Origin of the sequence: Aeromicrobium camelliae, from assembly GCF_003850045.1 — a bacterium.
Lineage (GTDB): Bacteria > Actinomycetota > Actinomycetes > Propionibacteriales > Nocardioidaceae > Aeromicrobium > Aeromicrobium camelliae.
This window is the reverse complement of sequence record NZ_RQJX01000010.1, coordinates 1-54,746: the sequence shown is the minus strand read 5'-3', so window position 1 is coordinate 54,746 and position 54,746 is coordinate 1. Positions and strand designations below refer to the sequence as shown.

Genomic DNA, 54,746 nt, shown 5'->3' with positions numbered 1-54,746 from the left:
ACCGTGTGGGTTCCGGCGATCTCGAGGTCGGCGCGCTCACCGCGTTCCAGAATTACCTCATCCAGATCCTCATGGCGGTCATGATGGCCACGTTCATGCTCATGCTGTGGCCGCGAGCCCAGGTCTCGGCCGAGCGCATCGGCGAGGTTCTGGGGACCACCCCGGTCATCGACATGACCCCGGACGTTCCTGCGGTCCGGATCGAGGAGGGCCGCATCGACATGCAAGGCGCCTCGTTCGCCTACCCCGGCGCCGAGCACGACGTGGTCCGGGACGCCGACCTCGTCGTGCGGCCGGGGCAGACCACCGCGATCGTCGGTGGCACCGGCAGCGGCAAGTCGACGGTGCTGGGACTGATGACCCGCCTGTTCGACGTGACCGGCGGCCGGGTCCTGCTCGACGGGCACGACGTGCGCGACCTGCGGCCCGCCGACGTGTGGGCCGCGATCGGGCTGGTCCCGCAGAAGGCGGTGCTGTTCAGCGGCACCATCCGGTCGAACCTCCAGTTCGGCCGGCCCGAGGCCACCGACGATGACCTGTGGCGGGCCCTCGAGATCGCGCAGGCGCGCGACTTCGTCGAGCGCATGCCCGGCGGCCTCGACGCCCCCATCACACAGGGCGGCTCCAACGTCTCCGGCGGCCAGCGCCAGCGGCTCGCCATCGCTCGCGCCCTCGTCAAGCAGCCGCGGATCTACTTGTTCGACGACTCGTTCTCGGCCCTCGACTACGCCACCGACGCCGCGCTGCGGCGCGCTCTCGTCGACGTCACGGCCGACGCCGCCGTGGTGATCGTCGCCCAGCGCATCAGCACGATCCGCGACGCCGACCGCATCGTCGTGCTCGACCGTGGCAACGTCGTCGGCACCGGAACGCACGACGAACTGATGGCCGACAACGACGTGTACCGCGAGATCGTCCTCTCGCAGCTGAGCGAACAGGAGGCCGCGTCATGAGCTTCCAGGGTCAACCGCCGGCCAAACCGGCCGACTTCCGCGCCACCTTCGGCCGCTTGATGCGGCTGCTGCTCGCCGACCGACTCATGGTGTGGGGCCTCGTGGTCTTCGGCCTGGTCGGCACCGTCCTGGCCGTGATCGGCCCGCGCATCCTCGGCCACGCCACGGACCTGGTCTTCGACGGCTTCCTCTCGAGCCGGTTCCCGGCGGGCGCGACCAAGGAGCAGGTCGTCGAGCAGTTGCGTGCCGACGGGCAGGACCGGCTGGCCGACCTCGTCGGCTCGGTCGATCTGCGTCCGGGGGAGGGCATCGACTTCTCCGCACTGACGTGGGTGCTGCTGGGCGCCGTCGTCCTGTACCTCGTGTCCTCGCTGTTCATGTGGCTGCAGGGCGTGCTCGCCACCACCGTGGTCCAGCGGATGGTCGCCGGTCTGCGTGGCGACGTCGAGGACCAGATCCACCATCTCCCACTGGCGTACCTCGACGGTCAGGAGCGCGGCGAGATCCTCTCGCGCACCACGAACGACATCGACAACGTCGCCCAGTCGCTGCAGCAGACGCTGAGCCAGATGATCACGAGCCTGCTGATGGTGCTCGGCACGCTCGTCATGATGCTGACGATCTCGCCGTTGCTGACGCTCATCGCGGTCGTGACGATCCCGGTCGCGATCGGCATCACCGGGGTGATCATGAAGCGCTCCCAGCCGCAGTTCATCGCGCAGTGGACGCAGACGGGCCGGCTCAACGGGCACGTCGAGGAGACGTTCTCCGGTCACGAGGTGGTCAAGGTGTTCGGGCACCAGCAGCGAGCTCGCGAGCAGTTCGACGAGAGCAATGACGCGTTGTTCGGCGCGGCGTTCCGAGCGCAGTTCATCTCCGGCGTCATCCAGCCGGTCATGATGTTCGTCTCCAACCTCAACTACGTGCTGGTGGCCGTCATCGGCGGCGTGCAGGTCGCCTCGGGGCGGTTGTCGATCGGTTCGGTGCAGGCGTTCATCCAGTACTCGCGACAGTTCACCCAGCCGCTCACGCAGGTCGCGGCCATGGTCAACCTCCTGCAGTCCGGTCTCGCGTCGGCGGAGCGGGTCTTCGGCCTGCTGGACGAGCCCCGCGAACGTCCCGACACCGTCACCGCCGCTGCGGTCGAACCGGTCCGCGGACGCGTGGCGTTCGAGGATGTCTCGTTCTCCTACTCCGATGAGCCCCTCATCGAGCACCTGTCGCTCGTCGCCGAACCGGGCCAGACGGTCGCGATCGTCGGCCCGACGGGCGCCGGCAAGACCACGCTGACCAACCTGCTGTTGCGCTTCTACGAGCTCGACGGCGGGCGGGTCACGCTCGACGGCGTCGACATCGACGATCTGCGCCGTGCCGAGTTGCGTGACGACTTCGGCGTCGTCCTCCAGGACACGTGGCTGTTCTCGGGCACGATCCGCGAGAACATCGCCTACGGGGCGGAGGACGCGACACCGGAGCAGGTGGTGGCGGCGGCCAAGGCCGCGCACGCCGACCACTTCATCCGCACGCTGCCCGACGGCTATGAGACCCGCATCGACGACGAAGGCGGGGGAGTCAGTGCCGGTCAACGCCAGCTCCTCACCATCGCCCGCGCCTTCCTCGCCGACCCGGCGATCCTGGTGCTGGACGAGGCCACGAGCTCGGTCGACACCCGCACCGAGGCGCTCGTGCAGGAGGCGATGAGCCGGCTGCGGAGCGGGCGCACCAGCTTCGTCATCGCGCACCGGCTCTCCACGATCCGCGACGCCGATCTGATCGTGGTGATGGAGCACGGGCGGATCGTCGAGCAGGGGACGCACGAGGAGTTGCTCGCCGCCGGTGGTGCGTACCAACGGCTGTACGCCGCGCAGTTCGCCGCACCCGCCGGCTGAGCTCGGCGCGGCCTGTTTGGTGGGCCGTGCGGTCCTCTGGCACAATGGGTGATCGTGTCCGGTCGGCTCCCAGACCCTCTCAGCTGCGAGTCGCCGGCCCTGGATGCCGCCGGGCCCACCCCACACGTCACGGCGTCGTCACCGACAGCTCAGATCAACAAGGAGACACCACACTCGTGGCAGTCAAGATTCGCCTCAAGCGGATGGGCAAGATCCGCACGCCGTTCTACCGCATCGTCGTCGCCGACTCGCGCACCAAGCGCGATGGTCGCGTGATCGAGGAGATCGGCACCTACAACCCGAAGACCGAGCCGTCGACCATCCACGTCGACTCCGAGCGGGCGCAGTACTGGCTGGGTGTCGGCGCGCAGCCGACCGAGGCCGTCGCGGCGATCCTCAAGCTCACCGGCGACATCGAGGGCGGCAAGAACACCCTCAAGCACCCCGAGCCCAAGCGCGACAAGGCTGAGGCCTTCGACGAGGCGCTCAAGGAGCTGCACGCCGAGCCCAAGAAGTCGGCCACGACCACCAAGTCGAGCAAGCCTAAGGCTGAGGAGCCGGCTGCCGACGAGGCCAAGGCCGAAGAAGAGACCCCGGCCACCGAGGCCGAGTGACCATGGGTGCGCCCCTGCGCGAGGTCATCGAGCATCTGGTCGCCGGCATCGTCGACCATCCCGACGACGTCTCGGTCCGCACCAAGCAGACTCGCCGCGGTGAGCTGTTCGAGGTGCGGGTGAACCCGGACGATCTGGGCAAGGTGATCGGTCGCGCTGGGCGCACCGCCACGGCGATCCGCACCGTCGCCTCGGCCCTCGCGGGCCGCGGCGGCGCGCGGATCGACTTCGTGGACGTCGACCGCCAGCGCTGAGTTGGGGTCGACGATGCTGGTCGTCATCGGCCGGATCGGCCGCGCCCACGGCATCCGCGGTGAGCTCGCCGTGGAACTTCGCACCGACGAGCCCGAGCGACGTTTCGCTCCGGGCTCGTCGGTCGTGTGCAAGGGTCGCGCGCTCACCGTGAAGGCTGCCCGGCCCCATGGCGGCAAGCTGCTCGTCACGTTCGACGAAGTCCCGGATCGCACTGCCGCCGAGCAGTTGCACGGTACGGTCATCGAGGCGGAGGTCGACCCCGCCGAACTGCCTGAGGACGACGACGCGTTCTACGATCATCAGCTCATCGGGCTGCGCGTGGAGCGTCCCGACGGAGCCGCTGTCGGCGAGGTCACGGACGTCCTGCACCTGCCGGCACACGACACCCTCGCCGTGGACGTGAACGGTCGCGAGATCCTCGTGCCGTTCGTCGCGGCCCTCGTTCCCGAGGTCGACATCGACCGTGGCGTGCTCGTCGTGGCCGACGTGCCCGGACTTCTCGATCCCGACGCCGCGGAGACCGTCGCTCCGCCCGAAGGGCGCTGACGTGCGCATCGACGTCATCTCGATCTTCCCCGACTATCTCGCTCCGCTGGACCTCTCGCTGCCGGGCAGGGCGCAGCGCGCAGGCCTGCTCGAGGTCGTCGTCCACGACCTGCGCGACTGGACCCACGATCGGCACCGCACCGTCGACGACACGCCGTACGGCGGCGGCGCCGGCATGGTGATGCGACCCGAGCCCTGGGGGGAGGCGCTCGACGCGGTCTGCCGCGACGACAGCATCGTCGTCGTGCCCACCCCCTCGGGCATCCCGTTCACGCAGCGCCACGCCGAATCGCTCAGCGCGGCGTCGCACCTGGTCTACTGCTGCGGCCGCTATGAGGGCATCGATCAGCGCGTCATCGACGAGGCGAACGACCGCTGGACGGTGCGGGAGCTCTCGCTCGGCGACTTCGTGCTGAACGGGGGAGAGGTGGCCGCACTCGCGATGACCGAGGCGATCGTGCGGCTGATTCCGGGATTCATGGGCAATCCGGAGTCCCTTGCCGAGGAGTCGCACACCGCCGAAGGCCTGCTCGAGTACCCGGTGTACACCAAGCCGGCGTCGTGGCGGGGTCGAGAGGTCCCCGAGGTGCTCCTGTCGGGGCACCATGGCCAGATCGCCGCATGGCGCCGCGAGGAGGCCCTGCGCCGCACGCGCGAGCGCCGGCCCGACCTCGCGCCCTGAATGTCGCTGAATTTAACGATCGCCGCCCTCGCGTAACGGTGAGGAAACACCTGCGGTAGGGGGACGTAACGCCTCTTCGTGAGCATCGATGAAGTGCCAGTCGCGGCAGCGCCGCCGTGTCGTGGCCTCTCGTTCACCGACTCGCAAAGAGGTTGATATGGAACCCGGAACAATCTGGCTGCTGATCACCGCGGCGCTTGTTCTCTTCATGACGCCCGGCCTGGCCTTCTTCTACGGCGGCCTCGTCAAGGCCAAGAGCGTCGTGTCGATGATGATGCTGAGCTTCGGGGCGATGGGGCTCGTCTTCGTGCTCTGGATCCTCTACGGCTACAACATGGGCTCGAACGGCGACGACATCATCGGCGGTGTCCTCGCCAACCCGTTCTCGGACTTCGGGTTGAGCACGATGGCCGCGGAGAACCCGGCCGGACTCGCCAGCGTGGCGTTCGGTTCGACGTTCGCCGTCATCACGACCGCGCTGATCTCCGGCGCGGTCGCGGACCGGGCACGGTTCTTCCCCTGGATGGTCTTCGCGGGCCTGTGGGCGACGCTGGTCTACTTCCCCTCCCAGGGCTGGGTGTGGGGCCTCGACGGCGAAGGCAACCTCACGGGCTGGATCGGCACGTTCGGCTTCGGAGACACCGAGGTGCTGGACTGGGCCGGCGGCACCGTCGTCCACATCAGCGCCGGCGCCGCCGCCCTGGCCCTGGCCCTCGTGCTCGGGCAGCGCAAGGTCGGCTTCTCGAAGGAAGACTCGGCTCCGCACAATGTGCCGCTCGTCCTCATCGGCGCCGCGATCCTGTGGTTCGGCTGGTTCGGCTTCAACGCCGGGGCCGCCGGCGACGACGGCACGGGCGCCCTCATCTTCATCAACACGATCGCCGCTCCGGCCGCCGGCGTCATCGGGTTCCTGGTCGTCGAGCACGTCAAGGACGGCAAGGCGACGGCGGTGGGCGCCGCCTCGGGCGTCGTCGCCGGACTCGTCGCGATCACCCCGGCCTGCGCGAACCTCACACCGTGGTGGTCCATCGTGCTCGGCCTGGTCGCCGGCGTCGCCTGCTGCTTCGCCATCGACCTGAAGTTCAAGCTGGGCTTCGACGACTCGCTCGACGTGGTGGGTCTGCACCTGGTGGCCGGCTTCATCGGCTGCCTCTACCTGGGCTTCTTCGCGACGGACACCGGTCTGTTCACCGGCGGCGGTATCGACCAGCTGCTGACGCAGATCGTTCCGGCGCTCGCGGTCGCCGTCTACTCGTTCGCCATCGCCTATGCGCTAGGCGTCGCGATCGACAAGACGATCGGCTTCCGGGCTCGCGAGGAGGACGAGATCGCCGGGATCGATCTCGCGCTGCACGGCGAGGGGTACAAGTTCGACTGACCACTCGTCCGGCGGTTCGAAGGGGCGCCCTCGGGCGTCCCTTCGGGCGGTCGGGGCGAGGCCGGATTTCGCGGCTGCGGGGCCGTGTGGCAAAATGGTTCCTTGGTGCCGACGCCTCTGCCACAGGGGAGACCCGTCGTCTACAGCACCGCCCATCATCGTTCAGCGTCCGTTGGTGACCTGTGGCACCGGCGAGGAGTAGACATGACCAACGTCATCGATCAGATCGCCAGCAGCCAGCTGCGCGACGACGTCCCCGACTTCCGTCCCGGCGACACCCTCAAGGTGCACGTCAACATCGTCGAGGGCAACCGCTCGCGTGTCCAGATGTTCCAGGGCGTCTGCATCAAGGTGCAGGGCTCGGGCATCGGCAGGACGTTCACCGTCCGCAAGGTGAGCTTCGGCGTCGGCGTGGAGCGGACCTTCCCGGTCCACTCGCCGGTCATCGACAAGATCGAGGTCGCGACCCGCGGTGACGTGCGCCGCGCGAAGCTCTACTACCTGCGCAACCTGCGCGGCAAGGCTGCCAAGATCAAGGAGAAGCGCGAGGACTGAGTCCGGCGACCTTCTTCTTCACACACCACGGCCCCGCTTCGGCGGGGCCGTGGTGTTTCTCTCGGGGGCGCGTCTGCCCGGACCCGCGTCGGGGAGACCGGTACGCTCTTCGAGTGACCGAGAAGCGCCAGTTGCCCGTGTGGCAGGAATCCATTCTCCTGGTCGTCACCGCAGTGGTCCTGGCCGTTATCGTCAAGACGTTCTTCGTGCAGGCGTTCTACATTCCGTCCGAGTCGATGGAGCCGACGATGCAGGTCGACGACAAGCTGCTCGTGCAGAAGGTCTCCTACTGGGGCGGTTCACCCGACCGCGGCGACATCGTCGTCTTCGACGATCCGGGAGGATGGCTGGGGTCGGCCGACGCTTCGGCACCCAGCAACGTCGTCCAGAAGGCGCTGGAGGTCATCGGTCTCTACCCGTCCGGCGGTCACCTCATCAAGCGTGTGGTCGGCGTCGGGGGCGACACGGTCGAGTGCTGTGACAGCGCCGGCCGGTTGATGGTCAACGGTGAGCCCGTCGAGGAGTCATACCTGGCGGACCAGGCGGCCAACGCCGAGCCCACCTTCACAGTGGAAGTGCCGGACGGCTACCTGTGGGTCCAGGGCGACAACCGCGGCAACTCCTCCGATTCGCGGTACCACCTCGGCGATCCTGGCGGCGGCTTCATCAGCGAGGACGCCGTCGTCGGCAAGGCGTGGCTGCGGGTGTGGCCGTTCAGCCGGTTCGGATTCATCGAACACAGCGACGCGTTCGAAGGGGTGCCGTGACGACCTTGCTCTCCGGTCCCACGATCCGTCGTGACGCCGGTCTCTACGGCTACGAGCGCGCGTTGGCGCGTCGTGGCCTCGCGCCCGTCGCCGGTGTCGACGAGGCCGGACGCGGGGCGTGTGCGGGGCCCCTCGTCGCCGCGGCGGTCATCCTGGACCGCCCGATCGACGGACTGGCCGACTCCAAGCTTCTGACGCCCAAACGCCGCGAGGCGTGCTTCGAGCGCATTCACGAACGCGCACGGGCGGTGTCGGTCGTGATCGTCGAGGCTGCCGAGTGTGACGCGCTGGGGCTGCATCGCGCCAACGTCGCCGCGCTCCGACGTGCGCTGGCCCGGCTCGAGCAGCCCCCGGCCTACGTCCTGACCGACGGGTTCAGCGTCGACGGCCTGGGAGTGCCCGGGCTCGCGGTCTGGAAGGGCGATCAGGTGTCGGCGTCGATCGCGGCGGCGTCGGTGGTGGCGAAGGTGACCCGCGACCGGATCATGGAGCGGTTGCACGACGGTTACCCGCAGTATGACTTCGCCGTGCACAAGGGCTACTCGACCCTGCGGCATGAGGAGGCCCTGCGCGCGCACGGCCCGTGCCCGGAGCACCGGATGACCTACGCCAACGTCCGCGCCGTGCTGACCGCGCGGGAAGAGGAGAGCACGTCATGAGCGCTGAGGATCTGGAGCGGTACGAGACGGAGATGGAGCTCGCGCTGTACCGCGAGTACCGCGATGTCGTGCGGATCTTCAAGTACGTCGTGGAGACCGACCGTCGGTTCTACCTGTGCAACGCCGTCGACGTGAAGGTGCGTTCCGAGACCGGTGACGCCTACTTCGAGGTCACGATGGCCGATGCCTGGGTGTGGGACATCTACCGTCCCGCCCGGTTCGCCAAGAACGTCAAGGTGCTGACCTTCAAGGACGTCAACGTCGAAGAACTGCAGGACTCGGACTTCAAGCTTCCCGAGGACTGAGGCCGCCCTCCACAGGCGGAGGTCGTCCACAGTTCCGCGCCGACCGCTGGCACGCTGCGAGCTGCCACCGCGAGGCTCGGAGCATGACGTACGCACGCAACAAGGCGCTGGGCGCCTACGGCGAGCAGGTCGCTGTGGATCACCTGCGGTCGGAGGGGCTCGTCATCCTCGCCCGGAACTGGACGTGCCGTTACGGCGAGGTCGACATCGTCGCCCGCGAGGACGCCACGCTCGTCGTGTGCGAGGTCAAGACCCGCACCGGGGACCGGTACGGCTCACCGCTGGAGGCCGTGGGCCCGCAGAAGGCCGCTCGGCTGCGTCGTCTGGCCGCGCATTGGCTCGAGGTCCACGGGCTCCACCCGCCGAGCGTGCGCATCGACGTCGTGTCGGTGCTCGTGCCCACCCGTGGCGCCCCGCAGGTCGAGCGCATCACCGGAGTGGCCTGATGGCGGGCGTGACGCGCTCGGTCGCACTGGACGGGTTGCGGGGCCGGCCGATCGAGGTGGAGGTCGATGTCTCCAGCGGCATGCCCGCCACGGTCGTCGTCGGCCTCGGCGACGCCACCGTGAGCGAGGCGCGTGACCGGGTGCGGTCCGCGGTCGTCAACTCCGGCACGTCGTGGCCCGACCACCGCGTCACCATCAACCTCGCGCCCTCGTCCTTGCCGAAGAACGGCTCTCACTACGACCTGCCGATCGCCGTCGCGGTGTTCGCGGCCAAGAAGCTGGTGCCACCCGAGCGCATCGCCGACACCGTGTTCCTCGGCGAACTCGCTCTCGATGGCCGCATCCGGGCGGTGCGCGGGATTCTGCCCGCGGTCCTGGCCGCGGCCGAGGCCGGCGTCTCACGGGTCGTGGTGCCGGAGGCCAACGTCAGCGAAGCCGCCCTCGTCCCGGGCGTCACCTCGGTGGGCGTGCGCTCCTTGCGGCACACCATCGCCCTGCTCACCGGCACGGAGGTGCCGGACGATCCGCCCGTCGAACCGCTCGACGTCGCCGAGGAGTCGGGCTGGTCGAGCCATCGGGTCGACCAACTCGACCTCGCGGACGTCGCCGGGCAGGACGACGCGCGGCTGGCCGTCGTGATCGCCGCCGCCGGAGGTCACCACGTGTTCATGACCGGCCCGCCGGGGATCGGTAAGACGATGCTCGCGCGGCGGCTCCCGCGGCTGCTGCCCGATCTGGATCTCGCGGCATCGCTCGACGTCAGCGCCGTGCACTCGGTCGCGGGTGTGCTGCCCGCCGACGCACCGCTGCTCGCACGCCCGCCGTTCGTCGACCCCCATCATTCGGCCAGCGCGGCAGCGATCGTCGGTGGTGGGAGCCGGCAGATCCGTCCGGGGGCGATGAGCCTGGCGCATCGCGGGGTGCTCTTCCTCGACGAGGCGCCGGAGTTCGCGGTCAACGTCATCGACGCATTGCGCCAGCCGCTCGAGAGCGGCCAGATCGTGGTGTCCCGATCCGCGCAGACCGTCGCGTTCCCGGCCCGGTTCCAACTGGTGCTGGCGGCCAACCCGTGTCCGTGCGGCTACCACGGGTCGGTGACCGAACGCTGCGAATGCCCGCCCGTCGCCCGGCGACGCTATCTCGACAAGATCAGCGGGCCGGTGCGCGACCGGATCGACATTCACCGGGTGCTGCGCGCGCCGACCCGACCGGAGCTTGCCGGTGTCGGGTCGCAGCGCAGTAGCGCGGCGTGGGCCGAGGACGTCCTGGCAGCGCGTGATCGGCAGCGACTCCGCCTCGGCGACGCGGGCTACCGGCTCAACAGCGAGGTCTCCGGCGTCGAACTCCGCAAGGTGTTCCCGCCCACGGTCGAGGGCCGCTGCGTCCTCGAGGAGCAGGTCCAGGCAGGCAAGCTCAGCGCCCGCGCCGCCGACCGGGTGCTTCGCGTCGCCTGGACCGTCGCCGATCTCGTGGGCAGCGAGTCACCGACGGCCGATGACATGGCGACCGCCCTGGCGTTGCGACGGGGGACCGCGATCGGCGGTCCGCTGCGCGGACGGCTGGAGGCAGCGTGAGCGATGCCAACGACCGTCTGATGCTGAGTCTCGTCGTCGAACCAGGCGACCCCCGCGTGGTCTCGGCGATGCGTGAGCGCGGCGGTGCTGGTGCCGTCCTCGATGCACTGCGAGCAGACCCTGATGACTGGCCCGGGCCGTGGCGGCACGGCGTCGAGGACGTCGAGCAGCGGGCGGAGAACGCACTGTCCCGCGCGCGGGAGGAGGGGCTGCGCTGGGTCACTCCTGGACACCGGGAGTGGCCCGAGCAACTCAGCGGGCTGGATGAGGTGGAATCCGCGGCAGGAGCCGGGGGAGCACCGCTCGGCCTGTGGTGCCGGGGCCCCGGGGACGTCCGACTCCTCACCGAGCACGCGGTGGCGGTGGTCGGGGCGCGCGACTGCACGACCTACGGCGCGGAGACAGCGGGGGACATCGCCGCGGCGGCGGCCACGTCCGGTTTCACGGTGGTCAGCGGAGCGGCCTTCGGCATCGACGCCTCCGCCCACCGAGGTGGTCTGGCGGTCGGCGACCCCGGGATCGCCGTACTCGCGTGCGGAGCCGACCTCGACTATCCCCGAGCTCATGCGTCCTTACTGGCCCGGATCGCCGAACACGGCACCGTCGTGTCCGAGTACCCGCCGGGATGCCCAGCCGCTCGTGCGCGCTTCCTGGCGCGCAACCGGGTCATCGCCGCGCTCGCCGACGGTCTGGTCGTCGTCGAAGCCGCCCACCGCAGCGGTTCGCTCAACACACTGCACTGGGCAGACCGGCTGGGGCGCACCACGATGGCCGTCCCCGGCCCCATCACCTCGGCGCAGTCGCAGGGCACCCACGATGCCGTGCGCTCCGGCAAGGCCGTCCTCGTCGGCAGCGGTGCCGACGTGGTGGCCGAACTCGTCGGCTTCCACGGTCGGGTCGCCGATGTGCGGATGGCGTCGTTCGATCCGGTAGCGGATGCAGTGCTCGCCGAGCTCCAGGAGCCGGGACCGCGGCGCGCTGCCGAGATCGCGCGGGGTCTTCGCATCGGCACGGTTCACGCGGTCCGCGCGCTCGAGCGGCTTCGCAGCGCAGGCCAGGCGGAAGAGAGAGATGGCGGCTGGCAGCGGACCACGGCGTCCCCACCTGACACCTGAGAGTTTCGATCCTCGCCGCGTGGTGAACGGAACTGATGACAGAGACATCGAAACTGCGGGTGAGGAGCAGCGCATGTCGCACGCGAACCCCGAGGGCACCGACGCTACGACGTCGGCGTCGCCCTCCAACCCTACGACCGGCGAACTGCTGGCCCGACTCTCCCAGGAGACCTCGCGGCTCGTCCGTGACGAGATCCGGCTGGCGCAGGCCGAGCTCAGCGAGACCGGAAAGCGCGCCGGGGTCGGCCTCGGGCTCTTCAGCGCCGGCGGCGTCCTCGCGTGGTTCGGTTTCGGCGCACTCGTCGCCGCCGCGATCCTCGCCCTCGACCTCGTGATGCCCGCCTGGCTTGCCGCCCTCATCGTCGCCATCGTGCTGTTCGTCGCGGCGGGCATCGCGGCTCTGATCGGCAAGAAGCAGGTTCAGCAGATCTCCCCGAAGCCAGAACGCACCGTCGACACCGTCAAGGCCGACATCGACGCCGTCAAGGAGGCTCGTCACCGTGACCACACCCGCTGACCCCACCCCGGAGCCGCCCCAGGGCGCCACTCCCGATCAGATCGAGGCCGACATCGCCGCCACCCGCGAGCGGCTGGCCGATACCGTCGACGCCCTCGGCGAGCGTCTGGACGTCAAGGAGCAGGCCAAGCGCCGCGTGTCGGAGGTCAAACACCAGGCGCAGGACACGTTCGGACAGACGAAGGACAAGGCGACTCGCGCCGCGCAACGCAGCGGTCCGGCGTTGCCGGTGGGCGCCGCGGTGGCGGTCGTGCTGATCGGGGCCCTCGTCCTGTGGAGGAAGCGCCGATGATCTTCGGGCGGAAGAAGAAACGACAGCAGGAGACCCGAGAGGCACCCGCCCGCGAGCGACACGAGGCGCCGTCGCCAGAAGACGACCGCAAGCCCGACGACATCACCGACATCTCCAAACCCTCGTGGTTCTACGTCGCGCGCAAGACCGCGCGTGAGTTCTCCAAGGACCAGTGCACCGATCTGGCGGCCGCGCTCGTGTACTACGCGGTGCTCGCGCTGTTTCCCGCCCTTCTGGCGCTGTTCTCACTGGTCGGCCTCGTCGGGCAGGGCCAGAGCACCGCACGGACCGTCATCGACGTCGTCGAGCAGCTCAACCCGTCAGCCGCCGAGATCCTCACCCCGACGATCGAGCAGCTCGCCACCTCCGGCGGGGCGGGATTCGCTCTCATCACCGGCCTCGCGCTCGCCCTCTGGTCCGCATCCGGCTACGTCAACGCGTTCAGCCGGGCGATGAACCGCATCTACGAGATCGGCGAGGGCCGACCGATCTGGAAACTGCGGCCGATGATGTTGCTCATCACGCTCGTCGCCCTCATCCTCATCGCGATCGCCGCAGTCGCGCTCGTCGTCAGCGGCCCCGTGGCGGAGGCGATCGGGGAGGCGCTGGGCGTCGGTTCGGCCGCCGTGACGGTGTGGAACATCGCCAAGTGGCCGGGCGTGCTGATCGTGGTCATCGTGGTCGTGGCGATCCTCTACTACGCGACCCCGAACGTGCAGCAACCGAAGTTCCGATGGTTGAGCGTGGGAGCGGTGGTCGCGATCGTCACCTGGATCGTCGCCTCGGTGGCGTTCGGCCTCTATGTCGCGAACTTCTCGAACTACAACCGCACCTACGGAGCACTCGCGGGCGTGATCGTGTTCCTGCTGTGGTTGTGGATCACCAACCTGGCGCTGCTGTTCGGGGCTGAGCTCGACTGCGAACTCGAGCGGGGGCGTGAGCTTCAGGCGGGTATCCCGGCCGAGGAGTCGGTCCAGCTCCCGCCGCGCGACACCCGCAAGATCGAGAAAGACGAGGAGAAGGAGCGGACCTACGTCGAGCAGGGCCGGGCGCTGCGGGAAAGCCGCGGCGACCACGCCGATCCCGACCGCTGACACTGTTCCTCAGGGAGCGTTGACCCAGTCGTCGGAGCCATCGGCGTAGAACTGGTGCTTCCAGATCGGCACGGTGGCCTTCACGTCGTCGACGAGATCGGCCACCGCGTCGAACGCCTCGCGCCGATGTGCCGACGCGACTGCGGCGACGATCGCCGTGTCACCGATAGCGAGCGGGCCCGTGCGGTGCACCACGGCGACGCGAACGCCGTCATGCCGCTCGACGATCCGTTCGGCGCTCGCCTGGATATAGGCGGCCGCGTCCGGGTGCGCCTCATATTCGAGGCGGGTGACCTTCCGGCCGCCGTCGTGATCGCGGACGACGCCGGTGAACGTGGCGACGGCCCCGGCGCTCTCATGGGCGACCAGCGCGATGAGCTCGGTGAGGTCGAGATCAGCATCGCGCAAGTCGGCGAGTTCGACGGTCATGCAGGGGTTCCTTCCCGAGGAGGATGGCGCTGGTCGTCCGAGGTGTGACCGAGTTGGGCGAGTGCGTGGGCGACGAACTCGTCGAGAACGGCGAGCCCGTCGCGGACGCCACCGCGTGAGCCGGGCAGGTTGACGATGAGCGTGCGCCCGGCGATTCCGGCGATGCCGCGCGAGAGCACCGCGAGCGGAGTCTGCGCCAGGCCGGCGTTCCGCAGCCGTTCGGCGATTCCCGGCGCATCCCGGTCGATGACGGCGCGCGTCCGTTCGGGCGTCTCGTCGTCAGGGCTCAACCCCGTCCCGCCGGTTGTCACGACGAGTGCGCTGCCGACCGCGACGAGTTCGCGCAGCGCGCGCTCGACCGGCAGACCGTCGGCGACGACGTGCGGACCGTCGGGCTGCCATCCGTGGTCGTGTATCCACTGCTCGATCAAGGGGCCGGTGGTGTCGTCGGCTTCGCCGGCGGCCGCCCGGGTGGACGCCACGACCACTCCCACGCGCACGTCAGGCATCGTCGCGTTCCCAGTCGGTCGTCCCGCCGTGCTTGCGATCGACCCGGATCTCGCTGAGGACGGCCGCGCGGTCGACGGCCTTGATCATGTCGTAGAGCGTGAGGCCCGCGACGCTGACGGCGGTGAGGGCCTCCATCTCGACACCGGTGGGCGCCGTCGTCCGCACGGTCGCGGTGATGAGGACCTGATCGCCCGACGGGTCGAGGTCGATCTCGACCTTCGACAGCGGCAGCGGGTGGCACAGCGGAATCAGCGACGACGTCTGCTTCGCGGCCAGGATCCCCGCGATGCGTGCCGTCGCGAGAGCCTCGCCCTTCGGAAGGGACCCTTCGGCGATCTGCTGCACGACGTCCGGGCGCGTCAGGACCCGCCCGGTCGCCGTCGCGGTGCGGGTCGTCGGTGGCTTGCCGGAGACGTCGACCATGTGGGCCGACCCGTCGTCGCGGTAGTGGCTCAGTGCGCTGCGATCCTCCACCAGGCCACCGTATCGCCGGCCGCGAGGCGACCGGCCTCGGCGGGAACGAACACGAGGTGCGACGCCGCTGCGTAGCTGCTCAGCAGGTGCGAGCCGGCCCCGCCGACGAGGTGGACGAGACCGTCGTCGTCCACCCGGCCGCGACGCACCTGGAGCTTGCCGAGCGGCGATTCGAGCGCCTCGGCCAGCGGGCCGGTGCCCGTGGGGCGGTCCGGGCTCACCACACCGCACGCGCGCGCCAGCACCGGACGCACGAACAACTCGAAGGAGATGAGTGTGCTCACCGGATTTCCCGGGAAGCAGATGATGGGCAGGCCGTCCCAGACCGCCCAGCCCTGCGGTCCGGCCGGCTGCAGCGGCACGTGGTCGAACCACGCGTCGCGGAGCGGCTCGAGCACCTGGCGCACGACTTCGTACGCGCCGGCACTGATGCCTCCGGTGGTGAGGACGAGATCGCTCGTCGCGCTCAGCTCCTCGAACAGCGCGCGGAGTTCCGCCTGGTCGTCGGCGACCACGTGCCGCGTGGGGGAGGCGCCGAGTTCGCGGACCGCGGCGGTCAACGCGACGCCGTTGCCGTCCGCCAGCTGCCCGGAGGCGATCTCGTCGCCCGAGCTGACGATGGCCACGCGCAGAGCGGTCTCAACGCGCACGCTGCGGACTCGCGCGGCGGTCAGCGAGCCGATCGTCGCGGGAGTGGTCCACGTACCTCGCGGCAGGAGCACCGCGCCGCGGCTGACATCGTCACCCTGGGGACGGACGAACTGGCCGGGAGGCGGGGGAGTGGAGAAGCTGATCTCGGAGACGTCGAATCGGGAGGGCTCGACCTTCTCGATGGGGACGACGGCGTCGGCACCCTTCGGTACGGGCGCTCCCGTCATGATGGGGGCGGCCGTACCTGGGGTGTGCACGCCTGCGTCGGCACCGGCGGGAATAGGCGCGGCGACCGGGAGGGTGATCGGCCGCTCAGGCGTGGCTCCCGCGAGCTCGTGCGCCGCGACTGCGTAGCCGTCCATCTGCGAGTTGTCGAACGGCGGCAGGTCCTGGGCGGAGAGCACATCCTCGGCGAGCCGCAGGGGCGAGGACAACGCGGTGACGTGCACGTTCTCGGTGCGCGCGCCTCGTCGCGCGTCGGCCTTCTCCACCAGCCGAGCCACAGCGGCGCGATGCTCTGCGAGGGACGTGCTCATATGCTCACTGTAGCCCGCGTCACGCCGCCGCAGCTGCGGCATTACAGTACAGTAGTGATTATGACGCAGATCCGTGTTTCTGAGGCCGCTGCGTTCCTCGGGGTCAGCACCGACACGGTGCGCCGGCTGATGTCCTCGGGTGAACTCGAGTCCGCGGGCGGAAGTCCGGCGACGGTGGACGGTGCGAGTCTGGGACGCTACGCCCGCGATCACGCCGTCGCGCCGGCCGACCGGCTTGGGGTGGCGCGTTCGGCGCGCAACCGTTTCGTCGGGATCGTGACCGAGGTGGTCAGCGACCCGGTGATGTCGCAGGTCGAGTTGCAGTGCGGTCCCCACCGGGTCGTCTCGCTCATGAGCACCGAGTCCGTGCGCGACCTGGGGCTCGAGCCCGGGGTGGTGGCGACGGCGGTCGTCAAAGCAACCACGGTGATCGTCGAGACGGCGGAGGGCGACCGATGAGGCGCGCGGTACTCGCGATCGTGCTGCTCGCGCTGGCGACCACCGCCGCGTGCTCGAGTTCGGCCGAGAGCGACCGACGCACCCTGACCGTCTTCGCCGCGGCGTCGCTCACCGACGTGTTCGAGGAGGCGGCCGCGGACTTCGAGGCCGAGCACCGGGGAATCGACGTCGTGTTCTCCTTCGCCGGATCGTCCGATCTCGCCCAGCAGATCGTGGAGGGTGCGCCTGCCGACGTCTTCGCAGCCGCCGACGAACGCACGATGTCCACTGTCGTGGACGCCGGTCGTGCCGAACGAGCCCGCTTGTTCGCCACGAACAGGTTGATCATCGCGGTCCCGGCGGGGAATCCGGCCGGAGTGACGGACCTCGCCGACCTCGCTCGGCCGGATGTCACGACGGTGCTCTGCGCTCCTCAAGTGCCGTGCGGCGCGCTCAGCCTGCAGGTCCTCGAGCGCGCAGGTGTCGCCGTTCGGCCGGCGAGCGAGGAGTCCTCGGTCAGCGGCGTACTGACCGCGGTCGGGGAGGGGCAGGCCGACGCCGGACTCGTGTACGTCACCGATATCGAGCGCGGCAACGATCGAATCGAGGCCGTCGAGCTGGCGGACGCGGCCCCCGAGGACGTCGTGCGGTATCCGATCGCCGCGTTGCACGGGTCCGAGCAGGATGAGCTCGCCGCAGAATTCGTGGACTTCATCGTGTCCGGCACCGGTGCCGAGCGACTGCGCGCCGCGGGATTCGGCGCCCCATGAGACACCGTGCCGTCGGCGTGCCGCGGTCGGCGCTCGCGATCGCCGCACTCGCGACCGTGGCGATGGCGCTCCCGGTCGTCGCGCTCGTCGCTCGTGTGGAGGTGACGCGTCTTCCCGAACTGCTGACGAGTGAGAGCGCGCTCACCGCCCTGCGACTCAGCCTGCTCACGACCTCGGTCGCCACGGTCGTGTGCGTGCTCGTCGGCGTGCCGCTCGCGCTGGTGCTGGCCCGCTGCTCGTTTCCCGGCAAGGCGTTCGTGCGCGGGCTGGTACTGCTGCCGCTCGTGCTGCCGCCGGTCGTCGCCGGCGTCGCGGTGCTCAGCGCCATCGGCAGGCGAGGCCTCTTGGGGGCGACGCTGGAAGCGTGGGGCATCGAGCTGGCCTTCAGCACCGCTGCGGTCATCATCGCTCAGGTGTTCGTGGCGATGCCGTTCCTCGTCCTCAGCGTCGAGGGAGCGCTGCGTGCCGACGACGGCGGATACGACATCGCGGCGGCCACCCTCGGGGCCAGCCCGGCTCAGGTCTTCTGGCGCGTGACCGTTCCGCGGATCGCTCCGGCGCTCGCGGCCGGGACGGTTCTGGTGTTCGCCCGAGCACTCGGTGAGTTCGGCGCGACGATCACTGCGGCCGGCAGCCTTCCGGGAGTCACCCGCACACTGCCACTCGAGATCTATCTCCAGCGAGAGACCGACCCGGAGGGCGCCGTGGCCCTCTCGGCGCTCCTGCTCGTCGTCGCGGTGGTGGTCATCGTCCTGACGTACGGACGTCAGCGCAGTGGGCCGTGGCGGCGCCGGCCCGGTCCGGACGTCGCTGCGGTCGAGTGGGACGCCCCGTCTCCGGGCAGCCCCCTGTCGGTCCGAGCAGCGGTCCCCGAGCGCGGCCTTGACGTCGAACTCGACGTCGCAGCGGGCGAGACCGTCGCCGTCGTGGGGCCGAACGGCGCCGGCAAGTCCACCTTGCTGTCGGTGATCGCGGGAGTCGTCCAGGCGCCGGGCTGTGCGGTGACGGTGGACGGGCGCCCCGTCGAGGAGGCGCCGCCGCATCGGCGAGGAGTGGCGCTGCTGACCCAGCGCGGTCACCTCTTCGGCCATCTCACCGCCTCCCACAACGTGGCGTTCGCGCTGCGCGGTTCCGGCCGGCGGGCCCGTGCACGAGGCGTCCTGCGTCGGCTCGGCGCTGAGCAGTGGCGCAGCAGGTACCCGGATCAGCTTTCGGGAGGGCAGGCGGCACGGGTCGCCGTGGCGCGTGCCCTCGCCGCCCAGCCCCGCGTCGTCCTGCTCGATGAACCACTCGCCGCGCTCGACGTCGAGTCGGCGGTCGACGTCCGGGCGGCGCTCGCCGAACTGCTCGGCCCCTGCACGGTCGTGCTCGTGACGCACGACGCGGCCGATCTCGCGGCCCTGGCCGACCGTGTCGTGGTCCTCGAAGAAGGACGCGTCGTGGACGAGGGGCCGGTGGACGCGGTCCTGACGCGCGGTCGTACGACCTACGTCACACATCTTGGGTCGTCCGGGTCATACTGAGGGACATGTCCCAGTCGGTCGTGTCGCACAGCGCGGGTCTCGGCCTGGTCGATGCCCACGGCCGGGTCGCCGACGACCTGCGGATCTCCCTGACGGAACGCTGCAACCTGCGATGCACGTACTGCATGCCGGCCGAAGGTCTGCCGCTGGCTCCCGACGACGCCTTGATGACTCGCGAGGAGATCGTCCGGCTGGCCACGCTGGCCGTGCGAGACCTGGGCGTGCGGTCCATCCGTCTCACGGGTGGCGAGCCGCTGCTGCGCCGTGACCTCGTCGAGATCGTGGCCGAACTCGCGCCGCTCGACGTGGACCTCAGCCTCACGACCAACGCCGTCGGGCTCGCCTCGCGTGCGCAGGCGCTCGCTGACGCCGGACTCGAACGCATCAACATCTCCCTCGACACGCTCAATCCGACGCATGCCCAGCTGCTGAGCCGCCGATCACTGCTCCCACGCGTCCTCGAAGGCATCGACGCGGCGGAAGCGGCGGGGCTCACGCCGATCAAGATCAACGCGGTGCTCATGCCGGGGATCAACGACGGCGACGACGCCGTCGAGTTGCTCGAATGGTGCCTCGGCCGCGACTTCGAACTGCGGTTCATCGAGCAGATGCCGCTCGACGCCGACCGCACCTGGGATCACTCCACCTTCGTGACGGCGGCGAAGGTGCGCGAGCTGCTCGAGGATCGCGGCGTCGAGCTGCGCCCGCATCCCGCGCCTCGCGACGGGGCACCGGCGGAGCGTTTCGACGTCTTCGCCACCGACGGCACCCGGCGCGGCACCATCGGCATCATCGCCTCGATCAGCGAGCCGTTCTGTGCCGACTGCCGGCGCACCCGCCTCACCGCCGAAGGCACGGTGCGACACTGCCTCTTCGCGCGTACCGAGACCGACTTGCTCGGTCCGTTGCGCGACGGTGCCGACGACGCGCAGATCGCCGAACTGTGGCGAGCCGCGATGTGGGGCAAGCCCGCAGCGCACGGCATCGACGCCAGTTTCGTCGCTCCGGAACGGTCCATGAGCCAGATCGGAGGGTGAGTGGTCATGACGACGATCCGACTCTTCGCCGCCGCACGGCACGCCGTCGGCCGTAGCGAGTTCACGCTCGAAGGACTCGGGCTCGGGGCACCCACCACGGTCGGCACCGTGGTGCAGGCGCTGAGCACCGTGTCGCCCGCCGCACGTCCGGTGCTGGAGGGGTGCTCCGTGTTGGTCGACGGCGAGCGCCGTGGGCCGCTGGGCCGGGTCGACGGCGATGCCGAGACGGTCGACATCCTGCCGCCCTTCGCAGGGGGATGAGTGCCTGAGGAGGCGATCGGCGAGCGGTGGGCGCAGACGCTGGGCGAGTACGAGACGCATCTGGCCCGCGAGCGCGATCTGTCCGAGCACTCGGTCCGTGCGTATCTCGTCGATCTTCGCAGTCTCGCGGTGCATGCGGCACGACTCGGCATCGACGATCCGGCGCGGCTCGATCTGCGCGCGTTGCGCAGCTGGCTGGCCAACCTCAAGACCCGCGGGGCCGCCCGGACCACACTGCAGCGCCGCTCGACCGCGGCGCGGGTCTTCACCGCGTGGCTCGCCCGGACCCGTCGAGCCGAGCACGACGCCGGTGCGCTGCTGGCCAGCCCCAAAGCGCACCGCGAACTCCCGCCGGCGCTGAGCCAGGACGACATCCGCGCCGTCATCGACGCGATCGAGGTGGACGAGGACGATCCGGTCAGTCTGCGCGACCTCGCGATCGTCGAACTGCTCTACGCCACGGGTATCCGCGTCGGTGAACTCGTGGGCGCCGACGTCGACGACGTCGACCTCGAACGTCGCGTGGTGCGGGTGTTCGGCAAGGGTCGCAAAGAGCGCGCCGTCCCTTACGGGGCGCCTGCGGGAGCCGCGCTCGACGAATGGGTGCGCCGCGGCCGGCCGCAGCTGGCCACGGCCCAGAGCGGGCCGGCCCTGTTCCTGGGTGTGCGTGGCGGCCGGATCGATCCGCGCGCCGTGCGCCGGGTCGTTCACGACCGCCTCGGAGCCGTCGAGGGCGTCGCCGATCTCGGTCCCCACGGCTTGCGCCACACCGCGGCCACCCACCTTCTCGAAGGTGGCGCGGATCTGCGCTCGGTGCAGGAGATCCTCGGTCACGCCTCGCTCGGTACGACGCAGATCTACACCCACGTCAGCAACGAACGTCTCCGGGCCGCCTACCGGCAGGCACACCCCCGTGCTTGAGTGACCCGGTGCTACCCCTGCGCGGACAACGGGTCGACCGGCGCGCCGTCGACGAGCAGCATGAGGTGCAGATGGCATCCGGTCGAGCGGCCGGTGGACCCCACCGCTCCGATGACGTCGCCCGCGGCCACCTGATCCCCGGCCTTCGCTTGTCGCCGGCTGAGGTGGCTGTAGGACGTCGCCCGCCCGTCGGCGTGCACGACCTCGACGTGCTCGCCGTAGGCACCGCGGTACTCCGAGCGGCTCACTCGACCGCTCGCCAGTACAGGGACCGGCGTACCGCACGCCGCCCCGAGGTCGACGCCGTCATGCAGTTTCCGCTCTCCGGTCACGGGATGCACCCGCATCCCGAACGGTGATGTGATGGGTCCGCCGAGCAGGTTGACGAGTCCCGAGCCGTTCCACGACGGCGGTTCCGGTGGCGGGCCCTCGGGCGAGATGAGGCGGAATCTCCCTTCGGCGCGGAGGCGGTCGGCAGGATCGAGATAGTCCGAACCGCGCAGTCGGCCCAGATTGAGGCAGGTCGACGTGCAGGAGGGGTGTGACGGCAGCAGCGTGCCCAGCCGGTCGCCGCGGCGCACCGCGTCACCGGGCGCGACCGAGGCGGCCACCGGCTGGTACGTCGACCGCTCGACGCCGTGATCCACGGTCACGGTCATGATCCCGCCGACCTGGCCGGCGAACGTGACGGTGCCCGCCGCGACGGCACGCACGTCCTCGCCGGGCCGACCGGGGATGTCGACACCACGGTGCCCGGGGCCGTACTCGCTCTGCGGGGGTGCGAACGCGCGCTCCACCCGTTGCGTCGACAGCGGCCACTCCCATGAGGCGGAGCGGTCCTGGGGAAGCAGCGTGAGGGGGAGTGCGACGACAATGGCGGCGAGCGCGGGGAGTGGAGCCATGCGCCCAGTCCATCGGCGTGCGCGGCGCGAACGCGAGGGGCCGAGCGACGCTCTGTGGAGAAGCAGCCGGGGCCGTCGGCGTGTGGATTTCGTCATCGGGGTCCGGACGGCTAGACTTGCCGCATCGCCTCCAACGAGGCGAAATTCGCGCGCCCGGCACCGTATGACGCTCATGCCGAATGCGGGGCACGGCCTGGTCCCATCACCGATGGGCGGCTCGTGTCGGTCCGGACGCCAGGGGCATCGTCGCTCGACGGTGCCGTGAACCAGGCAGAAAGGAATACGGCCATGGCCGTCGTCACCATGCGTCAGCTGCTCGTGAGCGGCGTGCATTTCGGACACCAGACCCGTCGCTGGAACCCGAAGATGAAGCGTTTCATCTTCACCGAGCGCAACGGCATCTACATCATCGACCTGCAGCAGTCGCTGGCCTACATCGACGCTGCGTACGACTTCGTCAAGAGCACCGTCGCCCGCGGCGGCACGATCCTCTTCGTCGGCACCAAGCGCCAGGCGCAGGAGCCGATCGAGGAGCAGGCCAAGCGCGTCGGCATGCCCTACATCAACCAGCGCTGGCTGGGCGGCATGCTCACCAACTTCTCGACCATCAGCGCGCGTCTGCAGCGTATGAAGGAGCTCGAGGAGATCGACTTCGACGACGTCGCGGGCTCCAACCGCACCAAGAAGGAACTCCTTCAGATGAAGCGCGAGTACGACAAGCTCTCGCGCACGCTCGGTGGTATCCGCGACATGCACCGCACGCCCAACGCCGTGTGGATCGTCGACACCAAGAAGGAGCACCTCGCGGTCGACGAGGCCAAGAAGCTCGGCATCCCGGTCGTCGCGATCCTCGACACCAACTGCGATCCCGATGACGTCGACTACCCGATCCCGGGCAACGATGACGCCATCCGCTCGGTCGGCCTGCTGACCCGCGTCGTCGCCGACGCCGTGGCCGAGGGCCTCATGGCTCGCGGTGGCGCCAAGTCGGGCGAGGAGACCCCGGGCAGCGAGCTCGGCGCCGAGGAGCCCCTGGCCGATTGGGAGCGCGAGCTGCTCGAGCGCAAGGACGCCGCGCAGACCGGTCCCGTGTCGCCGTCGGCCGCCGAGGGCGACGCGCCCGCCGAGGCCGCCTCGATCGAGGACGCGAAGGCCGAGACCGCCGACCCCACGCCGGCCGAGACCGCGGAGGCTGCCGCCCCCGGCGCCGACAAGCCGGCCGAGTGACCATCTGACACGACCCAGAAACGAGACACATCTCATGGCAATCACTGCTGCCGACGTCAAGAAGCTCCGCGACGCCACCGGCGCCGGGATGATGGACGCCAAGAAGGCCCTGACCGAGGCTGACGGCGACTTCGACAAGGCCGTCGAGCTGCTCCGCATCAGCGGGGCGGCCAAGGCGGCCAAGCGCGGCGCCGAGCGCGAGGCCTCCGCGGGCCTCGTGGCCAATGCGGGCACCGCGATCGTCGAGCTCAACTCCGAGACCGACTTCGTGGCCAAGAACGACCAGTTCATCGCGCTAGCCGAGCGTCTCGCCGCTGCCGCGGACGCCGCCAAGCCGGCCGACGCTGAGGCGTTCAAGAGCGTGACGCTCGATGACGGCACCACCGTCGAGGACACCATCACGGCCCTCGCCGGCGTCATCGGTGAGAAGATCGAGCTCGGCCGCGTCGCCGCGTTCGACGGCCAGGTCGCGACCTACATGCACCGCCGCGCGAGCGACCTGCCGCCGGCCGTCGGCGTCCTCGTCGAGTACGAGGGTGACGATCTCGACGCCGCCCGCGGCGCCGCCATGCAGATCGCCGCCATGCGTCCGCGCTACCTCACCCGCGAGGAGGTGCCGGTCGAGACCGTGGAGAAGGAGCGCGAGATCGCCGAGGCCACCGCGCGCGAGGAGGGCAAGCCCGAGCAGGCGCTGCCGAAGATCATCGAGGGTCGCGTCAACGGCTTCTTCAAGGAGGTCGTGCTCCTCGACCAGCCTTCGGTGACCGACAGCAAGAAGACCGTCAAGCAGGTCCTCGACGAGGCCGGCGTGACCGTCAAGCGCTTCGCGCACATCGAGGTCGGCGCCTGATCCAGGCCGATCCAGGCGAACGCCCCGCGGAAATGTCCGCGGGGCGTTCGTCGTTCTCCCGCCGCGCAGCGGACCGCCTCGCCACCCCGGAGGCTGCGTGAGCCGATCCGATAGGCTCGTGGTCATGTCGCGTCGCGTTTTGCTCAAGCTCTCCGGTGAGGTTTTCGGCGGCGGGCAGATCGGTATCGATCCCGACGTCGTGAGCGGCATCGCCGTTCAGGTGGCCGAGGCCGTGCAGGAGGGCATCGAGGTCGCCATCGTCGTCGGCGGCGGCAATTTCTTCCGCGGCGCGGAGCTGAGCCAGCGCGGCATGGAACGTTCCCGGGCCGACTACATCGGCATGCTGGGCACCGTCATGAACGCGCTCGCGTTGCAGGACTTCATCGAGAAGACCGGCGTGGAGACGCGCGTGCAGAGCGCCATCACGATGGCGCAGGTCGCCGAGCCCTACATCCCGCGCCGGGCCATGCGTCACCTCGAGAAGGGGCGCGTCGTCATCTTCGGTGCCGGGGCGGGCATGCCGTACTTCTCGACCGACACGGTCTCGGCGCAGCGCGCGCTGGAGATCAAGGCCGACGCGGTGCTGATGAGCAAGAACGGCGTGGACGGCGTGTACGACGCCGATCCGCGCACGACCCCCGACGCGCAGAAGTACGACCAACTGACGTTCGACGAGGCGTTGGCACGCGGCCTCAAGGTCGTCGACGCCGCCGCCTTCGCCCTGTGCATGGAGAACCGTCTGCCGATGATCGTGTTCGGCATGGAGAACGACGGCAACATCGCCCGCGCGCTGCGCGGTGAGAAGATCGGAACACTCGTCCACGCGGGATGACCCTGCGTGCGACCCCCGACAAGGAGCAATTGACGTGATCGACCAGACCCTGCGTGATGCCGAGTCCAAGATGACGAAGGCCATCGCCCACACCCGCGAGGAGTTCGCTGCGATCCGCACCGGACGCGCGCATCCGTCGATGTTCTCGCAGATCACCGCGGACTACTACGGCACGCCGACCCCGCTGCAGCAGCTCGCGGGCTTCCAGGTGCCCGAGGCGCGCACCGTCATCATCAGCCCCTACGACCAGGGTGCGAAGAGTGCGATCGAGAAGGCCATCCGCGACTCCGATCTCGGCGTCAACCCGACCGACGACGGCAAGGTGCTGCGCGTGACGCTGCCCGAGCTCACCGAGGAGCGCCGCAAGGAGTACATCAAGCTCGCCCGGTCCAAGGCCGAGGAAGGTCGCGTGGCGATCCGCGCCGTGCGTCGCAGTGCCAAGCAGGCCCTGGACAAGGCCGAGAAGGACTCCGAGATCAGCAAGGACGAGAACGTCGGTGCTGAGAAGCGTCTCGACGCGCTGACCAAGAAGTACGTCGATCAGGTCGACGAGGCGCTCAAGGCCAAGGAAGTCGAGCTCCTTGACATCTGAGTCTCCCGCGCCCGTTCCGCCGACCGGGCGGGCCGGGCGCGATCTGTCGGCGGCGATCGGCGTCGGCGTGGGACTCGTCGCGGTGGTCCTGGCGTCACTGTTCTTCGTCAAGGACGTCTTCGTTCTCGTCGTGGCGCTGGCGCTGACGGTGGCTGTCCTCGAGCTGAGCAAGGCCCTGGCGTCGGCCGGCATCAGAGTGCCGGTGCCGCCCGTGCTCGCCGGCGGCCTCGTCATGCTCGGCGTTGCCTACTACGACGACATGGAGACGGCCGCGGCGGTCCTGGCGCTCACCGTGCTGGCGACCCTCGTCTACCGGCTCCCCGGCGGCGCTGACGGGTTCGTGCGTGACGCCACGAGCGGGGTGTTCTGCCTCGCCTACCTGTTCCTCATGGGCTCGTTCGTCGTGCGCATGCTCGACAACCCCGATGGTGCGTGGCGGATCGTCGCGTTCATCGTCGCGACCATCGCGTCCGACATCGGCGGCTATGCGGCGGGTGTGTTCTTCGGCAAGCACCCGATGGCCCCGACCATCTCGCCGAAGAAGTCCTGGGAGGGCTTCGCCGGGTCGATGATCACCGGCATCGTCCTCAGCACGCTCGTCGTGGTCTACGGCCTCGAAGGCGAGATCTGGGTGGGCGTCGTCCTGGGTGCCACGGCGGTCATCATGGCCACCGTCGGCGATCTGTGCGAGTCGCTCATCAAGCGCGACATCGGGGTGAAGGACATGGGCACGATCCTGCCCGGGCACGGCGGTGTGATGGACCGCCTCGACTCGCTCATCGCGGTGGCCCCCGTGGCGTATCTCATCCTCTACCTCCTCGTGCCGGTCTCCTGAGATTCGTTCTGTTCAGGGGGCGTCTGGGAGAATGGTCGTTATGACCGAGCAGATCCGGGCCCTTCCGCTCGTGCTGACCCCGCCCAAGGGCCGTGGCAAGCCGCCGCGGCATCTCGCCGACCTCGACGCTGCGGAGCGCAAGGCCGCCGCCGAGGCTCTGGGGGAGCCGCCGTTCCGGGTCAAGCAGGTCGCCACGCATTACTTCGGGCGGCTTGAGCGCGACCCCGCGCAGATGACCGACTTGCCGGTCGCCAGCCGTGACCGCATCGTCGAATCGCTGTTGCCGCCGTTGCTCACGTCGGTCCGCACGCTCGAGGCCGACGGGGGCACCACTCGCAAGACGCTGTGGCGCCTGTTCGACGGCGCGCTCGTCGAGTCCGTGCTGATGCGGTATCCCGATCGCGCCACCATCTGCGTGTCGAGCCAGGCCGGATGCGGCATGGCGTGCCCGTTCTGCGCGACGGGCCAGGGCGGCTTGCAGCGCAACATGAGCACGGCGGAGATCATCGATCAGGTCGTCGACGGCGCCGCGGCGATGGCGCGCGGCCTCGTCCCCGGCGGACCGGGCCGTCTTTCCAACGTCGTCTTCATGGGCATGGGCGAACCGATGGCCAACTACAAGGCCGTCATCGGGGCCGTGCGCCGCATGGTCGCTCCGGCGCCGGACGGCCTCGGGATGTCGGCGCGCAACATCACGGTCAGCACCGTCGGACTGGTGCCGCGTATCCGTCATCTCGCCGGCGAGGGCATCCCCGTGACGCTCGCGCTCTCCTTGCACGCTCCCGACGACGAGCTGCGCAACGAACTCGTCCCGATCAACACGCGATTCTCGGTCGCGGAGACGGTCGAGGCGGCGTGGGAGTACGCCCGCACCACCAAGCGCCGTGTCTCGATCGAGTACGCGATGATGCGCGACATCAACGATCAGGCGTGGCGTGCGGACATGCTCGCCGACGTGCTCAACTCCTACGGCGACTGGGGGTGGGTGCACGTGAACCTCATCCCGCTCAACCCGACGCCCGGCTCGAAGTGGACCGCCTCGCGGCCCGAGGACGAGCGCGAGTTCGTGCGCCGCCTCGTCGCCAAGGGCATCCCCACCACCGTGCGCGACACCCGCGGCTCCGACATCGACGGCGCCTGCGGCCAGCTCGCCGCCGCGGACGTCTGATGGAGCATCCCGCGGACGCCACCGAGTTTCCGAACGCCATCGGCCGTCCGGCGGCCGCCGCACTGCGGGCCCACGACATCACCACGTACGCCCAGCTCGCCGAGTTGTCCTCGGACGCCCTGCTGGAGATGCACGGCGTCGGCCCGAAAGCCGTCCGGGTCCTGTCCGAGGAGCTCAGCGCACGTGGCCTCGCCTTCGCCGACGGTGCGGACCCGGGGCGCCGGCGCTGACGCCACTCGCTACGGTGGCGCCATGTCCTCCGATGCGATCCTCGACACCTCCCGGGACGGCGCCGTCGCGGTGCTGACCCTGCGCCGCCCCGAGCGGCGCAACGCCCTCGACCTCGCGCTGTGCCGCGCGATCGACGCGGCCGCGCAGGCAGCGGTCGACGACGGTGCCCGCGTCCTCGTCATCACCGGCGACGGTACGGCGTTCTGCGCCGGTGCGGATCTCGGCGGCGTGTACGGAGACGAGTTCCTCGAGGCCCTCTACGGCATGCTGCACGGCCTGACGCGGCTGCCCGTTCCGGTGATCGCCGCAGTGAACGGACCGGCCATCGGCGCCGGAACCCAGCTCGCCATCGCCTGCGACCTTCGCGTCGCCGACGCGACGGCGCGCTTCGCCATCCCGACGGCGAAGAACGGCATGGCCGTGGACGCGTGGACCATCCGAACCCTGGGCAAGCTGGCCGGCATGGGCCCGGCCCGCCGGCTCATGCTCGCCGCCGACGCTCTCGACAGTGACGCGGCGCTGGCGTGTGGACTGGTCGACCGAGCCGGCACCGTGGAGGACGCCGTGGCGTGGGCGCACGAGATCGCCACCCTCGCGCCGCTGACGCTCGCGTACAACAAGCTGGTGCTGAACGGCTCGCGCGCCGACGATGCGACGATCGACGCCGAGTTCTCCCGGGTGTGGGCGAGCGAGGACGTCAAGGAAGCCGCCCGAGCGCGCGCCGAGAAGCGCCCTCCCGTCTTCCAGGGGCGATGATGACGAGCCTGGCCTTCCGCGTCCTCGACCACCACGTCGTTGCAGGCCGCGCTGACGATCCCGCTCTCGTGACCGACGACGGCACGCTGTCCTACGCCCAGCTCCTGCACGAGTCGGCGTCGCTCGCCGGCGGGCTGCGCGATCTCGGCGTGGGGCGGGGGACCCCCGTGCACGTCGAGGTGCCCGAGCGGCGCATCTGGGTGCTGTCCGTGCTGGCCGTCGTGCGGCTGGGCGCAGAACCCGACCCCGATGCCCGCTTCCGGATCGCCGGGAGCCCGGCTACCGTCACCACGCCGGACGAGAACTACGACCTCGATCTGGTGCTGCGGGCCGGTCGGGTCGATCCAGCCGTCGCCCCGGTCGGCGATCCGGAAGGGTACGCCGAGCGGATGACGCAGCGGTACGGCGACGTCATCGCCGCGTTGCTCCACGGCGGGACGCTCACCTGACGCGACTGGTCAGACGAGTCCGGCGTCGTGCATGCGGATGGCGACCTGGACGCGGTTGGTCACGCCGAGCTTCGTGAACACGTGACCGAGATGGACCTTGACCGTCGCCACACTCATGAACAGCTGCGCGGCGATCTCGGCGTTCGAGGCGCCCCGAGCCACCGACAACGCCACCTCGCGCTCACGGTCCGTGAGCTGCTCGATGGCCTTGCGCGCCTCGGTCGAGATCCCTGCGGCCGTGACGTGACGGATCAGCTGGCCCGTCACGCTGGGGGAGAGGATCGGCTCGCCCGCCGCGACTTTGCGGATGGCCTCGACGATCTGCGGCGGCGGGGTGTCCTTGAGCAGGAAGCCGCTCGCACCCGCGGCGAGCGCACGCATCACGTGTTCATCGGCGTCGAAGGTCGTCAGCACGATGACGTGAGGAGCCGGCTCCTCGGCGAGCAACCGCTCCGTCGCCGCCAAGCCGTCCATGATCGGCATCCGGATGTCCATCAGCACGACATCGGCCGCCGGAGCGACCGAGAGCGCTGCCGCTCCGTCCCCCGCCTCGGCGACGATCTCCACATCGGGGGCACCACCGAGCACCATGCTCAGTCCGGCCCGCACCAGTGGGTCGTCGTCGACGATGGCGACGCGGATGGGGGCGCTCATGCGGGCCACGGTAGCCGGGCGTGGATCTCGAACCGGCCGTCGGGCGTCAATCGGTGACCGAACTCGCCGCCGGCGAGATGAACCCGTTCGGCCAGCCCGACCAATCCCAGGCCGGCACCGGGCGTGCCGTTCTGAGTTCCACCGAGCGGCAGCGGATTGCTGATGGCCATGTCGATGCCGGTGCCCGGGCTGCCGTGTACGCCGACGAACACGGCGGTGTGCGGCGCGTGCTTGCGTGCGTTGGTGAGCGATTCCTGGATGACCCGGTAGGCGGTGCGGCCGGTGCCTACGGGAAGGGCGTCGAGGTCGGCCTTGATGCTCTCGTCGATGACCATGCCGGTGGCGCGTGCTTCGGCGATGAGAGTGGCGATGTCGCGCGCCGACGGCTGCGGGAGCTCGGGCGCGGCGTCGCCCGAGTCGTCGCGCAGCACGCCGAGCACCTCTCGCAGTTCGACCAGGGCCTCGTGGGAGCTCGACTGGATGATCTCGGCACTGCGCCGGATCTCCTCGGGGCTGAGATCGGTGCGGTAGGCGAGCGCGCCAGCGTGCAGCGAGACCATCGAGATCCGGTGAGCGAGCACGTCGTGCATCTCGCGAGCGATCCGGGCCCGCTCGGCCGTCCGTGCTTGCGCCACGCGAGCGGCCTGCTCGGATTCGGCGGTCTCGGCCCGATCGACGAGAGTGCGCAGCAGCTCCCGGCGCGAGCCGACGTACATGCCCCACACGACCACGAGCGCGGTCAGACCGACGTTCGATGCGAGCGAGACCAGCAGCGGGTCGCGCAATGCGGGATCGAACTCGCTCACGACGAGACCCGCGGCGATGGTGGCGAGGCTGAGCGGGATGATCTCGCGCCAGCGACGGCGGGTCGCGACCGACACGAAGGCGAGGAGCGACGGTCCGGCCACGCTGATGCACGGGACGGAGACCGCCGTGAGCACCAAGGCGATCGTCATCGGATAGCGGCGCCGCCAGTGCAGCGCGACGAGGCTGGCCAGTCCGACCAGGATGTCGACGACGAGGAGCCAGTCCGGGTAACTCGGGAGCTCGGCGTACCGGGCGACGACGATCATGGCGCCGATGAGGGTGATGAGCGCATACCGCCAGGTCTCTCCCCACAGGGTCAGCGGGGGCGGGGGAGGAGTCGTACGCACGCAACCCAGCGTAGGAGCCGTGAGGCGGCCGATCTCTACGACCATCGGCCAGGTTTCTCATCCGCGTGTCCGATGCGGACGGCCGATCGGCTCGGCCACGATGGAGGCATGATCACGGTTGAGAACCTGACGAAGACCTACGGGCACTACCGGGCCGTGGACAACGTCTCCTTTGTCTGCCGGCCGGGCTCGGTGACGGGCTTCCTCGGGCCCAACGGCGCCGGCAAGTCCACGACGATGCGCATCATCGCGGGACTGACGCCGGCCGATTCGGGAAGCGCCACGATCGGCGGCGTCCGCTACCACGACATCCCCAACCCCGGCACGCAAGTCGGCGTCCTGCTCGATGCGTCCGCGCAGCACGCGGGCCGCACGGGTCGGGAGATCCTCACTCTCGGGGCGCGGACGATGGGCCTGCCGACGAGCCGCGTCGACGAGATGCTCGAGCTCGTGAGCCTCACGCCGAGCGAGGCCAAGCGCCGGGTGCGCAACTACTCGCTCGGTATGCGCCAGCGCCTCGGCATCGCGCACGCTCTGCTCGGCGATCCCAAGATCCTCATCCTGGACGAGCCTGCCAACGGGCTCGACCCCGCCGGTATCCACTGGATGCGCCAGCTGCTGCGCACGTACGCGGACCGCGGCGGCACGGTGCTGCTGTCGTCGCACCTGCTGCATGAGGTCGAGGTCATCGCCGACGAGCTCATCGTCATCGGGCGCGGGCGCATCGTGGCCGAAGGCCGCAAGGAGGAGTTGCTGCACGCCGCCGGCACCTACGTGCAGGCCGTACCCGATCACGCCGAGCGACTGACGACCGCCTTGCAGTCCGCCGGCATCACGGCGACGCCTCGCGATGCAGGCCTGCAGACCGAAGCCACGGCCGAGCAGGTCGGCCGGGCCGCGGCAGCTGCCGGGGTCGCCCTCCTCGAACTGCGCCGAGCCGAAGGCGCCGGCCTCGAAGCCATGTTCCTCCAGCTCACGTCCGACACCCAGCGTGAGCAGCCCACGACGGGAGTCTCCGCATGAGCACCACTACGTACTCCATCGACACCCAGCGCCCCGGTGTCTCCTTCGGCCGCTTGATCGCGGTCGAGTTCCGCAAGTCCTTCGACACGCGGGCGGGGCGCTGGTTCACCGGCGTCGTCGTGGCGCTGGCGTTCGCTGCGATGCTCATCCAGGCCCTGCTGTTCGTCGAGGGCTTCCAGGACCTCAACGACTTCACGATGGTCGGGAACGGGGTCATCGGCTTCTTCATCCCGATCATCCCGATCCTGTTGGTCACCCAGGAATGGGGGCAGCGGACGGCGCTCGTGACCTTCACGCTCGAGCCGCGGCGCATGCGAGTCGTCATCGCCAAGCTCATCGCCAGCGTCCTCGTCGTGCTCGGTGTCCTCGTCGTGGCCCTGGCGATCGCCGCGCTGGGAACGGCGCTCGCCGGTGGTGTGCGCGGCTTCGACGTCGACTGGTCGCTCAGCGCCGAGATGCTCCGCAACGTCTTCATCGGCAACCTCATCGCGGCGATCCTGGGCTTCGCGCTCGCCATGCTGATCATGAGCACACCGGGCGCGATCGTGACGTACTTCATCTACATGTTCGCCGTGCCCACAGTGCTCGAAGTGGCGGCAGCGTTCCTCGACTGGTTCGCCGACGTGAGGCCGTGGATCGACTTCGCATCGGCCCAAACGCCGCTGTTCAGCACCGGCGGACCTAGTGGTGAGCAGTGGGGCCAGCTCCTGGTGTCCTCGCTCATCTGGCTCGTCCTGCCGCTGGTGCTCGGCGTGTGGCGGTTGCTGAAGACCGAGGTCAAGTAGCACCCGCCCGACACCCGGGGTGCGAGAATGGCGGCATGCGTCGAACGCGTGTCGCCATTCTCGGATCCACGGGCTCCATCGGTACCCAGGCACTGGACGTGATCCGGGTCGCTGCGGAGCGGTTCGAGGTGGTCGCGCTCGCGGCCGGCGGTAGTGATCCGCGGCTCCTGGCACGCCAGGCGCTGGAATTCGATGTCCCGTTGGTGGCTGTCGCCAAGGCGAGCGCACTGGAGGACGTGCAGCTCGCCCTCTACGCCGAAGCGCAGCAGCGCGGCTGGTCCGCGGGGGACCTGCGGCTCCCACGGCTGCTCGCCGGGCCCGACGCCGCCACGGAGGTCGCCCGCGTGGACTGCGACGTCGTTCTCAACGGCATGACCGGCGCCGTCGGGCTGCTGCCCACGCTCGCCGCGCTCGAAGCGGGGCGCACCTTGGCGCTGGCGAACAAGGAGTCGCTGATCGTCGGCGGGCCGCTGGTCAAGGACCTCGCCAAGCCGGGCCAGATCGTTCCGGTGGACTCCGAGCATTCGGCCCTCGCGCAAGCGCTCCGCGGAGAGCGGGTCGAGGACGTCCGGCGCCTGCTGGTGACCGCGAGCGGCGGGCCGTTCCGCGGCAAGACGCGCGCAGAGCTCGCCGACGTCACGCCCGAGCAGGCGATGGCGCACCCGACGTGGGACATGGGACCGGTCATCACCATCAACTCGGCGACGCTCGTCAACAAGGGGCTCGAGGTCATCGAGGCCCACCTGCTCTTCGACATCGGCTTCGATCGCATCGACGTGGTCGTGCACCCCTCGTCGGTCGTGCACTCGATGGTGGAGTTCGTGGACGGTTCCACGATGGTCCAGGCCTCGCCGCCGGACATGCGACTGCCGATCGCGCTGGGCCTGGCGTGGCCCGAACGGGTCCCCGGCGCCGTGCCCGCCTGCGACTGGGCCCGACCGGTCTCATGGGACTTCTTTCCGCTCGACGACGACGCGTTCCCCGCGGTACGCCTCGCCCGGCAGGCCGGCGAGTTCGGTCGCACGGCGCCCGCGGTCTTCAACGCGGCCAACGAGGTCTGCGTGGACGCCTTCGTGGGCGGGCACTTGGACTTCCTCGGCATCGTTGACACGGTGGGCGAAGTGCTCGAGGAGCACCTGTCCGACCCGGACTCCGCCCTCGACGACCTCTCGCTCGAACGTGTCCTCGCGGCCGACGCCGCGGCGCGCGTCCGAGCGGCCGAGCTGGTGGAGCGACGACGATGACCGCTGTGATCTACGCCCTGGGCGTGGTGGTGTTCCTGCTCGGTGTGGCGCTGTCGATCGCCCTCCATGAGATGGGGCACATGTGGCCCGCCAAGAAGTTCGGTGTCAAGGTCACCCAGTTCTTCGTCGGATTCGGCCGCACCGTGTGGTCGTTCCGGCGCGGGGAGACCGAGTACGGGCTCAAACTCGTGCCCCTGGGCGGATTCGTGAAGCTCGTCGGGATGCTGCCGCCCGAACGCGACGACGACCCCTCGCACGCACGGACTTCCAACACGGGCCTGTTCACCCAGCTCGCGAGCGACGCCCGGCAGCTGGAGTACGAGACCGTCACCACGGCTGACACCGACCGGCTGTTCTACCGCAAGCCCTGGTGGCAGAAGGTCATCGTCATGGCAGGCGGTCCGACGGTGAACCTCATCATCGCGACCGTGCTCTTCTCGATCTCGTTCATGGGCTTCGGAGTCGCGACGCCCACGACCACGGTGGGGCAGGTGGCCGACTGTGCGATCACCGACGCCGAGGCCGGACGCGCCTGCACCGACGCCGACCCGCCGACTCCGGCGAAGCAGGCGGGCCTGCAGGCCGGAGACGTCATCACGTCGTTCGACGGCGAACCGATCACCTCCTGGGATCAGCTCACCCGCCTGATCCGGGCCAACGGCGACGAGACGGCGACGATCAGCTTCGAGCGCGACGGCAGCGAGCAGACGGTGGACGTCACCACGTCGGTGCTCGCCCGCGCCGCGCTGGACGACCCCGAACGCGTCGAGAACGTGGGCTTCCTCGGCGTGACGCCCACCAGCGTGATCGAACGACAAGGTCCACTCTTCGTCGTGGAGGAGATGGGCCGCATGATCGGTCAGACCGCCGAGGCGATCGTCCATCTCCCCGCGCGCATGGTCGAGGTCGTCAAGGCCGTGTTCGGTGCCGAGCGCGAGCAGGACAGCCCGATCAGCATCGTGGGCGCCAGCCGGGTGGCGGGCGAGCTGGTGACCGTGGATCAGCCCACGCTCGCCGAGGGCACGCAGCGCATCATCACGTTGCTGGCCGGGCTCAACCTGTTCCTTTGGCTGTTCAACCTGATCCCGTTGCTGCCGCTCGACGGGGGACACATCGCCGGCGCGCTGTGGGAGGCGCTGCGGCGCGGATGGGCCCGGCTGCGCGGGCGCCCGGATCCGGGCTATGTCGACGTCGCCAAGATGTTGCCGATCGCTTACGCGGTTGGCTCGGTGCTTATGCTGATGGGTGTGGTCTTGATCTTCGCGGACATCGTGAATCCGGTGAGTCTCTCATGAGCGCACAGCCCATTTCGCTCGGCATGCCCGAGGCCCCGGCGCCGGTTCTCGCGCCCCGTCGTCCCTCCCGGAAGATCCGGGTGGGTTCGGTCGAGGTCGGCGGCGACGCCCCGATCTCGGTGCAGTCGATGACCACCACCCTGACCGCGGACGTCAACGCCACGTTGCAGCAGATCGCCGAGCTCACCGCCGCCGGCTGCGACATCGTCCGCGTCGCGTGCCCCAGCCAGGACGATGCCGACGCGCTTCCCGCGATCGCGCGCAAGTCGCAGATTCCGGTGATCGCCGACATCCACTTCCAGCCCAAGTACGTGTTCGCCGCGATCGACGCCGGCTGCGCGGCCGTGCGGGTCAACCCCGGCAACATCCGCAAGTTCGACGACCAGGTCGGCGCCATCGCCAAGGCTGCCGCCGACGCCGGCGTCTCGCTGCGCATCGGTGTCAACGCGGGCTCGCTGGACAAGCGCCTGCTGGAGAAGTACGGCAAGGCCACGCCGGAGGCGCTCGTCGAGTCCGCGGTGTGGGAGGCCTCGCTGTTCGAGGAGCACGACTTCCACGACTTCAAGATCTCGGTCAAGCACAACGACCCGGTGGTCATGGTCAAGGCCTACGAGATGCTGGCCGAGCGGGGCGATTGGCCGCTGCACCTCGGGGTGACGGAGGCCGGCCCGGCGTTCCAGGGCACCATCAAGAGCGCCACCGCCTTCGGTGCGCTGCTGAGCAAGGGCATCGGCGACACCATCCGCGTCTCGCTCTCGGCCCCGCCGGTCGAGGAGGTCAAGGTCGGCCTGCAGATCCTCGAGTCGCTCAACCTGCGCCCGCGCCGGCTCGAGATCGTGTCCTGCCCCTCCTGCGGACGTGCCCAGGTCGACGTCTACAAGCTCGCCGACGAGGTCACCGCGGGGCTGGACGGCCTCGAGGTCCCGTTGCGCGTCGCGGTCATGGGGTGCGTCGTCAACGGCCCGGGCGAAGCGCGCGAGGCCGACCTCGGTGTCGCGTCCGGCAACGGCAAGGGCCAGATCTTCGTCAAGGGCGAGGTCATCAAGACCGTGCCCGAGAGCAAGATCGTCGAGACCCTCATCGAAGAGGCCATGCGCATCGCCGAGGGCATGGAGCCCGTCGAGGGCGGCTCCGCCTCCGTCACCGTGAGCTGAACGCCATGAGCGGCGCCGGTCCTGCTGAGTTAGGCTCCCAGCCATGACCGACGTGGCCGCCGCGGCTACCTACGTGCGCTCGCTGTCACGACACGACTTGCCCGAGCTGGTCGCGTTGCTCGACCGTGACCCGCTCACGAACCTCTTCGTCCGCCACCGCGTCGACGCCACTCGCATGGACCAGCGCTGGCTGGGCGCACAGATCTGGGGCTACTTCGAAGGCGGGACGTTGACGTCCGCCTGTCATGTCGGCGCCAACGTGGTGCCCGTCGAGGCGACGCCTGCGGCGATCGACGCCTTCGCGCACCGGCTCGCGCGCCGCGACTCGCAGTCCCGCTCGATCGTCGGACCGGCGCACGTCGTCGGGCCGCTGTGGGAGCGGTTGCGCCCGCACTGGGGGCCGGCCCGATCCGAGCGACTCGACCAGCCGTTCCTGATGATGGACAACGACAGTCCCGTCCCGCCCGACGATCGCGTGCGCCCGGTGGCACTGGACGAGGTCGACGCGCTGTACCCGGCGAGCGTGGCGATGTTCACCGAGGAGGTCGGCATCGACCCGACGGTGGGCGATCGGGGCGGCTACCGGGCGCGGGTGACGCAGTTGGTGTCCGAGGGGTGCTCCTACGCGATCATCGAGAACGGCGAGGTGGTCTTCAAGACCGAGGTCGGTGCCAGCACCGCCGCGGCCTGCCAGCTCCAGGGCGTGTGGGTCGACCCTCGATACCGGGGGAGGGGGATCTCGGCTCCCGCGCTGGCGGCCGTGGTGTTCCTCGTCCGGCGCGCCTTCGCCCCGACGGTCACGCTGTACGTCAACGACTTCAACGTTCCGGCGCGTCGTCTGTACGAGACCGTCGGGTTCCGCCAGGTGGACACCTTCGCGACGATCCTCATGTGAGGGGGCTGCCGCGCGCATCGGCGGGCGGGGCCTCGCTACCCTCGTGGCATGCGAATGTCACGGCTCTTCCTGCGCACCCTCCGCGACGATCCCGCCGACGCCGAGGTGCCGAGCCACAAGCTGCTCGTCCGCGCCGGGTACGTCCGCCGCGTCGCTCCCGGCATCTACTCCTGGCTCCCGCTGGGTCTGCGCGTCCTGGCCCGCATCGAGCACATCGTGCGCGAGGAGATGGACGCGATCGGCGCTCAGGAGGTGCGCTTCCCGGCGCTCCTGCCGCGCGAGCCGTACGAGGCGAGCAACCGCTGGACCGAGTACGGGCCGAACCTGTTCCGGCTCCAGGACCGCCGTGGCAATGACATGCTCCTCGGCCCGACGCACGAGGAGATGTTCGCCCTCGTGGTCAAGGACATGTTCTCGTCCTACAAGGATCTGCCGCTGAGCCTGTATCAGATCCAGACGAAGTACCGCGACGAGGCGCGTCCGCGCGCGGGCATCCTGCGCGGCCGCGAGTTCGTCATGAAGGACTCGTACTCCTTCGACATCGATGACGAAGGGCTCGAACGTTCCTACCAGGCGCATCGCGCCGCCTACATCCGCATCTTCGACCGGCTCGGGTTCGACTACGCGGTCGTCCACGCCGACTCCGGTGCGATGGGCGGGTCCGCGAGCGAGGAGTTCCTCGTCGTGGCAGAGACGGGCGAGGACACCTTCGTGCGCTCGCCCGGAGGGTACGCCGCCAACGTCGAGGCCGTCACCACGGTCGTGCCTGAGCCGCAGCCGTACGACGACGTGCCGCCCGCTCACGCCGAGATCACCCCCGACACGCCGACGATCGAGACGCTCGTCGATCACCTCAACGAGGCGTTCGCGCGCGAGGACCGGCCCTGGACGGCCGCGGACACCCTCAAGAACGTGCTCGTCACACTGCGCTACCCCGACGGCACGAGTGAGCCGCTCGCGATCGGCCTGCCCGGCGACCGCGAGGTCGACACCAAGCGACTGGAGACCCAGGTGGCGCCCGCGGAGGTCGAGCCCTTCGGTGAGGCGGAGTTCGCTGCGCACCCGGCGCTGGTCAAGGGCTACATCGGACCGGGCGTGCTGGGGGAGAAGAGCGAGACCGGCATCCGCTACCTCGTCGACCCGCGCGTGGTGGAGGGAACCCGCTGGGTCACCGGCGCCAACGTCTCCGGTTCCCACGTCATCGACCTCGTCTACGGCCGCGACTTCACGGCCGACGGCACGATCGAGGCGGCCGAGGTCAAGCCCGGCGACCCGGCGCCCGACGGCAGCGGTCCGCTCGAACTCGCCCGGGGCATCGAGATGGGCCACGTGTTCCAGCTCGGACGCAAGTACGCCGAGGCGCTCGGCCTCAAGGTGCTCGATGAGAACGGCAAGCTCGTCACCGTCACCATGGGGTCGTACGGCTTCGGCGTGTCGCGGGCGGTCGCGGCGATCATCGAGAACTCTTACGACGAGCGCGGCATCATCTGGCCGCGCGAGGTCGCGCCGTTCGACGTCCACCTCGTCGTGGCCGGCAAGGACCCGGCGCAGTTCAGCGCCGCCGAGGAGCTCGTGGCTCAGTTCGAGAGTGCCGGACTCGAGGTGCTCTACGACGACCGGCCCAAGGTCTCGCCGGGGGTCAAGTTCAAGGACGCTGAACTCATCGGCATCCCGACGATCGTGGTCGTGGGCAAGGGGCTGGCCGACGGTTTCGTCGAGGTCAAGGACAGGGCGACCGGGGAGCGGCACGACGTCGCCATCGGCGAGGTCGTCGGCACTCTGACCGCGGGGCACTGAGGAGGGGCGTCAGTCCAGGCCGGGGAACGGCTCGGGCTCGGCGCCCCAACCCAGGGCCCGCCGTGCCGTGTCGCGCAGCGCGTCGACAGCCGCGGAGCGGAGGTCGCCCTCGACCAGGCCGACGAGCCGCACGATCGCGGCGCAGATGCGCGCCTCGACCGAGCGAGCGGCCTGCGAAGCTTCCTCGGGCGTGCTGAGCGCGCCGACGTCGTAACTCACCTGCGGTCCGGGTGGTTCGGCGTTCGCATCGCTGAACACGGCGACCAATTCGTCACGACGTTCCACATGCGCGTCGAACGCCTCCGCAGCGGAGCGTCGCAGCGCGTCGTGCCGTGCGCCGATCACGGGATAGAGCCAGACGGCCTCGAGCTCGAGAGCCAGCCAGTCACTCCAGGCCTGGGCTTGCGCCTCGTTCACGCCCCTCCTCCCACCGGTCGCGCCGCCAGCTGCGTGAGTCCGGCCGACATCGAGGCGAGCGTCATGGCGACGTCGGGCGCCACCGCGCCGGACGCGTCAGCCGCCCGGTGCGCGGCAGCGGCCCGCAGCTCGGCGCGCAGATCTCCCCGAGCGGGTTCGGTCGTGGGAGTGCCTCCGAGCTGAGCGACCTGGTCGCTCAGGAGCGCGACGGCGTCATCGGCGCCGTCCGTGCCGAGGGCGATACCCAGCAGCCGCTGCTGGTCCTCGAGCACGGCCTTGACGAGGCTGACGTCGGAAGCGCGGGGACGAGGTCGGGGCTTGACGCCGACGGCGCGGACGACGTCGTCGAGGGCGTCCGTGGCGCCCAGGGCGACGATTCCGCCCACGGCGACGGCACCGGCGAGGAGGGCACGTCGGCTGGTCACCACCGCAGCGTAACGCTCGCTACGATGGTTCCACGCACGTGAGACGCCGCGCCGACCGAACTGAATAGGGGCACACCGTATGAATGACCGTATCGCCGATCTCGTGGGCCCCGTGGTGAGTGCCCTCGGCCTCGATCTGGAGGCGGTCGAACTCTCGGGGCAGGGCCCGAACCGGCGCCTTCGCATCGCCGTCGACGGCGACGAGGGCGTCGACATCGGCACGATCGCCGACGTCACCCGAGCCGTCTCCGCCGAACTCGACGCGACCGACCTGCTCGGCAGCGCGCCCTACACCCTCGAGGTCACCTCGCGCGGCGTCGACCGCCCGCTCACCGCGCCGCGCCACTGGCGGCGCAACGCCGGCCGCCTCGTCGAGGCACGACTGACCGACGGGCGCACCCTGGTCGGCCGTATCGGCGACAGCGACGACGACGGCGTCGATCTGCTCGCCAAGGGTGTGCCGACGCGATACTCCTACGCCGACATCGAACGCGCCGTGATCCAGATCGAGCTCAACAGGAAGGACGTCTGATGGACATCGATATGAGCGCGCTGCGCCTCCTCGAGCGCGAGAAGGGCATCTCCGTCGACGTCGTGGTCGACGCGATCGAGACCGCTCTGCTCTCGGCGTATCACAAGACCGCCGGTGCCCATCACCACGCGCGCGTCGAACTCGACCGCACGACCGGACACGTCACGGTCTGGGCCAAGGAACGGCTCGCCGACGCCCCCAGCGAGGACGGGGACGCGCCGCAGGCGCGGTTCAGCGACGAATTCGACGACACTCCCGAGGACTTCGGCCGGTTCGCGGCCACCGTCGCCCGCCAGCTCATCATGCAGCGTCTTCGTGACCTGGAGGACGAGCAGAAGTACGGCGAGTTCTCCGGACGCGTCGGCGACATCGTGTCGGGCGTCATCCAGCAGGGACAGCGTCCCGGTGACGTCATGGTGCACCTCGGTTCCATCGAGGCGATCCTTCCGGCGACCGAGCGCGTCCCCGAGGAGCGGTACTCGCACGGCGAGCGCATCAAGGCCTACGTCTACGAGGTCGACCGCACACCGCGCGGCCCTCGGGTCAAGGTCTCGCGGACGCACCCCAACCTCGTCAAGCTGCTGTTCGCGCTCGAGGCGCCGGAGATCGCCGACGGGTCGGTCGAGATCGCGGCCATCGCCCGCGAGGCCGGCCACCGGACGAAGATCGCAGTGCGCGCCACCGCGCCGGGCGTCAACGCCAAGGGGGCCTGCATCGGCCCGATGGGGCAGCGCGTCCGCAACGTGATGAGCGAGTTGCACGGCGAGAAGATCGACATCGTCGACTACAGCGAGGACCCGGCGGAGTTCATCGCCCATGCGTTGTCGCCGTCGCGGGTCACGAGCGTGACGATCCTCGATCGCACGGCGAAGGCCGCGCGCGTCGTGGTCCCGGACTTCCAGCTCTCGCTGGCGATCGGCCGCGAGGGGCAGAATGCCCGGCTTGCCGCCAAATTGACAGGATGGCGCATCGACATCCGCTCGGACACCGAAACGCCTGGTGCAGCCGCTGCGCCGAACGTTTCGGCGAACGGCTAGACTTGTCGATGGTGATCCGCACGTGCGTCGGCTGCCGGCAGCGCGCGGACAAGTCCACTCTGGTGCGCGTCGTCGCTCGCCGGGAGGGAACGGAGTGGTCCGTTCTTCCCGATGCGCGGGGCACGCTGCCGGGGCGGGGTGCGTATCTGCACCCGTCGCCCGAGTGTCTGGACCTGGCGATCCGTCGCCGTGCGTTCGGTCGAGCCCTTCGAGTCGAAGGGCGTCTCACGACCGATGCGCTCGGCGCACTGTTCGCCCAGAACCAGGACCAGAGCACCTGACCCCGAGGGGGCCCGACCGGGCTTCCTCCCGACCGAAAACGGAGCACACGCTCATGAGCACTCGATGAGTACTTCGCAATGAGCCTGTACGTCGACTAGCGGTCCAGCCCCTTCAGGGTTGGACCCCCTGAAGGAGAAGAGTGGCTGTCAGAGTCCACGAACTCGCACGTGAGTTCGGAGTTCCCAGCAAAGTCGTGCTGTCCACCCTCAAGGAGATGGGCGAGTACGTGAAATCGGCGTCCTCCACTGTGGAGGCGCCGGTCGTCCGCCGCCTGAACGAGGAGCACGGCGACAAGCTCCGCGAGATGGGCGCGGGCAAGAAGAGCGCCAAGAAGGCGGCTCCCAAGCCCGAGCAGGCTGCGACTCCCGCGCCTGCCCCCGCTGCCCCGTCGGCTCCTGCCGCCGAGGCCAAGCCCGCCGCTCCCGCGGCACCCAAGCCGACGCCCGCCCCTGCTGCGCAGCCCGCAGCCGAGGCGCCGACGCCGGCACCGGCTCCCCAGCGTTCGGCCACCCCGAAGCCGGGCCCCAAGCCGACCCCCGCACCCGGTCCCAAGCCCGGCCCCGCCGCCGGCGCCCCCAAGCCGGGACCCCGTTCTGCTCCCAAGCCGCAGGGTGGCCCCCGGCCTGGACCGCGGTCGGGCGCTGCTCGTCCGGGCAACAACCCGTTCTCGTCCAAGCAGGGCATGCAGCAGGACCGTCCGCCGCGTCCGCCGGCCGCCCGTGAGGGTGGTGGCGCAGGCGCCAGCGGCGGCCCGCGTCCGGGCATGCCGCGCCCCAACCCCGCGATGATGCCGAAGCGCTCGTCGGTGGGCGGGCCCGAGGCTCGTCAGGGCGGTCGCCCCGGTGGTCGTCCCGGCGGCGGTGGCCGTCCGGGTGCCGGTGGCCGTCCCGGGGGCGGCGGCGCCGGAGCCCCGCGTCCCGGTGGCTTCGGAGGTCCTCCGGGCCGCGGCCCGCGTCCCGGTGGTCGTGGTGGCACGCAGGGCGCGTTCGGTCGCGCCGGTGGTCCGCCGCGTCGTGGTCGCAAGAGCAAGCGCGCGAAGCGCCAGGAATTCGACCAGATGCAGGCGCCGGCGATCGGCGGGGTCCGCGTCCGCAAGGGCAACGGCGAAACCGTTCGTCTCGCACGTGGCGCGTCGCTGACCGACTTCGCCGAGAAGATCGGTGTCGACGCCGCGTCGCTCGTGCAGGTGCTGTTCCACCTGGGCGAGATGGTCACGGCGACCCAGTCCGTCAACGACGAGACCCTGCAGATCCTCGGTGAGGAGCTGAACTACGACGTTCAGGTCGTCTCGCCCGAGGACGAGGACCGCGAGCTGCTCGAGTCCTTCGCGCTGGGCTTCGGCGAGGACGAAGGTGCCGACGAGGACATGGCTCCCCGTCCGCCGGTCGTCACGGTCATGGGTCACGTCGACCACGGCAAGACGAAGCTGCTCGATGCGCTCCGCAACGCCAACGTGGTCGCCAAGGAGGCCGGTGGCATCACGCAGTCGATCGGTGCCTACCAGGTCACGACCGAGGTCGACGGCCAGGAACGCGCCATCACCTTCATCGACACCCCCGGTCACGAGGCGTTCACCGCCATGCGTGCCCGTGGTGCGCAAGCCACCGACATCGCCGTGCTGGTGGTCGCCGCCGACGACGGTGTCATGCCGCAGACGGTCGAGGCGTTGAACCACGCCCAGGCCGCCGGAGTGCCGGTCGTCGTCGCGGTCAACAAGGTGGACAAGCCGGACGCCGATCCGTCCAAGGCGCGCGGCCAGCTCACCGAGTACGGCCTCGTCCCCGAGGAGTACGGCGGCGACACGATGTTCGTCGACGTCTCCGCCAAGGCGGGCACGGGTCTGGACTCGCTGCTGGAGTCGATCGTCCTCACGGCGGATGCGGAGCTGGACCTGCGAGCAAACCCGGATCAGAACGCGGAGGGCCTCGCGATCGAGGCGCACCTGGACCGCGGCCGCGGTGCTGTCGCCACGGTCATCGTCCAGCGCGGCACGCTGCGCGTCGGCGACACGCTCGTCGCCGGTTCGGCCTTCGGTCGCGTCCGTGCGCTGCTCGACGAGTTCGGCAACAACATCGAGGAGGCTCCGCCGTCGCGCCCCGCGCTCGTGCTGGGTCTGACCGCGGTGCCGGGCGCCGGTGACAACTTCATGGTCGTCGACGACGATCGCATCGCCCGGCAGATCGCCGAGAAGCGCGAGGCTCGCGAGCGCAACGCGGCTCTTGCCAAGCGCAGTGGCCGCCGCACGCTCGAGGACCTCATGCGCGAGGTCGAGCAGGGCGAGACCACCGAGCTGCTGCTCATCCTCAAGGGTGACAGTTCCGGTTCGGTCGAGGCGCTCGAGGACTCGCTCAGCCAGATCGACGTCGGCGACGAGGTCGACCTGCGGGTCATCGACCGCGGTGTCGGCGCGATCACCGAGGCGAACGTCAACCTGGCCGCGGCGTCCAACGCCGTCATCGTCGGGTACAACGTCCGCGCTCAGGGCAAGGCCACCGAGCTCGCCGACCGCGAGGGTGTCCAGATCAAGTACTACTCGGTCATCTACCAGGCGATCGAGGAGATCGAGGCGTCCCTCAAGGGCATGCTCAAGCCGGAGTTCGAGGAGCACCAGCTCGGCCAGGCGGAGATCCGAGAGATCTTCCGCTCCAGCAAGATCGGCAACATCGCCGGCTGCATGGTCACGAGTGGCGTCATCCGCCGCAACGCCAAGGTCCGCATCCTGCGCGACGGCACCGTGGTGGCCGACAACCTCGACCTGGCCAGCCTCCGCCGGGAGAAGGACGACGTCAGCGAGGTCCGCGAGGGCTTCGAGTGCGGTGCCGTCGTCCGGAACTTCGGTGACATCAAGATCGGCGACATCATCGAGGCCTTCGAGATGCGGGAGAAGCCGCGCGACTGAGGCCGTCGCCCGCTGAGTGTGACGTTGAGGCGGACCACCGCTGACGCGGCCCGCCTCAACGTCACACTCACGGGCAGAGTGAGAAGAGGGAAACATGCCCAGTCCACGCAACGCCAAGATCGCCGACCGCATCCAGACGATCGTCGCGGGACTGCTCGAACGACGGATCAAGGATCCGCGCATCGGATTCATCACCATCACCGATGTGCGTCTGACCGGCGACGGGCAGCACGCGTCCGTGTTCTACACCGTGATGGGCGACGAGTCCTCGCGCGAGGGCACGGCCGCCGCGCTGTCCAGCGCGACCGGACTGATCCGGTCGGAGGTCGGCAAGCAACTCGGCCTTCGTCACACGCCGACGATCGAGTTCTTCCTCGACGCCGTGCCTGAGCAGGCGCGCGAGATCGAAGACCTCATCGCGCGCGCCAAGCAGGCCGACGCCGAGGTCGCGGCGCGCGCGGCCGGTGCCGCGTACGCCGGTGAGCCCGATCCGTACAAGAAGCGCGACGACGAGGACGACGAGGCCGAGTGACGACCACGGCAGGCATCGTCGTCGTCGACAAGCCGGCCGGATGGACGTCGCACGACGTCGTCGGTCGCATGCGTCGGCTCGCGCAGACGCGCAAGGTGGGGCACGCCGGAACACTCGATCCGATGGCCACAGGAGTCCTGCTCCTGGGCATCGGCCGGGCGACCCGGCTGCTCGGCCACCTTCAACTCGCCGACAAGGAGTACCTCGCGACGATCCGGCTCGGGGAGTCGACCGTCACCGACGACGCCGAAGGTGAGGTGACTGCTTCCAACGACGCGTCCGGTCTCAGGCGCGAACAGATCGTGCAGGCCATGCGGCCCCTGACCGGGGACATCGAGCAGGTGCCGTCCAAGGTGTCCGCGATCAAGATCAACGGGCAGCGGTCTTACGCCCGCGTCCGTGCCGGGGAAGACGTCGAACTCCCCGCCCGTCCCGTCCACGTCGGCGTGTTCGACGCCACCGACGTACGGCCGGGGGAGCGGACCGTCGATGTGGACGTCCGCGTGGTGTGCTCCAGTGGCACGTACGTGCGCGCGTTGGCTCGCGATCTGGGAAGTGCGCTCGGCGTCGGCGGGCATCTCACGATGCTTCGGCGCACCCGGGTCGGCGGGTTCACTCTCGCCGAGGCCCACACCCTGGAGGACTTGGAGCGCCGGCTCGATGTCGTCGACATCGACGGCGTCGCCGCCCGTTCGTTCCCCGTCCACCGGCTCGATGACGCCCAAGCTCGGCTCGTCAGCCACGGCCGGGTCCTGCCTGACACGACGCTGCCGACGGCGGGGACCGTGGCGATGCTCGATCCCTCCGGCCGGTTCCTGGCGCTCTACGAGCAGCGCGGGTCCGCGGCTCGCCCCGTCGCTGTCTTCGTCTGACGACAGATAGGCTGACAGCCATGCCCTGGTCGAAGCTCTCCGCGCGTCAGCTCCTCCGCCGCTTCCTCCTCGGGTTCTTCATGGTGCAGACCGCGGCGATCGCCTCGTTGATGGCGACGACGCGTGTGCGCAAGATGCTGCGCGGCAAGGGCATCGAACCGCTTCCGCGGGTCGAGCCCCGCAGCTTCGCCGTCGGCGACAGCAACGAGGCCAACGTCTACGTCAACGGCGCTCCGCTGTACGAGGACATGCTGGCGGCGATCGCGCAGGCCGAGCACCGGGTGCTCTTCGAGTCCTACATCGTCAAGGGCGACGCGATGGGCCGCCGGTTCAAGCGCGCGCTCATCGACGCCGCCGCCCGCGGTGTCGAGGTCTACGTCATCTATGACGGCTTCGCCAACCTCGTGGTCCGGCCGTCGTTCTACCGGTTCCCGCCCTCGGTGCGGGTGCTGCGGTACCCGGTGCTCGCCTCGGGCCTGCGGTTCTGGAATCCGCGGAACTACGGCCGTGACCATCGCAAGATCCTGGTGGTGGACGACAAGATCGGCTTCGTGGGCGGCTACAACGTCGGCCAGCTGTACGAGGACGAATGGCGGGACACGCACCTGGCCCTCAGCGGTACGGCGGTATGGGACCTGGAGAACGCGTTCATCGACTTCTGGAACGTGCACCGTCCGCACGAGGGCATCGAGCAGGCGATCCGGCCGACGTGGGAGCCGACCATCCGGGCGCACCGCAACATCCCGAAGCAGCTGATCTTCCCCATCCGGGGCATGTACCTCGAGGCGATCGATCGGGCCCAGCACACGATCGAGCTCACGACCGCCTACTTCATTCCCGACGCCGACATCCTCGAGGCGCTCATCGACGCCAGCCGCCGCGGGGTGCAGGTCCGCATCCTGCTGCCGCGGGTGTCCAACCATGTCGTCGCCGACTTCCTCGCCCGCGGATTCTTCAACCGACTGCTCGACGCCGGGGTCGAGATCTGGCGCTACACCGACCACATGGTGCACGCGAAGACCGCGACGATCGACGGCGAGTGGAGCACCGTCGGCACCGCGAACATCGACCGCCTGAGCCTCACCGGCAACTACGAGATCAATCTCGAGATCATCGACGACGAGTTCGCCAAGGGCATGCGCGACGTGTTCGCCGACGACGTCGAGAGCGCGGAGCTTCTGACCGCGGAGTCCTGGCAGGGACGGCCCGTCGTCGCACGGCTGTACGAATGGGTCCTCAAACCGCTCAAGCCCTTGCTCTGACCCGGCTCCCGCACTGTGGCACAGTGTCACCGTGGCGATCTGGAAGGCAGTCGACGGAGCACCGACGGAGCGGCTCGAAGGACCGAGCGTGGTGACGATCGGCGTCTTCGACGGGGTCCATCGCGGTCACCAGGCCGTGCTGTCGGCCGTCCGCGAGAAGGCCGACGAGCTGGGAGCGACGGCCGTGGCGATCACGTTCGACCCGCACCCGGTCGCGGTCCTGGCGCCGGACAAGGCACCCAAGCGGCTGACCACGATCGAGCGTCGGGTGGAACTCCTACAGGCGCACGGCGCCGACGCCGTGCGTGTCCTCGCGTTCTCCGCCGAGATGTCGGCGTGGACACCCGAGGAGTTCATCCAGCGGGTCGTCGTCGAGCAGCTCGGCTGCCGGCACTTGATCGTCGGCGAGAACTTCCGTTTCGGCAAGCGGGCCGCCGGGTCCGTGGACACGTTGCGAGACGCGGGGGAGCGCGACGGGTTCAGCGTCGACGGGTGGTCGCTCGTCGGCGACGAGGAGACGTTCTCCTCCACGCGTGCCCGCAACGCCGTCGCCGCCGGCGATCTGCCTGGTGCCGCGCGCGTGCTGGGCCGTCCCCACGAGGTCTCCGGCACGGTGGTGCAGGGGGATCGGCGCGGCCGCGAACTCGGTTACCCGACGGCCAACGTGCCGGTCGACGAGGCGTACGCCGTCCCGCCGGACGGCGTGTACGCCGCCCACCTCGTCCGGGCCGACGGCACGCGGCTGCCGGCCGCGGTGTCGGTCGGCACGAACCCGACGTTCGAAGGGGTCAGCGGCCGCCGGGTGGAGTCCTACGTCCTCGACCGCGACGACCTCGACCTGTACGGCGAGCACGTGCGGGTGGAGTTCGCCGAACGGCTGCGCGGCATGGTGGCGTTCGGCTCCGTCGACGCGCTGATCGCCCAGATGGACGACGACGTCGCCGCGACCCGGCGAGCGCTCGATGCAGGGCATTGGGCCTGAGCCTGGTAGTCTTGAGACGCCGTCAGATCGGCCACGGATCGTAGTGCCCCGGTGAACCGGCCCGGGCGCGCCGTGCAACGAGAAGAACCCGAGGAGACGCGTGTCGAAGAAGACCGCTGCGCCCACCGTCGCAGACCTGTCCAAGGACGAGATCATCAAGCAGTACGCCCTCAAGGACGGCGACACCGGATCCCCTGAGGTCCAGATCGCACTGCTCACGGCGCGTATCAGCCAGCTCACCGAGCACCTGAAGACCCACAAGCACGACCACCACAGCCGTCGCGGACTGCTGCTGCTGGTCGGTCAGCGTCGTCGCCTGCTCAACTACCTGCAGAAGAACGACATCGAGCGCTACCGCTCGCTGATCGATCGCCTCGGCCTGCGCCGTTGATCATGCCTGAGCGGCCGTCCCTGTCGGGGCGGCCGCTCTCGCACAACTGAACACCACCGACGAGGTCGGCCCGTCACGCTCGGTCCTCGGTAGTGGCTTTCGGATCATGGGATCCGCGAGCCTCGATCGAAGACCGGCGATCGGTCATTCGGCCCCTTGTCTGGCCGCCTCGTCCTGACAGCAGGTCTTGGCCTGCGGAAGGGACACTTCATGTCCGAACCCACCGTCCACGCCGTGGAGACCGTCATCGACAACGGCTCCTTCGGTACCCGCACCGTGCGCTTCGAGACGGGCCTGCTGGCCCGTCAGGCCGGGGGCGCCGTCTCCGCGTTCCTCGACGACGACACGATGCTGCTGAGCACCACGACCGCCAGCAAGCAGCCCAAGGAGCACTTCGACTTCTTCCCGCTCACGGTCGACGTCGAAGAGCGCATGTACGCCGCCGGACGCATCCCCGGCTCGTTCTTCCGTCGCGAGGGGCGCCCCAGTGAGGACGCGATCCTCACCTGCCGGTTGATCGACCGCCCGCTGCGCCCGACCTTCAAGAAGGGTCTGCGCAACGAGGTCCAGGTCGTCATCACGGTCATGGCGCTCAACCCCGACACCCCCTACGACGTGCTCGCGATCAACGCCGCCTCGGCGTCGACGCAGATCTCCGGTCTGCCGTTCAGTGGGCCGATCGGCGCCACGCGCGTCGCCCTCATCGACGGCCAGTGGGTCGCGTTCCCGAGTCACAGCCAGCTCGAGAACGCCGTCTTCGACATGGTCATCGCCGGCCGCATCGCCGGTGACGACGTGGCGATCATGATGGTCGAGGCCGAGTCCACCGAGGCGACCTGGGATCTGGTCCAGAGCGGCGTTCAGGCGCCTACCGAGGAGATCGTCGCCGGCGGCATGGAGGCGGCCAAGCCGTTCATCCGCCAGCTGTGCGAGGCGCAGGCCGAGCTTGCGGCGGCCGCGGCCAAGGAGGTCCAGGAGTTCCCGGTCTTCCTCGACTACGAGGACGACGCCTACGACGCGGTCGCCGAGGTCGCCACCGAGGACCTCAAGGGCGCGCTGACGATCGTCAGCAAGGCGGCCCGCGAGGAGCGCGAGAGCGAGATCAAGGCCTCGGTCATCGAGCAGCTCGGCGAGCGCTTCGAAGGCCGCGAGAAGGAGCTCGGCGCCGCTCTGCGTGCGCTGACCAAGTCGCTCGTGCGCGAGCGGGTGCTCCGCGACAAGGTCCGTATCGACGGCCGCGGTCTGGCCGATATCCGCGAGCTGAGCGCCGAGGTCGGCGTCATCCCGCGGGTTCACGGCTCTGCCCTCTTCCAGCGCGGCGAGACGCAGATCCTCGGTGTCACGACGCTCAACATGCTCGATCTCGAGCAGAAGCTCGACACGCTGAGCCCCGAGACCACGCGTCGGTACATGCACAACTACAACTTCCCGCCGTTCTCGACCGGTGAGACCGGCCGCGTGGGCTCGCCCAAGCGCCGCGAGATCGGTCATGGCGCACTCGCGGGCCGCGCGCTCGTTCCGGTGCTGCCGACGCGCGAGGAGTTCCCCTACGCGATCCGTCAGGTGTCCGAGGCGCTCGGCTCCAACGGCTCCACGTCGATGGGCTCGGTCTGCGCCTCGACGCTGGGTCTGCTCAACGCCGGTGTGCCGCTGCGCGCTCCGGTCGCCGGCATCGCGATGGGCCTCATCTCCGGTGAGGTCGACGGCGAGACCCAGTACGTCACGCTGACCGACATTCTCGGTGCCGAGGACGCGTACGGCGACATGGACTTCAAGGTCGCCGGCACCCGCGAGTTCGTCACGGCGCTGCAGCTCGACACCAAGCTCGACGGCATCCCGGCCGACGTGCTGGCGGGCGCGCTGACCCAGGCGCGCGATGCGCGTCTGACGATCCTCGACGTCATGGCCGAGGCCATCAGCGAGCCCGACGAGATGAGCCCGCACGCCCCGCGGATCATCACCGTGACGATCCCGGTCGACAAGATCGGTGAGGTCATCGGCCCCAAGGGCAAGATGATCAACCAGATCCAGGACGACACCGGCGCGAAGATCTCGATCGACGACGACGGCACCGTCTACATCGGCGCCGAGGGCGGTGACGCGGCCGAGGCGGCCAAGAGCGCCATCAACGCGATCGCCAACCCGACGATGCCCGAGGTCGGCGAGCGCTACCTCGGCACGGTCGTCAAGACGGTCGACTTCGGCGCGTTCGTCTCGCTGCTGCCGGGCAAGGACGGCCTGCTGCACATCAGCAAGCTGCGTGAGCTCAACGGTGGCCAGCGGGTCAACAACGTCGAGGACATCGTCAAGGTCGGCCAGAAGGTCCAGGTCGAGATCGCCGAGGTCGGCGACCGCGGCAAGCTCTCGCTCATCCCCGTCGTGGAAGGCAAGAACGACGAGGATAAGGCCGAGGAGCCGGCCGAGGCCTGAGCCGACGCCTGAACCGAACGGCGCCCCGAGGAGTTCTCCTCGGGGCGCCGTCGTCGTTGTACCCCGTCGCGGGTGGGCGCCGGGGTGCGCCCTAGCATCGAACCCATGACGCGAGTGGCGGTGCTGGGTGCACGAGGACGGATGGGTTCCACGTCGGTGGGAGCGATCGAGGCGGCCGACGGGCTGGAGGTCGTGGCGCAGATCGACGCCGATGATTCCCTTGATCTGATCGCCGAGAACGGCGCCGAGGTCGCGCTCGTGTTCACCACGCCGGACGTCGCCCTGGATCACGTCCGCTGGTGTGTCGAGCACGGTGTGCACGTCGTGGTGGGAACGTCCGGATTCGACGACGCCAAGGTCGCTCAGGTCCGCGAGTTCCTGGCCGACGCCCCGGGCGTGGGTGTCCTCATCGTCCCGAACTTCTCGATCGGCGCGGTGCTGATGATGCGGTTCGCGGCAGTCGCCGCGCCGTTCTTCGAGTCGGTCGAGGTCATCGAGATGCACCACCCGGACAAGGTCGACGCGCCCTCCGGTACCGCTGTGCGCACTGCGGAGATGATCGCCGACGCGCGTGCCGAGGCCGGTTCACCTGAGCTTCCGGACGCGACGACGACCGACCCCGAGGGTGCGCGTGGCGCGAAGATCGCGGGCATCCCTGTCCATGCTGTGCGGGCTCGGGGTTTCACTGCCTCCCAGGAAGTCCTGTTCGGCGACCCGGGCGAGATCTTCTCGATTCGGCACGACTCGTCGACGCGTGAGAGCTTCATGCCTGGCGTGCTCGCCGCCCTGCGCGCGGTGGCTGACCGTCCGGGAGTCACCGTGGGTCTGGACGCCGTACTCGGTCTCGACTGAGTCAGCGAGACGAGGTCGTCAGAACCAGAGCCGCACCAGGGCGGCACTGCCGGCCGCGACCCCGACCACGACGAGGAAGGGCATCCGCCACCATAGGAGGACGGCGGCGACGCCGAGTGCGGCGAGCCGCGCGTCGAGGACGAGTGCGGAACCATCGGCGAGCACCTGCACGGCGATGAGCGCGCCCAGCAGCGCGACCGGAATCAGCGTCGCGATGCGGACGGTCAAGGGATGGTCGAGGACGCGGTCGGGCACCGACAGGCCGGCGAGCTTGAGGGCATAGCAACCGGCCGCGGTGAGCAGGATGCCGATCCAAAGCGTCGTCATGCGCCCTCACTCCGCCGTTGGAGGAGCAGCCCGACCAGTACCGCGACGGCCCCGCCGACGATGATCGGGATGCCGGCGGGCGTCAGGGGAACGAGGCCGAGAGCCACGGCCGCGCCCGCGATGGCGACGACGCGGGTCAGCGCGGAGTCCAACCGTGGCCAGAGCAGCGCCAGGAACGCCGCACCGACGGCCGCGTCAAGACCGAAGTCGCGCGGATCGCCGATCGCCGTTCCGGCGAGCGCGCCGACGAATGTGAACAGGTTCCACAGCACGAAGATCGAGATGCCGGTCCAATAGAAGGCGACCCGCGCCTGATGCGAGGAATCGCGGGTCACCGCCATCGCGGTGGACTCGTCGATGACGAACTGCGCGGTGACCGGCCTGCGCCACCCGTGGACGTCGAGGAGCCGCGCCAGGCTCACCCCGTAGAACAGATTGCGGCCGCCGAGGAGGACCGAAGTCACGGCGCCGGTGATGGGGGAGCCGCCGGACGCGACAACGCCGACGAAGGCGAACTGGGAGGCGCCCGTGAACATCAGCAACGACATCACGCAGGTCTGCCACACGCTCAATCCGGCCGCAGTGCCGAGGGCACCGAAGGAGATGCCGTAGGCACCGGTAGCGAGTCCGACGCCGAGCGAATCGGTGATGATCGCGCGATCGGATGCTGACGTGCTCACACCAGCCTCGTGTGGAGACGAACCTGTTTGACGGTGGCGCCGGTGGGAGCGGCGAGTTCGCGGTGGGCGCCGTCGGGTGCCCAGCCGGCGGTGGTGGCGAAGGTGCGCGTCGCGTCGTCGGTGGACCGCAGCCACCACACGGCGCGGGTGAAGCGGTCAGCCCGTAGCGTGTCCGCGCAGGCCTGGAGGAGCCGCGACCCGTGGCCGTGGCCGCGATGCTCGAGCGCCACCACGAACTCGCCGATCTCGCCGTCCTGGATCTGGTCGGCATCGTCGTCGAAGCACGGGTGCACGATGGCGAATCCGCGGAGCGTGGCGCGCTCGAGTGCCACGAGCACCCGTTGTCGCGCGTCGCGCGGCGCGTTGACGGTCGCGGCCCAGCGCTCGGTCAGGTCGGACGGAGCGAGCTCGTCCAGCTGGGTACCGAGAACGTCCGTGTAGCTCTCGCGCCAGACGGCTAGTTGCAGCGCAGCGATGGCGGGCGCATCGTCCGCCCAGGCGAGACGGACGCTGACGTCGGCCGTCACCAGCCCTCCGAGAAGTACGAGCGACCGCCCGCACGATCCAGACGCTGCTCCACTCGCGAGATGGTCGACGGCGTCGGCCAGAGCGACGCGACCATGGCGATGAGAGTGGGAACGCCGGCGATCAGTGCGGGCCAGGCGCCGTGGTCGACCACGAAGCTCATGGCGATGCCGATGAGCAGTGGCGCCTCGAGGATGGCGACGCGGACGAACAGGTTCGCCTGGAACGTCTGAAACGCTTGGGACATCGCCTGCTCGCGGTGCGTGCCGAGGGGGATCGGCGTCAGCTGTGACTCCATGGCGCGGGCGACGCCGAACGCGCCGGCAACGAGCAGCAGCAAGCCCACGATCATCCACAGCGGCGGCAACGTGGCGTCGGAGAATCCACCGAGGACGAAGACGACCACGACGAGAATGAACAACGGCGCTGAAGTCATCGCCATGATGATCAGACGGAGCGTGGCGGCTCGTGATGCCGGCGTGGACGGGACGGTCATGGGGCCGAGTCTGTCACATGGCGACCCCGCATCCGCTCAGGACTCGAAGGCCTCCAGCAGCCCCGACGAAGCGCCGTCTGCCTCCAACGCCGTGGCGACCCGAGCGACGTTGCGCACACTGGGCCACGTCTCGAATGCCAGCGCGACGACAGTGGGAAGCGCGACCAGGATGACCGGCCAACCGCCGTGGTCGCTCACGAAGGCGTACAGGGCCGACAGCAGCAAGGGGATCTCGATGAGGAGGAAGGCGCGCGCCATGTGCCGTTGGTACGCCGCGAGGGAGCCGGCGACCGCTTCCGCACCCGTCTGTTCAGGGTCGAGGGGCGGGATGCGGATCCACGAACGCTCCACATTGAGGATCGCCGCCGCGAGAACGACGTAGAGGCCGGCGAGGATCCACCACGGCGGAAGATCGGCGTCGGTGCCGCCCAGCATCAGCGCGATCAATGTGGAGAACACCGTCGCTACGACGAGCTGGAACACGACGAAGACCCGGATCTGCCTGACCTGCTGGGCGTTACGGTCCATGACGTCCTCTCTCGCGGTGCGGCGTCAGTATCGCACGCCACGCACGTCACTCGGTCAGGATCGTTCCGCCGACGTCCCACGCCCACTGCCCGTCGTGCTCGATGGGGATCGCGTGGTCGATGAACCGTCCCGGCGTGTCCGGAGAGCTGATTCATTGGAATGATCACTCTCATGGCACGACCCAGCAAGTACCCGACCGAGTTGCGTGAGCGCGCGGTGCGCATGGTGATTGAGTCCCGGGAG

64 protein-coding genes (1 of these 64 running past the window's edge) are annotated in these 54,746 nt (G+C 69.6%); 50 read left to right on the top strand and 14 right to left on the bottom strand.

What is annotated here, in order from left to right; genetic code table 11:
* The 17 genes from EHW97_RS08785 to EHW97_RS08705 form a co-directional block, all read left to right on the top strand.
* Positions 1 to 953, top strand: the 3' portion of a protein-coding gene (locus EHW97_RS08785) for an ABC transporter ATP-binding protein (protein ID WP_124236793.1). The gene continues 784 nt to the left of window position 1, outside the view; the window shows 953 of its 1,737 coding nt (coding positions 785-1,737); its start codon lies off the left edge, out of view; the stop codon is at positions 951 to 953.
* Positions 950 to 2,842, top strand: a complete 1,893-nt coding sequence (locus tag EHW97_RS08780) for an ABC transporter ATP-binding protein (protein ID WP_124236792.1) — start codon at positions 950 to 952, stop codon at positions 2,840 to 2,842. Before EHW97_RS08785 ends, EHW97_RS08780 begins: the two co-directional genes overlap by 4 nt.
* A gap of 176 nt (positions 2,843 to 3,018) precedes the next feature.
* A complete protein-coding gene (rpsP, locus tag EHW97_RS08775; RefSeq protein WP_124236791.1) occupies positions 3,019 to 3,456 on the top strand; it encodes a 30S ribosomal protein S16 in 438 nt (145 codons plus the stop codon).
* Between the two features lie 2 nt (positions 3,457 to 3,458).
* Positions 3,459 to 3,710, top strand: coding sequence for an RNA-binding protein (locus tag EHW97_RS08770; protein WP_124236790.1), 252 nt, complete (start codon positions 3,459 to 3,461; stop codon positions 3,708 to 3,710).
* Between the two features lie 13 nt (positions 3,711 to 3,723).
* Complete coding sequence (rimM, locus tag EHW97_RS08765; protein ID WP_124236789.1) at positions 3,724 to 4,257, top strand: ribosome maturation factor RimM; 534 nt, start codon at positions 3,724 to 3,726, stop codon at positions 4,255 to 4,257.
* A 1-nt stretch (position 4,258) separates the two neighbouring features.
* The gene (trmD, locus tag EHW97_RS08760) at positions 4,259 to 4,939 is read left to right on the top strand and encodes a tRNA (guanosine(37)-N1)-methyltransferase TrmD (RefSeq protein WP_124236788.1); all 681 of its coding nucleotides are present in this window, start codon (positions 4,259 to 4,261) and stop codon (positions 4,937 to 4,939) included.
* Positions 4,940 to 5,096: 157 nt separating this feature from the next.
* Positions 5,097 to 6,317 (top strand): ammonium transporter, encoded by a 1,221-nt coding sequence (locus EHW97_RS08755; RefSeq protein WP_124236787.1) that lies wholly within the window; start codon positions 5,097 to 5,099, stop codon positions 6,315 to 6,317.
* A 204-nt stretch (positions 6,318 to 6,521) separates the two neighbouring features.
* Positions 6,522 to 6,872, top strand: coding sequence for a 50S ribosomal protein L19 (gene rplS / locus EHW97_RS08750; RefSeq protein ID WP_124236786.1), 351 nt, complete (start codon positions 6,522 to 6,524; stop codon positions 6,870 to 6,872).
* Positions 6,873 to 6,985: 113 nt separating this feature from the next.
* Positions 6,986 to 7,639, top strand: a complete 654-nt coding sequence (gene lepB, locus EHW97_RS08745) for a signal peptidase I (protein WP_243696361.1) — start codon at positions 6,986 to 6,988, stop codon at positions 7,637 to 7,639.
* Positions 7,636 to 8,298, top strand: a complete 663-nt coding sequence (locus EHW97_RS08740; RefSeq protein ID WP_124236785.1) for a ribonuclease HII — start codon at positions 7,636 to 7,638, stop codon at positions 8,296 to 8,298. Before lepB ends, EHW97_RS08740 begins: the two co-directional genes overlap by 4 nt.
* Positions 8,295 to 8,603 carry a DUF2469 domain-containing protein gene (locus EHW97_RS08735; protein ID WP_121793255.1) on the top strand — a complete coding sequence of 103 codons (309 nt, stop codon included), beginning with the start codon at positions 8,295 to 8,297 and terminating at the stop codon, positions 8,601 to 8,603. Before EHW97_RS08740 ends, EHW97_RS08735 begins: the two co-directional genes overlap by 4 nt.
* Before the next feature lie 83 nt (positions 8,604 to 8,686).
* Entirely contained in the window at positions 8,687 to 9,049 is a 363-nt protein-coding gene (locus EHW97_RS08730; protein WP_124236784.1) for a YraN family protein, read from the top strand.
* Complete coding sequence (locus EHW97_RS08725; protein ID WP_166367455.1) at positions 9,049 to 10,623, top strand: YifB family Mg chelatase-like AAA ATPase; 1,575 nt, start codon at positions 9,049 to 9,051, stop codon at positions 10,621 to 10,623. The genes EHW97_RS08730 and EHW97_RS08725 overlap by 1 nt, the downstream gene beginning before the upstream one ends.
* The gene (gene dprA, locus EHW97_RS08720; protein WP_124236783.1) at positions 10,620 to 11,738 is read left to right on the top strand and encodes a DNA-processing protein DprA; all 1,119 of its coding nucleotides are present in this window, start codon (positions 10,620 to 10,622) and stop codon (positions 11,736 to 11,738) included. Before EHW97_RS08725 ends, dprA begins: the two co-directional genes overlap by 4 nt.
* Before the next feature lie 73 nt (positions 11,739 to 11,811).
* Entirely contained in the window at positions 11,812 to 12,255 is a 444-nt protein-coding gene (locus EHW97_RS08715) for a phage holin family protein (protein ID WP_124236782.1), read from the top strand.
* Positions 12,239 to 12,547 carry a DUF3618 domain-containing protein gene (locus tag EHW97_RS08710; protein WP_124236781.1) on the top strand — a complete coding sequence of 103 codons (309 nt, stop codon included), beginning with the start codon at positions 12,239 to 12,241 and terminating at the stop codon, positions 12,545 to 12,547. Before EHW97_RS08715 ends, EHW97_RS08710 begins: the two co-directional genes overlap by 17 nt.
* Positions 12,544 to 13,641, top strand: coding sequence for a YihY/virulence factor BrkB family protein (locus EHW97_RS08705; RefSeq protein WP_124236780.1), 1,098 nt, complete (start codon positions 12,544 to 12,546; stop codon positions 13,639 to 13,641). Before EHW97_RS08710 ends, EHW97_RS08705 begins: the two co-directional genes overlap by 4 nt.
* A 9-nt stretch (positions 13,642 to 13,650) precedes the next feature.
* On the opposite strand, the gene EHW97_RS08700 is transcribed toward EHW97_RS08705, so the two are convergent.
* Genes EHW97_RS08700 through EHW97_RS08685 form a run of 4 tightly spaced genes read right to left on the bottom strand, consistent with a single transcriptional unit; the run spans position 13,651 to position 16,241 of the window.
* Positions 13,651 to 14,070, bottom strand: coding sequence for a molybdenum cofactor biosynthesis protein MoaE (locus EHW97_RS08700; protein WP_124236779.1), 420 nt, complete (start codon positions 14,068 to 14,070; stop codon positions 13,651 to 13,653).
* Positions 14,067 to 14,579: a MogA/MoaB family molybdenum cofactor biosynthesis protein gene (locus EHW97_RS08695; protein ID WP_124236778.1), complete on the bottom strand. Its 513-nt coding sequence runs from the start codon at positions 14,577 to 14,579 to the stop codon at positions 14,067 to 14,069. Before EHW97_RS08695 ends, EHW97_RS08700 begins: the two co-directional genes overlap by 4 nt.
* Entirely contained in the window at positions 14,572 to 15,054 is a 483-nt protein-coding gene (gene moaC, locus EHW97_RS08690; protein WP_124236777.1) for a cyclic pyranopterin monophosphate synthase MoaC, read from the bottom strand. The genes EHW97_RS08695 and moaC overlap by 8 nt, the downstream gene beginning before the upstream one ends.
* On the bottom strand, positions 15,033 to 16,241 hold the full coding sequence (locus EHW97_RS08685) for a molybdopterin molybdotransferase MoeA (RefSeq protein ID WP_166367454.1): 1,209 nt from the start codon (positions 16,239 to 16,241) through the stop codon (positions 15,033 to 15,035). Before EHW97_RS08685 ends, moaC begins: the two co-directional genes overlap by 22 nt.
* Positions 16,242 to 16,301: 60 nt before the next feature.
* Here EHW97_RS08685 and EHW97_RS08680 point away from each other — a divergent pair, with 60 nt between their 5' ends.
* The 6 genes from EHW97_RS08680 to EHW97_RS08655 are packed head-to-tail and all read left to right on the top strand — an operon-like array spanning position 16,302 to position 21,191.
* The gene (locus tag EHW97_RS08680; RefSeq protein ID WP_124236775.1) at positions 16,302 to 16,700 is read left to right on the top strand and encodes a TOBE domain-containing protein; all 399 of its coding nucleotides are present in this window, start codon (positions 16,302 to 16,304) and stop codon (positions 16,698 to 16,700) included.
* On the top strand, positions 16,697 to 17,449 hold the full coding sequence (modA, locus tag EHW97_RS08675) for a molybdate ABC transporter substrate-binding protein (protein ID WP_124236774.1): 753 nt from the start codon (positions 16,697 to 16,699) through the stop codon (positions 17,447 to 17,449). The genes EHW97_RS08680 and modA overlap by 4 nt, the downstream gene beginning before the upstream one ends.
* Positions 17,446 to 18,972, top strand: coding sequence for an ABC transporter permease (locus EHW97_RS08670; RefSeq protein ID WP_124236773.1), 1,527 nt, complete (start codon positions 17,446 to 17,448; stop codon positions 18,970 to 18,972). The genes modA and EHW97_RS08670 overlap by 4 nt, the downstream gene beginning before the upstream one ends.
* 5 nt (positions 18,973 to 18,977) lie before the next feature.
* Positions 18,978 to 20,009 (top strand): GTP 3',8-cyclase MoaA, encoded by a 1,032-nt coding sequence (gene moaA / locus EHW97_RS08665; protein ID WP_124236772.1) that lies wholly within the window; start codon positions 18,978 to 18,980, stop codon positions 20,007 to 20,009.
* Positions 20,010 to 20,015: 6 nt separating this feature from the next.
* The gene (locus EHW97_RS08660) at positions 20,016 to 20,270 is read left to right on the top strand and encodes a MoaD/ThiS family protein (protein ID WP_124236771.1); all 255 of its coding nucleotides are present in this window, start codon (positions 20,016 to 20,018) and stop codon (positions 20,268 to 20,270) included.
* Positions 20,271 to 21,191 carry a tyrosine recombinase XerC gene (locus EHW97_RS08655; RefSeq protein WP_124236770.1) on the top strand — a complete coding sequence of 307 codons (921 nt, stop codon included), beginning with the start codon at positions 20,271 to 20,273 and terminating at the stop codon, positions 21,189 to 21,191.
* A gap of 11 nt (positions 21,192 to 21,202) precedes the next feature.
* Here EHW97_RS08655 and EHW97_RS08650 read toward each other — a convergent pair whose 3' ends face one another.
* Positions 21,203 to 22,093: a M23 family metallopeptidase gene (locus tag EHW97_RS08650; RefSeq protein ID WP_166367453.1), complete on the bottom strand. Its 891-nt coding sequence runs from the start codon at positions 22,091 to 22,093 to the stop codon at positions 21,203 to 21,205.
* Positions 22,094 to 22,381: 288 nt separating this feature from the next.
* Here EHW97_RS08650 and rpsB point away from each other — a divergent pair, with 288 nt between their 5' ends.
* From rpsB to EHW97_RS15540, 9 genes are all read left to right on the top strand, one after another.
* Positions 22,382 to 23,320 carry a 30S ribosomal protein S2 gene (rpsB, locus tag EHW97_RS08645; RefSeq protein ID WP_124236768.1) on the top strand — a complete coding sequence of 313 codons (939 nt, stop codon included), beginning with the start codon at positions 22,382 to 22,384 and terminating at the stop codon, positions 23,318 to 23,320.
* Between the two features lie 34 nt (positions 23,321 to 23,354).
* Positions 23,355 to 24,170: a translation elongation factor Ts gene (tsf, locus tag EHW97_RS08640; RefSeq protein WP_124236767.1), complete on the top strand. Its 816-nt coding sequence runs from the start codon at positions 23,355 to 23,357 to the stop codon at positions 24,168 to 24,170.
* A 124-nt stretch (positions 24,171 to 24,294) separates the two neighbouring features.
* Entirely contained in the window at positions 24,295 to 25,002 is a 708-nt protein-coding gene (pyrH, locus tag EHW97_RS08635; protein WP_124236766.1) for a UMP kinase, read from the top strand.
* A gap of 37 nt (positions 25,003 to 25,039) precedes the next feature.
* Entirely contained in the window at positions 25,040 to 25,594 is a 555-nt protein-coding gene (gene frr / locus EHW97_RS08630; protein WP_208001969.1) for a ribosome recycling factor, read from the top strand.
* Entirely contained in the window at positions 25,584 to 26,429 is an 846-nt protein-coding gene (locus EHW97_RS08625) for a phosphatidate cytidylyltransferase (protein WP_243696360.1), read from the top strand. The genes frr and EHW97_RS08625 overlap by 11 nt, the downstream gene beginning before the upstream one ends.
* A 40-nt stretch (positions 26,430 to 26,469) precedes the next feature.
* Positions 26,470 to 27,597, top strand: a complete 1,128-nt coding sequence (gene rlmN / locus EHW97_RS08620) for a dual-specificity RNA methyltransferase RlmN (RefSeq protein ID WP_124236763.1) — start codon at positions 26,470 to 26,472, stop codon at positions 27,595 to 27,597.
* Entirely contained in the window at positions 27,597 to 27,827 is a 231-nt protein-coding gene (locus EHW97_RS08615) for a helix-hairpin-helix domain-containing protein (protein WP_124236762.1), read from the top strand. The genes rlmN and EHW97_RS08615 overlap by 1 nt, the downstream gene beginning before the upstream one ends.
* Before the next feature lie 22 nt (positions 27,828 to 27,849).
* On the top strand, positions 27,850 to 28,584 hold the full coding sequence (locus EHW97_RS08610) for an enoyl-CoA hydratase (protein WP_124236761.1): 735 nt from the start codon (positions 27,850 to 27,852) through the stop codon (positions 28,582 to 28,584).
* Complete coding sequence (locus EHW97_RS15540) at positions 28,584 to 29,033, top strand: AMP-binding protein (RefSeq protein WP_208001965.1); 450 nt, start codon at positions 28,584 to 28,586, stop codon at positions 29,031 to 29,033. Before EHW97_RS08610 ends, EHW97_RS15540 begins: the two co-directional genes overlap by 1 nt.
* A 9-nt stretch (positions 29,034 to 29,042) precedes the next feature.
* On the opposite strand, the gene EHW97_RS08600 is transcribed toward EHW97_RS15540, so the two are convergent.
* The gene (locus tag EHW97_RS08600; protein ID WP_124236760.1) at positions 29,043 to 29,687 is read right to left on the bottom strand and encodes a response regulator; all 645 of its coding nucleotides are present in this window, start codon (positions 29,685 to 29,687) and stop codon (positions 29,043 to 29,045) included.
* Positions 29,684 to 30,841, bottom strand: a complete 1,158-nt coding sequence (locus tag EHW97_RS08595) for a sensor histidine kinase (RefSeq protein ID WP_166367451.1) — start codon at positions 30,839 to 30,841, stop codon at positions 29,684 to 29,686. The genes EHW97_RS08600 and EHW97_RS08595 overlap by 4 nt, the downstream gene beginning before the upstream one ends.
* 108 nt (positions 30,842 to 30,949) lie before the next feature.
* On the opposite strand from EHW97_RS08595, the gene EHW97_RS08590 reads away from it, so the two are divergent.
* The 7 genes from EHW97_RS08590 to EHW97_RS08560 are packed head-to-tail and all read left to right on the top strand — an operon-like array spanning position 30,950 to position 39,034.
* Positions 30,950 to 31,864, top strand: coding sequence for an ABC transporter ATP-binding protein (locus EHW97_RS08590; RefSeq protein ID WP_124236758.1), 915 nt, complete (start codon positions 30,950 to 30,952; stop codon positions 31,862 to 31,864).
* Positions 31,861 to 32,649 carry an ABC transporter permease gene (locus tag EHW97_RS08585; RefSeq protein WP_124236757.1) on the top strand — a complete coding sequence of 263 codons (789 nt, stop codon included), beginning with the start codon at positions 31,861 to 31,863 and terminating at the stop codon, positions 32,647 to 32,649. The genes EHW97_RS08590 and EHW97_RS08585 overlap by 4 nt, the downstream gene beginning before the upstream one ends.
* Before the next feature lie 35 nt (positions 32,650 to 32,684).
* The gene (gene dxr / locus EHW97_RS08580) at positions 32,685 to 33,893 is read left to right on the top strand and encodes a 1-deoxy-D-xylulose-5-phosphate reductoisomerase (RefSeq protein WP_124236756.1); all 1,209 of its coding nucleotides are present in this window, start codon (positions 32,685 to 32,687) and stop codon (positions 33,891 to 33,893) included.
* A complete protein-coding gene (locus EHW97_RS08575; protein WP_124236755.1) occupies positions 33,890 to 35,188 on the top strand; it encodes a M50 family metallopeptidase in 1,299 nt (432 codons plus the stop codon). Before dxr ends, EHW97_RS08575 begins: the two co-directional genes overlap by 4 nt.
* On the top strand, positions 35,185 to 36,342 hold the full coding sequence (gene ispG, locus EHW97_RS08570) for a flavodoxin-dependent (E)-4-hydroxy-3-methylbut-2-enyl-diphosphate synthase (protein WP_124236754.1): 1,158 nt from the start codon (positions 35,185 to 35,187) through the stop codon (positions 36,340 to 36,342). Before EHW97_RS08575 ends, ispG begins: the two co-directional genes overlap by 4 nt.
* A gap of 43 nt (positions 36,343 to 36,385) precedes the next feature.
* Complete coding sequence (locus tag EHW97_RS08565; RefSeq protein ID WP_124236753.1) at positions 36,386 to 37,237, top strand: GNAT family N-acetyltransferase; 852 nt, start codon at positions 36,386 to 36,388, stop codon at positions 37,235 to 37,237.
* Positions 37,238 to 37,291: 54 nt separating this feature from the next.
* Positions 37,292 to 39,034 (top strand): proline--tRNA ligase, encoded by a 1,743-nt coding sequence (locus EHW97_RS08560; RefSeq protein ID WP_124236840.1) that lies wholly within the window; start codon positions 37,292 to 37,294, stop codon positions 39,032 to 39,034.
* Between the two features lie 9 nt (positions 39,035 to 39,043).
* Here the strand turns inward: EHW97_RS08560 and EHW97_RS08555 are convergent, their stop codons facing one another.
* Positions 39,044 to 39,451: a ferritin-like domain-containing protein gene (locus EHW97_RS08555; protein WP_124236752.1), complete on the bottom strand. Its 408-nt coding sequence runs from the start codon at positions 39,449 to 39,451 to the stop codon at positions 39,044 to 39,046.
* A complete protein-coding gene (locus EHW97_RS08550; RefSeq protein WP_124236751.1) occupies positions 39,448 to 39,876 on the bottom strand; it encodes a hypothetical protein in 429 nt (142 codons plus the stop codon). The genes EHW97_RS08555 and EHW97_RS08550 overlap by 4 nt, the downstream gene beginning before the upstream one ends.
* A gap of 79 nt (positions 39,877 to 39,955) precedes the next feature.
* Here EHW97_RS08550 and rimP point away from each other — a divergent pair, with 79 nt between their 5' ends.
* From rimP to dapB, 11 genes are all read left to right on the top strand, one after another.
* Positions 39,956 to 40,408 (top strand): ribosome maturation factor RimP, encoded by a 453-nt coding sequence (rimP, locus tag EHW97_RS08545; protein WP_124236750.1) that lies wholly within the window; start codon positions 39,956 to 39,958, stop codon positions 40,406 to 40,408.
* Positions 40,408 to 41,445, top strand: coding sequence for a transcription termination factor NusA (nusA, locus tag EHW97_RS08540; RefSeq protein ID WP_124236749.1), 1,038 nt, complete (start codon positions 40,408 to 40,410; stop codon positions 41,443 to 41,445). Before rimP ends, nusA begins: the two co-directional genes overlap by 1 nt.
* Before the next feature lie 8 nt (positions 41,446 to 41,453).
* On the top strand, positions 41,454 to 41,726 hold the full coding sequence (locus EHW97_RS08535) for a YlxR family protein (protein WP_124236748.1): 273 nt from the start codon (positions 41,454 to 41,456) through the stop codon (positions 41,724 to 41,726).
* A 140-nt stretch (positions 41,727 to 41,866) separates the two neighbouring features.
* Positions 41,867 to 44,626, top strand: a complete 2,760-nt coding sequence (infB, locus tag EHW97_RS08530; RefSeq protein WP_124236747.1) for a translation initiation factor IF-2 — start codon at positions 41,867 to 41,869, stop codon at positions 44,624 to 44,626.
* A gap of 94 nt (positions 44,627 to 44,720) precedes the next feature.
* Positions 44,721 to 45,158 carry a 30S ribosome-binding factor RbfA gene (gene rbfA, locus EHW97_RS08525; RefSeq protein ID WP_124236746.1) on the top strand — a complete coding sequence of 146 codons (438 nt, stop codon included), beginning with the start codon at positions 44,721 to 44,723 and terminating at the stop codon, positions 45,156 to 45,158.
* Positions 45,155 to 46,030: a tRNA pseudouridine(55) synthase TruB gene (gene truB, locus EHW97_RS08520; RefSeq protein ID WP_124236745.1), complete on the top strand. Its 876-nt coding sequence runs from the start codon at positions 45,155 to 45,157 to the stop codon at positions 46,028 to 46,030. The genes rbfA and truB overlap by 4 nt, the downstream gene beginning before the upstream one ends.
* Positions 46,031 to 46,050: 20 nt before the next feature.
* Positions 46,051 to 47,292 carry a phospholipase D-like domain-containing protein gene (locus tag EHW97_RS08515; protein WP_124236744.1) on the top strand — a complete coding sequence of 414 codons (1,242 nt, stop codon included), beginning with the start codon at positions 46,051 to 46,053 and terminating at the stop codon, positions 47,290 to 47,292.
* A gap of 31 nt (positions 47,293 to 47,323) precedes the next feature.
* The gene (locus tag EHW97_RS08510) at positions 47,324 to 48,274 is read left to right on the top strand and encodes a bifunctional riboflavin kinase/FAD synthetase (RefSeq protein ID WP_124236743.1); all 951 of its coding nucleotides are present in this window, start codon (positions 47,324 to 47,326) and stop codon (positions 48,272 to 48,274) included.
* 136 nt (positions 48,275 to 48,410) lie between these two features.
* Positions 48,411 to 48,665 (top strand): 30S ribosomal protein S15, encoded by a 255-nt coding sequence (gene rpsO, locus EHW97_RS08505; protein WP_124236839.1) that lies wholly within the window; start codon positions 48,411 to 48,413, stop codon positions 48,663 to 48,665.
* Between the two features lie 210 nt (positions 48,666 to 48,875).
* Positions 48,876 to 51,095 (top strand): polyribonucleotide nucleotidyltransferase, encoded by a 2,220-nt coding sequence (locus tag EHW97_RS08500; RefSeq protein ID WP_124236742.1) that lies wholly within the window; start codon positions 48,876 to 48,878, stop codon positions 51,093 to 51,095.
* Between the two features lie 105 nt (positions 51,096 to 51,200).
* Positions 51,201 to 51,947, top strand: a complete 747-nt coding sequence (dapB, locus tag EHW97_RS08495; RefSeq protein ID WP_208001964.1) for a 4-hydroxy-tetrahydrodipicolinate reductase — start codon at positions 51,201 to 51,203, stop codon at positions 51,945 to 51,947.
* 18 nt (positions 51,948 to 51,965) lie between these two features.
* Here the strand turns inward: dapB and EHW97_RS08490 are convergent, their stop codons facing one another.
* Genes EHW97_RS08490 through EHW97_RS08475 form a run of 5 tightly spaced genes read right to left on the bottom strand, consistent with a single transcriptional unit; the run spans position 51,966 to position 54,503 of the window.
* Positions 51,966 to 52,274 carry an AzlD domain-containing protein gene (locus EHW97_RS08490; protein WP_124236741.1) on the bottom strand — a complete coding sequence of 103 codons (309 nt, stop codon included), beginning with the start codon at positions 52,272 to 52,274 and terminating at the stop codon, positions 51,966 to 51,968.
* Positions 52,271 to 52,954, bottom strand: a complete 684-nt coding sequence (locus EHW97_RS08485) for an AzlC family ABC transporter permease (RefSeq protein WP_124236740.1) — start codon at positions 52,952 to 52,954, stop codon at positions 52,271 to 52,273. The genes EHW97_RS08490 and EHW97_RS08485 overlap by 4 nt, the downstream gene beginning before the upstream one ends.
* Positions 52,951 to 53,481: a GNAT family N-acetyltransferase gene (locus EHW97_RS08480; RefSeq protein ID WP_243696359.1), complete on the bottom strand. Its 531-nt coding sequence runs from the start codon at positions 53,479 to 53,481 to the stop codon at positions 52,951 to 52,953. The genes EHW97_RS08485 and EHW97_RS08480 overlap by 4 nt, the downstream gene beginning before the upstream one ends.
* Entirely contained in the window at positions 53,478 to 53,975 is a 498-nt protein-coding gene (locus EHW97_RS15305; protein WP_166367449.1) for a hypothetical protein, read from the bottom strand. Before EHW97_RS15305 ends, EHW97_RS08480 begins: the two co-directional genes overlap by 4 nt.
* Before the next feature lie 36 nt (positions 53,976 to 54,011).
* Positions 54,012 to 54,503, bottom strand: a complete 492-nt coding sequence (locus EHW97_RS08475; protein ID WP_124236739.1) for a hypothetical protein — start codon at positions 54,501 to 54,503, stop codon at positions 54,012 to 54,014.
* Between the last annotated feature and the right edge of the window lie 243 nt (positions 54,504 to 54,746).

Bases quoted from the DNA above. Each gene is read 5' to 3' on its own strand.
- EHW97_RS08715 (WP_124236782.1), top strand. From the start codon at position 11,812: ATGTCGCACGCGAACCCCGAGGGCACCGACGCTACGACGTCGGCGTCG.
- ispG (WP_124236754.1), top strand. From the start codon at position 35,185: ATGAGCGCACAGCCCATTTCGCTCGGCATGCCCGAGGCCCCGGCGCCG.
- EHW97_RS08780 (WP_124236792.1), top strand. From the start codon at position 950: ATGAGCTTCCAGGGTCAACCGCCGGCCAAACCGGCCGACTTCCGCGCC.
- EHW97_RS08475 (WP_124236739.1), bottom strand. From the start codon at position 54,503: ATGGACCGTAACGCCCAGCAGGTCAGGCAGATCCGGGTCTTCGTCGTG.
- nusA (WP_124236749.1), top strand. From the start codon at position 40,408: ATGGACATCGATATGAGCGCGCTGCGCCTCCTCGAGCGCGAGAAGGGC.
- EHW97_RS08725 (WP_166367455.1), top strand. From the start codon at position 9,049: ATGGCGGGCGTGACGCGCTCGGTCGCACTGGACGGGTTGCGGGGCCGG.
- EHW97_RS08585 (WP_124236757.1), top strand. From the start codon at position 31,861: ATGAGCACCACTACGTACTCCATCGACACCCAGCGCCCCGGTGTCTCC.
- EHW97_RS08590 (WP_124236758.1), top strand. From the start codon at position 30,950: ATGATCACGGTTGAGAACCTGACGAAGACCTACGGGCACTACCGGGCC.
- EHW97_RS08490 (WP_124236741.1), bottom strand. From the start codon at position 52,274: ATGACGACGCTTTGGATCGGCATCCTGCTCACCGCGGCCGGTTGCTAT.
- rlmN (WP_124236763.1), top strand. From the start codon at position 26,470: ATGACCGAGCAGATCCGGGCCCTTCCGCTCGTGCTGACCCCGCCCAAG.
- EHW97_RS08615 (WP_124236762.1), top strand. From the start codon at position 27,597: ATGGAGCATCCCGCGGACGCCACCGAGTTTCCGAACGCCATCGGCCGT.
- EHW97_RS08695 (WP_124236778.1), bottom strand. From the start codon at position 14,579: ATGCCTGACGTGCGCGTGGGAGTGGTCGTGGCGTCCACCCGGGCGGCC.
- EHW97_RS08560 (WP_124236840.1), top strand. From the start codon at position 37,292: ATGTCACGGCTCTTCCTGCGCACCCTCCGCGACGATCCCGCCGACGCC.
- EHW97_RS08685 (WP_166367454.1), bottom strand. From the start codon at position 16,241: ATGAGCACGTCCCTCGCAGAGCATCGCGCCGCTGTGGCTCGGCTGGTG.
- EHW97_RS15540 (WP_208001965.1), top strand. From the start codon at position 28,584: ATGACGAGCCTGGCCTTCCGCGTCCTCGACCACCACGTCGTTGCAGGC.
- EHW97_RS08670 (WP_124236773.1), top strand. From the start codon at position 17,446: ATGAGACACCGTGCCGTCGGCGTGCCGCGGTCGGCGCTCGCGATCGCC.
- EHW97_RS08535 (WP_124236748.1), top strand. From the start codon at position 41,454: ATGGTGATCCGCACGTGCGTCGGCTGCCGGCAGCGCGCGGACAAGTCC.
- EHW97_RS08705 (WP_124236780.1), top strand. From the start codon at position 12,544: ATGATCTTCGGGCGGAAGAAGAAACGACAGCAGGAGACCCGAGAGGCA.
- pyrH (WP_124236766.1), top strand. From the start codon at position 24,295: ATGTCGCGTCGCGTTTTGCTCAAGCTCTCCGGTGAGGTTTTCGGCGGC.
- EHW97_RS08660 (WP_124236771.1), top strand. From the start codon at position 20,016: ATGACGACGATCCGACTCTTCGCCGCCGCACGGCACGCCGTCGGCCGT.
- tsf (WP_124236767.1), top strand. From the start codon at position 23,355: ATGGCAATCACTGCTGCCGACGTCAAGAAGCTCCGCGACGCCACCGGC.
- EHW97_RS08730 (WP_124236784.1), top strand. From the start codon at position 8,687: ATGACGTACGCACGCAACAAGGCGCTGGGCGCCTACGGCGAGCAGGTC.
- EHW97_RS08565 (WP_124236753.1), top strand. From the start codon at position 36,386: ATGACCGACGTGGCCGCCGCGGCTACCTACGTGCGCTCGCTGTCACGA.
- EHW97_RS08700 (WP_124236779.1), bottom strand. From the start codon at position 14,070: ATGACCGTCGAACTCGCCGACTTGCGCGATGCTGATCTCGACCTCACC.
- EHW97_RS08680 (WP_124236775.1), top strand. From the start codon at position 16,302: ATGACGCAGATCCGTGTTTCTGAGGCCGCTGCGTTCCTCGGGGTCAGC.
- EHW97_RS15305 (WP_166367449.1), bottom strand. From the start codon at position 53,975: ATGACCGTCCCGTCCACGCCGGCATCACGAGCCGCCACGCTCCGTCTG.
- modA (WP_124236774.1), top strand. From the start codon at position 16,697: ATGAGGCGCGCGGTACTCGCGATCGTGCTGCTCGCGCTGGCGACCACC.
- EHW97_RS08610 (WP_124236761.1), top strand. From the start codon at position 27,850: ATGTCCTCCGATGCGATCCTCGACACCTCCCGGGACGGCGCCGTCGCG.
- EHW97_RS08770 (WP_124236790.1), top strand. From the start codon at position 3,459: ATGGGTGCGCCCCTGCGCGAGGTCATCGAGCATCTGGTCGCCGGCATC.
- EHW97_RS08650 (WP_166367453.1), bottom strand. From the start codon at position 22,093: ATGGCTCCACTCCCCGCGCTCGCCGCCATTGTCGTCGCACTCCCCCTC.
- dapB (WP_208001964.1), top strand. From the start codon at position 51,201: ATGACGCGAGTGGCGGTGCTGGGTGCACGAGGACGGATGGGTTCCACG.
- EHW97_RS08735 (WP_121793255.1), top strand. From the start codon at position 8,295: ATGAGCGCTGAGGATCTGGAGCGGTACGAGACGGAGATGGAGCTCGCG.
- rimM (WP_124236789.1), top strand. From the start codon at position 3,724: ATGCTGGTCGTCATCGGCCGGATCGGCCGCGCCCACGGCATCCGCGGT.
- rplS (WP_124236786.1), top strand. From the start codon at position 6,522: ATGACCAACGTCATCGATCAGATCGCCAGCAGCCAGCTGCGCGACGAC.
- EHW97_RS08575 (WP_124236755.1), top strand. From the start codon at position 33,890: ATGACCGCTGTGATCTACGCCCTGGGCGTGGTGGTGTTCCTGCTCGGT.
- EHW97_RS08755 (WP_124236787.1), top strand. From the start codon at position 5,097: ATGGAACCCGGAACAATCTGGCTGCTGATCACCGCGGCGCTTGTTCTC.
- EHW97_RS08500 (WP_124236742.1), top strand. From the start codon at position 48,876: ATGTCCGAACCCACCGTCCACGCCGTGGAGACCGTCATCGACAACGGC.
- rbfA (WP_124236746.1), top strand. From the start codon at position 44,721: ATGCCCAGTCCACGCAACGCCAAGATCGCCGACCGCATCCAGACGATC.
- EHW97_RS08600 (WP_124236760.1), bottom strand. From the start codon at position 29,687: ATGAGCGCCCCCATCCGCGTCGCCATCGTCGACGACGACCCACTGGTG.
- dxr (WP_124236756.1), top strand. From the start codon at position 32,685: ATGCGTCGAACGCGTGTCGCCATTCTCGGATCCACGGGCTCCATCGGT.
- EHW97_RS08515 (WP_124236744.1), top strand. From the start codon at position 46,051: ATGCCCTGGTCGAAGCTCTCCGCGCGTCAGCTCCTCCGCCGCTTCCTC.
- rpsB (WP_124236768.1), top strand. From the start codon at position 22,382: ATGGCCGTCGTCACCATGCGTCAGCTGCTCGTGAGCGGCGTGCATTTC.
- rimP (WP_124236750.1), top strand. From the start codon at position 39,956: ATGAATGACCGTATCGCCGATCTCGTGGGCCCCGTGGTGAGTGCCCTC.
- moaA (WP_124236772.1), top strand. From the start codon at position 18,978: ATGTCCCAGTCGGTCGTGTCGCACAGCGCGGGTCTCGGCCTGGTCGAT.